Origin of the sequence: Microbacterium meiriae (genome assembly GCF_040685015.1) — a bacterium.
GTDB lineage: Bacteria > Actinomycetota > Actinomycetes > Actinomycetales > Microbacteriaceae > Microbacterium > Microbacterium meiriae.
Genome location: NZ_JBFBHD010000001.1, coordinates 54954 through 110844, shown reverse-complemented (window position 1 = coordinate 110844; position 55891 = coordinate 54954). Strand labels below are relative to the sequence as shown.

Below are 55891 nucleotides of genomic sequence, written 5' to 3'. Positions count from 1 at the left end.
TCGTCCAGCATCCACAGCACGCCGGCATCGCTCTCGGCCGACTTCGACATCTTGGCCGTCGGATTCTGCAGGTCGTAGATGCGCGCCGTCTCCTTCTGGATGACCGGGACCGGCACCGTGAAGGTCTCGCCGAACCGCGAGTTGAAGCGCTCCGCGAGGTCGCGGGTGAGCTCGACGTGCTGCTTCTGGTCGTCGCCGACCGGCACGACGTCCGTCTGGTAGAGCAGGATGTCGGCGGCCATGAGCACCGGGTAGGTGAAGAGGCCGACGCTGGTCGCATCGGCGCCGTAGCGGGCCGACTTGTCCTTGAACTGGGTCATCCGTCCGGCCTCACCGAAGCCGGTGATCGTGCTGAGGATCCAGGCGAGCTCGGCGTGCGCACGCACGTGCGACTGCACGTACAGCGTCGACTGCGACGGCTCGATGCCCGCCGCGATGTACTGCGCGGCGGTACGGCGGGTCTTCTCGCGGAGCTCGGCCGGGTTCTGGGCGACCGTGAGGGCGTGCAGGTCGACGACGGAGAAGAACGCGTCGTACGAGGTCTGGAGCTCCCGCCACTGCAGGAGTGCGCCGATGTAGTTGCCGATCTGGAGGGAGTCGGCGGAGGGCTGCATTCCGGAGTAGAGACGAGGCTTGTTCACCCGTCAATCCTATGCGTCCGCGCCGCGGACCCCTGCGCCCGCCGATCCCTTACGCTGACGTCATGACGAGCGGTGCGCCTCCGACGCGGGGACAGGTGTTCCTCGACGCGTTGGGCGCGGACGCCGAGCGTCTGCACCCGGAGATCCTCGCGCAGTATCGCGCTCCCGTCGCGGCGGGGCACGCGGAGGGGGTGTTCGCCGTCGCGGGGAGCCGCTTCGGTCGCGCAGCCGGTCTCGCGCGTCCGATCGTCGGGCCGGGTCTGCTGGTGCCGACATCGGGACGAGATGTCCCGTTCGTGCTCCGCACGGCCTCGGGGCGCACAGAGACCGGCCGCGCGACGCTCGACTCCATCCGCGAGTTCCGTTTCCCCGGACGGACCGCGCGGATTGTCGACCGGCTCACGGTGAGCGTGCGACCGGGACTGGTCCGGAACCTGCTCGGTGCCCGAGGCCGCGTGGAGCTCATCGAGGAGTGCAGCGTGACGGCGGAGGGCTTCCTGCGGATGCGCACCGTCCGAGTCGCGCTGCGGCTGTTCGGTCGGCGGTTCGCGCTGCCCGGTCCGCTCGGCGTGCGCGTGGACCTGGTCGACGGCTGGGACGCGGAGCACCGCCGGCGCACGATCGATATGCGTGCCGTGAACCCGCTGCTCGGCACCGTCTTGGAGTACCGCGGATGGTATCGGGAGTCGGAGCCGTCGCCCTCCGAGCAGCCCGACCCGGGTCAGTAGGTGTAGTCGACGACGACCGGCGCGTGGTCGCTCCAGCGCTGGTCGTACGCGGCCGCACGCGCCACGTGGTACGCCTGGACGCGCTCGGCGAGAGCGGGCGTGGCCAGGTGGTAGTCGATGCGCCATCCCGAGTCGTTGTCGAAGGCCTTCCCGCGCATGGACCACCAGGTGTAGGGCCCGTCCACCTCGCCGTGGAAGCGGCGGCCGACGTCCACCCAGCCCAGGCCGGTGCCGACCGAGCCGTCGACGCCGGTGACCGGGGTCCCGGCCTCACCGAGGAAGCGATCGAAGTAGGCGCGCTCACGCGGCAGGAAGCCGGCCTTGGTGCGGTTGCCGCGCCAGTTCTTGATGTCGAGCTCGCGGTGCCCCACGTTGAGGTCGCCGGTGACGAGGGCGAGGGCGCCGTCGGTGTTCAGGCTCGCCAGTCGCGCTTCGAACGCGTCGAGGAACTTCCACTTCTCGTCCTGCTTCGGGGTGTCGGCCTCGCCGGAGTGCACGTAGGCGCTGACGACGGTGAGCGGACGGTCGCCGATCAGGAAGTCGGCCTCGATCCAGCGCCCCTTGGAGTCGAAGTCCTCCGGGCCGAAGTCCGCCCGGGAGGCGAGCGCGGGGAGGCGGCTGGCGATCGCGACGCCCGCTCGCCCCTTGGCCGTGGCCTCGTCGTGGACGAAGGTCCAGCCGGGGAGGGCGGCCTCGATGTGCTCGTCCTGCCCGCGCACCTCCTGAAGGGTGAGGATGTCGATGTCGGCGGCGTCCAGCCACGTGCTCATCCCGTTGCGGGCGGCCGCCCGGATCCCGTTGACATTGACCGAGGCGATACGCAGGTGAGGCATTCCTCCAGCCTAACGAGCACCGCCGACATCGCGGTTCTGACGGTGATCGAGCTCGGAGAGCAGGCGCTGCGCGAGAGGGGAGGTCGGGGGTGCGGGCGGGGGAGCAGAGGCCTCCAGTCGCGCGACCTCGTCCTCCGCCTCGCGGACGGCGTGCCCGGCCGCCCAGCTCCGATACCACGGGGCCTCGTCTTGCGCGGCTCGGGCGTCGCGCAATCGGATCCGTGCCGCCGCGAGCAGGGTGGCGTGCTCCGCCACCCGCCGCTCGGCCTCCGTCGGCAGCAGGAGCGGGAGGTCGCGGTCCTGGGCAGCGACGGCGATCCAGGAGGCGGCGACGAGCATGACCACCCCGTTCACCCGGAACCACAGCAGCAGCCCGACGAAGATCGCGAAGGTCGCCAGCAGGGGATTGGACGGCGTGTAGCTCAGGAGGAACCCGACCCCGAACTGCAGCACCGTCATGGCCGCGCCGCCGAGGAGGGCGCCCGGCCAGATGGTGCTCCAGTGCAGCGAGGTGCCGGTGAGGAAGCGCACCATCGCCGCCAGCGCCCCCGTCAGCAGGACGAACGACACGAGCACCGTGCCGATCCGGATGCCGAGGTTGAGGCCGTCCGATCCCGCGTCCCAGCCGAGGAGCGAGAGCACCCAGCTCAGCACGGCGGCGCTGGCCGAGCTGAGGGCGGAGCCGAGGATCAGCGAGACACCGAAGATGAGGGCGGCGAGGAGGTCGCGCGCTTTGAGGAGGAGGTAGCTGCGGCGGTCGGGCTCGAGGCCGAAGATGTCCCGCACGGCTCGCCGGGAGAAGGTCACCCAGCCGATCGCCGTCCAGATGACCGTGCCGAGCGCGATGAGGCCGGTGATTCCGAGGAACCCGGTGGTGTTCGACGCGATCTCCTGCACCTGTGCGGGCGTGAAGACGCCGCCCTCGTCGAGGATGAGGTTCGGGATGTAGTTGTTGATGATGTCGATGAGCCCGTTCACGGCCTCCTCGCTGCCGCCGAGCCAGAGCCCTGTGATGGCGAACGCGAGGTAGACCGCGGCGAAGATGGCGAACAGCGCCTGGTAGCTCACCCCGGCGGCGAGCAGGAAGCCGTTGTGTTGCAGGAAGTGACGCCACACCCGCACCGGGAAGAGACCGAGGGTCCGCCGCGTCAGCGCGGTCGCGCGCTCGACCGCGGCATCGAGGCGACCATCGGTCGCCGAACCGGGCTCGGACACGCCCCCACCCTACCCAAGACCGATCACGCCCTTCCGCGAGAACAGGCACAGACGCGAGAACAGGCGGCCCCGTCCGGGACCGCCTGTTCTCGCGTGAATGCCTGTGTCGGCGCGTCAGGGACGGCCGCGGAGGACCGCCTGCTTGACCTCGGCGATGGCCTTGGTGACCTCGATGCCGCGGGGGCACGCCTCGGAGCAGTTGAAGGTCGTGCGGCAGCGCCAGACGCCTTCCTTGTCGTTGAGGATGTCGAGGCGGACCGCAGCGTTGTCGTCACGCGAGTCGAAGATGAAGCGATGCGCGTTGACGATGGCCGCCGGGCCGAAGTACTGTCCGTCGGTCCAGAACACCGGGCATGACGAGGTGCACGCGGCGCAGAGGATGCACTTGGTGGTGTCGTCGAAGATCTCGCGGTCGGCGATGGACTGCGTGCGCTCCTTGCCCTTCTCCGGCACGGAGTTCGCGACGAGGAACGGCTGCACCTCGCGGTACGACGCGAAGAACGGCTCCATGTCGACGACGAGGTCCTTCTCCAGCGGCAGGCCCTTGATGGCCTCGACGTAGATCGGCTTCGAGATGTCGAGGTCCTTGATCAGCGTCTTGCACGCCAGGCGGTTGCGGCCGTTGATGCGCATGGCGTCGGAGCCGCAGATGCCGTGGGCGCAGGAGCGCCGGAAGGTGAGCGAGCCGTCGACCTCCCACTTGATCTTGTGCAGGGCGTCGAGGACGCGGTCGGTGGAGTAGAGCTCCACGTCGTAGTCGACCCAGTGCGGCTCGGCGTCGATCTCCGGGTCGAACCGACGGATGTTGAAGGTGACGATGAAGGACTGGATCCCGGTCTCTTCCGTCGTGTCTGCCGGGGCCTCGGCGAGGGCGTTGGACATGCTCAGTACTTCCTCTCCATCGGCGGGTAGTTGAACTCGCCCTTGTCGTTCTTGGTGAAGACGACGGGCTTCCAGTCGAGCTTGATGTGGTCGCTCGGGTCGGAGGAGTGCGGGTCGCCCGTGAGGTACGCCATGGTGTGCTTCATGTAGTTCTCGTCGTCGCGCTTCGGGAAGTCGTCGCGCATGTGGCCGCCGCGGCTCTCCTCGCGGTTCTGTGCGGCGTAGACGACGACCTCGGCGATGTCGAGCAGGAAGCCCAGCTCGACCGCCTCGAGCAGGTCGGTGTTGAACCGGTGGCCCTTGTCGTCGACGTGCACGTTCTTGTAGCGCTCACGGAGCTCGGCGATCACGCCGAGGACGTGCTGGAGGGATTCGTGCGTGCGGAACACCTGCGCGCCCTTGTCCATCTCGTCCTGCAGCGTCTTGCGCAGCACGGCGATCCGCTCGGTGCCCTGGTTGTTGCGCAGGCCCTCGAGCATGTCGGAGACGAACGCCGCGGGGTTCTCCGGAAGCGGGACGAAGTCCGCCGTCTTGACGTACTCCACCGCGTTGCGACCCGACCGCTTGCCGAACACGTTGATGTCGAGCAGCGAGTTCGTGCCGAGACGGTTGGCGCCGTGCACCGAGACGCAGGCGCACTCGCCGGCGGCGTAGAGACCGGGGACGACGGTGTCGTTGTCCGCGAGCACCTCGCCGTTGTTGTTCGTGGGGATGCCACCCATGGCGTAGTGCGCGGTGGGCATGACGGGCACCGGCTCGACGACCGGATCGACGCCCAGGTACGTGCGGGCGAACTCGGTGATGTCCGGGAGCTTGGTCTCGAGCACCTCGGCGCCCAGGTGCGTGCAGTCCAGCAGCACGTAGTCCTTGTGGGGACCGGCGCCGCGGCCCTCGGCGACCTCCTGGACCATGCAGCGCGCGACGATGTCACGAGGCGCCAGGTCCTTGATGGTGGGGGCGTAGCGCTCCATGAACCGCTCACCGGAGGCGTTGCGGAGGATCGCGCCCTCACCGCGCGCACCCTCGGTGAGGAGGATGCCGAGGCCGGCGAGACCGGTCGGGTGGAACTGGAAGAACTCGAGGTCCTCGAGGGGGAGGCCCTTGCGCCAGACGATGCCCACGCCGTCGCCGGTGAGCGTGTGCGCGTTGGAGGTCGTCTTGAAGATCTTGCCGAAGCCGCCGGTCGCGAAGATCACGGCCTTGGACTGGAAGACGTGCAGCTCGCCCGTGGCGAGGTCGTACGCGACGACGCCGGCGACCTGCGTCGCCCCCGCCGCGTCCTTCACGGTGATGAGGTCGAGCACGTAGAACTCGTTGAAGAAGTTGATGCCGAGCTTGACGCAGTTCTGGAACAGCGTCTGCAGGATCATGTGGCCGGTGCGGTCGGCGGCGTAGCACGCGCGGCGGACCGGGGTCTTGCCGTGCTCGGCCGTGTGGCCGCCGAAGCGGCGCTGGTCGATCTTGCCCTCAGGGGTGCGGTTGAAGGGGAGGCCCATGTTCTCGAGGTCGATGACCGCGTCGATGGCCTCCTTCGCGAGGATCTCCGCCGCGTCCTGGTCGACGAGGTAGTCGCCGCCCTTGACGGTGTCGAAGGTGTGCCACTCCCAGGAGTCCTCCTCGACGTTCGCGAGGGCCGCCGCCATGCCGCCCTGCGCGGCACCGGTGTGCGACCGCGTCGGGTACAGCTTGGAGATCACGGCCGTCTTCGCGCCGGGGCCGGCCTCGATGGCCGCCCGCATGCCGGCGCCGCCGGCGCCCACGATGACGATGTCGAACTGGTGGTAGTGCACGCCGTCACGGACGACGGAATCCTGCGTCTGGGTAGTCACTTCTCGTTTGCCTCTTCTTCTAGCCCTGCGCCTGGCAGGTCTCCCACAGCGTGCTCGACTCGGTCACACCCAGGCACGGGTCGAACGTGAAGACGACCAGGGTGCCGAGGAGGATGAGCAGGCCCGCGGCCAGGCCGAGGGCCCAGACGAGCGCCTTGCGCGCGGTGGGGTTGGTCACGTAGTCGTTCACGATCGTGCGCATGCCGTTGGCGCCGTGGATGAGGGCGAGCCAGAGCATCAGCACGTCCCACCACTGCCAGAACGGCGTGGCGAACTTGCCGGCGATGAAGGCGAAGTCGAGGGCGTGGATGCCCTCGCCGACCATGAGGTTGACGAAGAGGTGGCCGAAGATCAGCACGACGAGCACGACGCCCGAGACGCGCATGAAGACCCAGCCCCACTTCTCGAGGTTGATGCCGCGCTGACGGCGGGCGGGAGCGGCGACGGTCTGCGCGCTCATCAGTGTCCTCCTCCGAAGCCGGCGAACGCGAGCATCAGGTGACGCGGCACGAAGCCGGCCATGATGATGCCCCACACGAGCAGCACGCCCCAGAACAGCTGGCGCTGGTACTTGGCGCCCTTCGACCAGAAGTCGACGGCGATGATGCGCAGGCCGTTCATGGCGTGGAACACGATGCCCGCCACGAGCACGACCTCGCCGATCGCCATGACCGGGTTCTTGTACGTGCCGATGACCGCGTCGTACGCCTCCGGCGACACCCTGATCAGCGCCGTGTCGAGCACGTGCACCAACAGGAAGAAGAAGATGGCGACTCCGGTGATGCGGTGAAGCACCCACGACCACATGCCTTCGCGACCCCGGTAGAGGGTGCCGCGGGGGGTCTTGGACGTGGTTTCCGAAATCGACGGTGTCAAGCGAGCGCTTGTGGACACGGTCGTCCTCCCTGGATCGATGTGTTTCGGTCGCGTGCGCTGCTTCGTCCACATCTGGCCTGGAGGAGGGTCAGGCACGCCCGATCGGAGTCCATCCTATTCCCGTGCGGACGCCGCGGGCGACGAAGGGGAGCCTAAGTCGAACCCGCCGCTACGCTGGCCTGCATGAGCGAGCCGATCGAAGACTTCTATGCGGTCATCCCCGCCGGTGGCATCGGCAGTCGGCTGTGGCCGCTGTCCCGCGCGGACGCCCCGAAGTTCCTGCACGACCTCACCGGCTCCGGCCATTCGCTGCTGCGCGATACGTGGGACCGGCTGGAGCCGCTCGCCGGACCGGACCGGATCGCGGTGGTCACCGGCCGCGCCCACCGAGCTGCGGTGGAGGCGGAGCTGCCCGGCATCGCCGACCTCAACGTCTTCCTGGAATCCGAGCCCCGCGAGTCCGCGGCGGCGATCGGGCTGGCCGCGGCCGTGCTGCATCGGCGCAACCCGGACGTGATCATCGGCTCGTTCAGCGCGGACCACGTCATCCGGGGCACGCGGGTCTTCGAGTTCGCCGTCCGCGACGCCGTCGAGGTCGCCAGGGAGGGCTACATCTGCACGATCGGCATCGCGCCGACCGAGCCGGCGGTCGGCTTCGGCTACATCAAGAAGGGGCCGGAGCTGGTCGTGGAGCGCGCCAGGGAGGCGGCCCTCGTCGAGAGCTTCGTCGAGAAGCCGGATCTGGAGACGGCCAGGGCCTACCTCGCCGAGCGCACCTACCTGTGGAACGCGGGCATGTTCATCGCGAAGGCGAGCGTCCTGCTGGACGAGCTCGCGGCCAACGAGCCCGCCCTGCACGCCGGTCTTCTCGAACTCGCCGAGGCCTGGGACGACCGGGAGCTCCGCGGGCCCGCCGTCGACCGCATCTGGCCACGGCTGAAGAAGATCGCGATCGACTACGCCGTCGCGGAGCCGGCGGCGCGGCGCGGGCGTCTCGCCGTGGTCCCCGGGCACTTCGACTGGGACGACGTGGGGGACTTCGCGTCGCTGACGAAGCTCATCACGAATGGCCGCAAGAACGACCTCGCCGTCCTCGGGCCCCGCGCCCGGGTGCTGACCGACGCGGCCAGCGGCATCCTCGTCAGCCAGACCACCCGCGTGATCAGCCTGGTGGGGGTGCAGGACATCGTCGTGGTCGACACCCCGGACGCGCTCCTGGTCACGACGGTCGAGAACGCGCAGCGGGTGAAGGGCGTGGTGGAGTCGCTCAAACTCAACGGCCAGGGCGACGTGCTCTGATGAGCAGCGCTCCGTGCTCATCGGCAGGGTTGATTTCAGCTTTGTAACCATTGGCCCGGCCGCCCGGGGCCGACGTGCACGAACGTCGAAACACTAGGTAACTTTGATCGATCCGCGATGGCCGCGGGTTCGTTGAGGGAGGCATCCGTGACCATCTCCACCACCAAGAAGCTGCTCGGCGCGACGGTCGCCGCCGGTGTCGTCTTCGCTCTTGCCGGCTGCGGTCAGGCGCCGACCGACGAGTCCGAGGGCGGATCCGCCCCCGTCGACTCCGACTTCAAGCCGTGCCTCATCTCCGACGCCGGCGGCTGGAACGACAAGTCGTTCAACCAGTCGGCCAAGGAGGGCATGGACAGCGCCGCCGACGAGCTCGGCATCAAGCCGCTGGAGTTCGAGTCCGCCAACGACAACGACTACGCGCCGAACCTCGAGACCGCCGTCTCCGAGGGCTGCTCGCTCATCGTCTCGGTCGGCTTCAAGCTGTCCGCAGCCACGGTCGAGTCCGCGCTCGCGAACCCCGAGATCGACTACGCGATCATCGACGACTGGGCTGACAACGACTTCGACGGCACCACCGACGCGCCGAACATCAAGCCCCTCGTCTTCGACACCGCTCAGGCTGCCTACCTCGGCGGCTACGCCGCGGCCGCCTGGTCCGCAGAGGCCGGCGTGAACAAGGTCGGCACCTTCGGCGGCATGCAGATCCCGTCGGTCGCCGTCTTCATGGACGGCTACCAGCTCGGTGTCGAGAAGTACAACGAGGACAAGTCGGCCGACGTCCAGGTCTTCGGTTGGGACGCCGCCACCCAGAAGGGCTCCTTCACGGGCGGCTTCGACGCCAACGACACGGCCAAGCAGACCGCCCAGGGCGTGCTCGACCAGGGTGTCGACGTCATCCTCCCCGTCGGCGGCCCGGTCTACCAGAGCGCCGCAGCGGCGATCAACGACAGCGGCAAGGACACGCTGATGCTCGGTGTCGACAGCGACCTCGCCGTCGCCGACCCCAGCGTCGCCGACATCACGCTCGTCTCCATCATGAAGGCCATCGACGTGGCCGTCCGCGACGCGACGCTCGCGGCCGCCGCCGGCGAGTTCGATCCGGAGCCCTACATCGGCACGCTCGAGAACGAGGGCGTGAAGCTCTCCGGCTTCGGCGACTTCGAGGCGGACCTGCCCGAGGGCCTCACGGACGAGCTGTCCGCTCTCCAGGAGCAGATCATCTCCGGCGACATCACGGTGGAGTCCGAGAACTCTCCCACCCGCTGAGTCGGAGCCGTACCCAGCACGGGGCGAGTGGCGCAGGCTGCCACTCGCCCCGCACTGTGGGCGGCGACGATTCTTCTCGGTGACTCTTCTGGATAAGGTGCAGATATGAAGCTCGAACTTCGCGGCATCACCAAGCGATTCGGCAGCCTCGTGGCGAACGACCACATCGATCTCGTGGTCGAACCCGGTCAGATCCACGCTCTCCTCGGCGAGAACGGTGCAGGCAAGTCGACGCTGATGAACGTGCTCTACGGCCTGTATCAGGCCGACGAGGGCGAGATCCTCCTCGACGACGTCGTGCAGCACTTCCGCGGCCCCGGAGACGCGATGGCCGCGGGCATCGGCATGGTGCACCAGCACTTCATGCTCGTGCCGGTGTTCACGGTGGCCGAGAACGTCATGCTCGGTCACGAGCAGACCAAGGGCCTCGGCACGCTCGACATCGCGAAGGCGCGCGAGCACGTGCGCGCGGTCGCGGCGCGGTTCGGGTTCGACATCGATCCGGACGCCGTCGTCGGCGACCTGCCCGTCGGTGTGCAGCAGCGCGTCGAGATCATCAAGGCGCTGTCCCGCGACGCCAAGGTCCTCGTCTTCGACGAGCCCACCGCGGTGCTGACGCCGCAGGAGACCGACGAGCTCATGGCCATCATGCGCCAGCTCCGGGACGAGGGCACCGCCATCGTCTTCATCACGCACAAGCTGCGCGAGGTGCGCGAGGTCGCCGACCGCATCACGATCGTCCGGCTCGGCCGGGTGGTGGGGGAGGCCTCGCCGACCGCCACCAACGCCGAGCTGGCCTCGCTCATGGTCGGCCGCGCGGTCGAGCTGACCGTGCACAAGGAGGCGCCGCGCCTCGGCGAAGGCGGCCTGGAGGTCCGCAACCTCCGGGTGCTCACCTCGACCGGAGCCATCGTCGTCGACGACGTCGACTTCACGGTCCGCCCCGGTGAGGTCCTCGCCGTCGCCGGTGTGCAGGGCAACGGCCAGACCGAGCTCGTCGAGGCCATCGTCGGCCTCGCCGCACGCGTCGAGGGGAACATCATCCTCGACGGCACCGAGCTCGTGGGCAAGAGCGTCCGCGGCATCCTCGACGCCGGTGTCGGGTTCGTGCCGGAGGACCGTACCGAGGACGGCCTCGTCGCCGGATTCTCGGTCGCCGAGAACCTCATCCTCGACCGCTCCGACGATCCCGCCTTCAGCCGGGCCGGGACGCTGCGTCGCGGCGCCCTGGAGGACTTCGCCAAGGAGCGCATCGCGGAATACGACATCCGCACGCAGGGCCCGGACACCCCCGCGGGAACCCTCTCCGGAGGCAACCAGCAGAAGGTCGTGATCGCGCGCGAGATGAGCCGGGAACTGCGGCTCTTCGTCGCGGCCCAGCCGACGCGCGGGGTCGACGTGGGCTCGATCGAGTTCATCCACAAGCGCATCATCGAGACGCGGGACGCGGGCATCCCCGTGATCGTCGTCTCGACCGAGCTCGACGAGGTCGCCGCCCTCGCCGACCGGATCGCGGTCATGTACCGCGGCACCATCGTCGGCATCGTCCCCGGTGACACGCCCCGGGAGACACTCGGACTCATGATGGCCGGAGCGGCCGATGCGGAGGTGACCGCGTGAGCGGCGCGACACCCGGTGCAGGAGACGTCACGAAGGGGCTGCCCCCCGAGCAGCTCCCGCCCAGCACGGGCCTGGCGGACGAGGTGCCGCCGCCCCCGCGCGGCAACGCCGTCCTCAAGGAGATCCTCCGCGGGAGTGCGGTCACGACGATCCTGGCGATCGTCCTCGCGCTCATCGTCGGCGGCATCCTCATCGCTTTCACGAACGAAGACGTGCAGAAGGCCTCCGGATACTTCTTCGCCAAGCCGAGCGACACGTTCGTCGCGGCATGGAACGCGGTCTACAACGGCTACGAGGCGCTGTTCCGCGGAGCGATCTTCAACGCCCGCGGCGCCGACTTCGCCGCGCAGATCCGACCGCTGACGAACACGCTGGGCTTCGCGGCTCCGCTGATCGCCGCCGGTCTGGGCGTCGCGCTCGCCTTCCGCGTCGGCCTGTTCAACATCGGTGCCCGCGGTCAGATGCTCGTCGGCGTCGCGGTCGCGGCCCTGCTGACGTTCAACCTCGACCTGCCGATCTGGTTCCACCTGCCCGTCACCCTGCTGGCCGGTATCGCCGGCGGTGCGCTCTGGGGCGGCATCGCCGGTCTCATCAAGGCACGCACGGGCGCGCACGAGGTGATCCTCACGATCATGCTCAACTACATCGCGTACTACCTGCTGCTGTGGATGATCCGCACGCCGGGGCTCCTGCAGAAGCCGGGGACCAATCAGGCGCTCGGCTCGGCGACGCCGGAGAGCGCGCAGTTCCCGACCCTGCTCGGCCCGCAGTTCCCGCTTCTGGACCTCGGCTTCGTCATCGTGGTCATCGCGACGGTGTTCGTGTGGTGGCTCATCGAGCGCTCCTCGCTGGGCATGCGCATGCGCGCGGTGGGGGAGAACCCGCACGCCGCTCGCGCCGCGGGCATCAGCGTCAAGCGCGTCTACGTCTACGCGATGCTCTTCGCGGGTGCCCTCGCCGGCCTCGCCGGCATGAACCAGCTCCAGGGCGCCGTCACCACCGGCGTCACCGAGACCATCGACGCCGGCATCGGCTTCGACGCCATCACGGTCGCCCTCCTCGGACGCAGCCGCGCGTGGGGGACCTTCGCGGCCGGGATCCTGTTCGGTGCCCTCAAGGCGGGCTCGTTCTCCATGCAGGCGCAGGACATCCCCGTCGACATCGTGCTCGTCGTGCAGTCGCTCGTCGTGCTGTTCATCGCCGCGCCGCCGCTGCTGCGCACGGTGTTCTTCCTCCCCAAGTCCGACGCAGAGAAGGCGGCCAAGGCGAGAGCCAAGGCCGCGAAGAAGGCGGTGACGGCATGATGTCGCTCGTGCAGACCGAAGCCGCCGACGGCACGGTGCAGCTCGCCACCGTCCGGGAGCGCCACCTCAAGGCGCCGATCAGCCTCGCGATCGTCACCGCGCTGCTGGCGGTGCTCTTCCTCGCCGTGCCGCGCAGCGGTATCAGCACCTTCCACCTCGGCGACCGCACGTCGGCCTTCGAGCTCCCCGACGTGGAGCTGCCCACCGCGCCGACCTTCTGGGTCGTCTTCGCCGTGCTCGTCGTCCTCACCGTCGGGGCCTTCCTCCGGGCATGGACGTACCGTGCGCCGTCGATCTGGCTCATCGTCGCCTACGGCGTGCTCGCGGTCTTCGCGTTCCTGGTCTGGGCCGCAGCCGGGGGCCTCGTCCCCGTCACGAGCCTGCTGTTCGGTGCCGTGTCGCTGTCGGTGCCGCTCGTGTTCGGCGCGCTCGGCGGCGTCATCGGCGAACGGGCCGGTGTCGTCAACGTGGCCATCGAGGGGCAGCTGCTCCTCGGCGCCTTCTCGGCGGCGCTGCTGTCCAGCATCACCGGCAACGCTTTCGTCGGCCTGATCGGCGCCATGATCGGCGGCGTGCTCGTCGCGAGCGTGCTGGCGGCGTTCGCCATCAAGTACCTCGTCGAGCAGGTCATCGTCGGTGTCGTGCTTAACGTCCTCGTCACCGGGCTCACCGGATTCCTCTACGGAGCGCTCCTCGCCCCGAACGAGGCCGAGCTGAACACCCCGGTCCGCTTCTCCCGCATCGAGATCCCGGTGCTGAGCGACATCCCGATCATCGGTCCGGTGCTGTTCAACCAGACCTTCATCGTGTACCTCATGTTCATCACCGTGGCCGTCGTCGCGTGGGGCCTGTACCGCACCAAGTGGGGCCTGCGCCTCCGCGCGGTGGGCGAGCACCCGCAGGCGGCCGACACGGTCGGCATCCGGGTCAACCCGACCCGCTTCTGGAACGTGCTGCTCGCGGGCGCGATCGCCGGCATCGGCGGTGCGTACTTCACGCTCGTGTCGGTCCCGCAGTTCGGCAAGGAGATGACGGCAGGTCTCGGCTTCATCGCTCTCGCCGCCGTGATCTTCGGCCGCTGGGACCCGATCCGCGCGACGCTCGCCGCCCTGCTCTTCGGATTCGCGACGAACCTGCAGAACCTGCTCTCGATCCTGAAGACGCCGATCCCCGGCGAGTTCATGCTCATGCTGCCGTACGTCGTCACGCTGCTCGCGGTCGCCGGATTCGCCGGTCAGATCCGGGGCCCTGCCGCCAGCGGCAAGCCGTACATCAAGTCGTAGAACCCGCAGGGAAGAAGGAACCACCACCATGACGGACATCGACTGGGATGAGCTGCGGCAGGTCGCCGCGGATGCCATGACCAAGGCGTACGCGCCGTACTCGCGCTACCGCGTGGGGGCGGCGGCTCTCGTCAGCGACGGGCGGATCGTCGCCGGCTGCAACGTCGAGAACGCCTCCTACGGCGTCACGCTGTGCGCCGAGTGCGCGCTCGTGGGCGATCTGTTCATGTCCGGCGGCGGGCAGCTCGTCGCCTTCGTGTGCGTCAACAACGACGGCGAGACGATCATGCCGTGCGGCCGGTGCCGCCAGCTGCTGTTCGAGCATGCCGTACCCGGCATGCTGCTGGAGACCGTCTCCGGCATCCGCACGATCGACGAGGTGCTGCCCGACGCGTTCGGGCCGCGCGACCTGGAGGACGCACGATGACCGCGGGACAGGCTCAGGGAGCCATCGAGCAGTTCGACGCGATCGACGTGATCCGGGCCAAGCGCGACGGAGGCGTGGTCCCGGAGCCGGCCCTGCGCTGGATGGTGGACGCCTACACGCGCGGCTACGTGTCCGACGCGCAGATGGCCTCCTTCGCGATGGCGATCTTCCAGCGCGGCATGGAGCGCGACGAGATCCGCGTGCTCACCGACGCGATGATCGCTTCGGGGGAGCGGATGAGCTTCGCGACTCTCGGCAAGAAGACCGTGGACAAGCACTCCACGGGTGGCGTGGGCGACAAGATCACCCTGCCGCTCGCGCCGCTCGTCGCCTCGTTCGGCGTGGCGGTGCCGCAGCTCAGCGGCCGCGGCCTCGGCCACACCGGCGGCACGCTCGACAAGCTGGAGTCCATCCCCGGCTGGCGCGCTGCGCTCAGCAACGAGGAGATGTTCGCGCAGATGCAGGGCGACGTCGGGGCCGTGATCTGCGCTGCGGGGTCGGGTCTCGCGCCCGCCGACAAGAAGCTCTACGCGCTCCGCGACGTCACCGGCACCGTGGAGGCCATCCCGCTGATCGCCTCCAGCATCATGTCGAAGAAGATCGCCGAGGGGACCGACGCTCTCGTCCTGGACGTGAAGTTCGGTTCCGGCGCCTTCATGCAGGACATCGACAGGGCTCGGGAGCTCGCGCGCACGATGGTGGCGCTCGGCACGGACTCCGGTGTCGCGACCACGGCACTTCTGACCGATATGAACGTTCCCCTGGGCCGCGCGATCGGCAACGCCAACGAGGTCCGCGAGTCGGTCGAGATCCTCGCCGGCGGGGGACCCGCCGACGTCCGGGAGCTGACCGTCGCGCTCGCGAGGGAGATGCTCGCCCTCGCCGGTCAGCCTGACGCCGACGTGGAGGCAGCGCTCGACGACGGCCGCGCCATGGACACGTGGAAGGCGATGATCCGTGCGCAGGACGGCGACCCCGACGCGGCCCTCCCGGTCGCGCGGGAGACGCACGTCGTCACGGCGCCCGCGGACGGCGTCGTGACCCGCATGGACGCGCTTCCCTTCGGCATCGCCGCCTGGCGTCTGGGCGCCGGGCGTGCGCGCGCGGAGGACCCGGTGATCTTCGAGGCGGGGATCGATCTGCATGCGAAGCCGGGGGACCGGGTGTCGGCGGGGCAGCCGCTGTTCACGCTCTCGGCAGCCGACGAGGCGCGCTTCCCCCGGGCGATCGAGGCGCTCGAGGGCGCCTGGGAGCTCGGCGACGAGGCTCCGACCGTGGGACCGATCGTCCGCGAGCGCATCACGGCGTGAGGCCCGGGCGCTAGCCTGGACGAACACCCCGCGACCGAGAGGATCCCCATGTCGATCGATGCGAGCGGCGACGTCGCCATCCAGGGCGTCTCCCTGCGGAGTCTGCCGAAGGTGTCGCTGCACGACCACCTGGACGGCGCGGTGCGCCCGGCCACGATCATCGAGCTCGCCGACGCGATCGGTCTCGAGGTCCCGGCATCCGACCCTGCCGCGCTCGGTTCGTGGTTCGCGAAGAAGAGCGACGCGGGATCGCTGGTGGAGTACCTGAAGACGTTCGAGCTCACCACCGCGGTCATGCAGACCCGTGAGGGGCTGACGCGCGTCGCGCGAGAGTTCGTCCAGGACCTCGCGGCGGACGGTGTCATCTACGGTGAGATGCGCTGGGCGCCGGAGCAGCACCAGGCGCGCGGTCTCTCGCTGGAGGACGCCGTCGAGGCGGTGCAGCAGGGCATCGAGGAGGGTGAGGACGCTGTCGACCGCGACGGCCGCAGCATCCGCGTCGGCCAGCTCCTCACCGCGATGCGGCACACCGACCGGGCGCGGGACATCGCCGAGCTCGCGGTGGACTTCCGCGGACGGGGTGCCGTGGGCTTCGACATCGCCGGCCCCGAGGACGGCTTCCCTCCGTCGGACCACCGCGCGGCCTTCGACTACCTCGCCGAGAACTTCTTCCCGGTGACCGTGCATGCGGGGGAGGCGGCCGGGCTCGCCTCGATCCGCTCCGCCCTCCTGGACGGGCGTGCGCTCCGACTCGGACACGGCGTGCGCATCGCGGAGGACCTCGAGGTCGTCACGCAGGAGGGCGACGAGGTGCAGGTGCGCTTCGGTGACCTCGCCCGCTGGGTGCGCGATCGGGAGATCCCGCTGGAGCTCTCCCCGTCGTCGAACCTGCAGACCGGAGCCGTCGCGGCGTGGGGGCAGACCCTCGCCGATCATCCGTTCGACCTGCTGTACCAGCTCGGGTTCGCCGTGACGGTGAACGTGGACAACCGCACCATGAGCGCGACCTCCCTCACGCGGGAGCTGGCGCTGCTCGTGCAGACGTTCGAGTACGACCTCGACGACCTCGAGGCCTTCCAGTTCAACGCCGCCGCTGCGGCGTTCCTCCCCGTCGAGGAGCGCGAGGAGCTCGTCGAGATGATCGCCGAGGGCTTCGGCGCCTGACCCGGCGGCCGACACGACCCGTCGCGGCCGACACGACCCGTCGGCACGGCCGGAACGGGATGCGGGACGCGAGGATGGGGGCATGCCCGCCTCCGTCTTCCTCGCCGGTCCCGCCTCGTGGAACCGGATGGTCCTGCTCGACCGGCTCCCCGAGCCCGTGCCCCACATGCAGTTCGCGCACGCGAGCTGGGAGACGGTCGGCGGCACGAGCGCCGGCAAGGCGCTGAGCCTGACGACGCTGGGGCGGCCGGTCGTGCTGCATGGCATCGCCGGAGAGGACGAGGACGGGCTGCGCGTCCGCGAGGCGCTGCAGGCGGCCGGAGTGGTCGCGCACTGGACGGACGGGATCACCGAGCGGCACCTCAACCTGATGACGCCGCGCGGTGAGCGGGTGTCGCTGTACCTCTCGACCCCGGCGGAGACGACGGGGGAGGCGGACGGGGCGCACGCGGCGGAGATGGCTGGAGCCGACGCCGTCGTCCTCGACCTGGCCGCCGAGCCGCGACGGCTGCTCCCGCTCGCAGTGGCCAGCGGCACGCCGCTGTGGGTCGACGTGCACGACTACGACGGCGTCGGGGAGTACCACCGGCCGTTCCTCGCGGCAGCCACGGCGGTCTTCTGCAACGCGGACCGGCTGGACGCGCCGGTGGAGTTCCTCCGCGCCGTCGTCGCGGAGGGAGCGGCGTTCGCGGTGTGCACGCTCGGCGCCGAGGGAGCGGTCGCGGTGGGGGCGGACGGTGCCGAGTTCCGGGTGCCCGCCGTGCCGACCACCGTCGTCGACACCAACGGCGCCGGCGACGCGTTCTTCGCGGGCGTCCTCGACGCGCGGCTGGGAGGCGCGGACCTGGCGTCGGCGCTCTCGGCGGGCGCACGCTCGGCCGCCGGAGTGCTGACCACCCGGCATCTGCACCCGCTGCTCGACCCGATCCTCGGGGATCCGCGGGCGGCCTAGGGCGCGACCTGCTCCAGGAACCCGCCGACGACCTCGGTGACCTCGGCATCCATCTCGTCGTCGTCGATGGACGGCGTGCCGTCGCCGGCCTGCGGTCCGTAGTCGCCGAAGGAGGCATGGGAGGCGCCGTCGATCTCGACGAACTCGGCGTCCGCGGGGAGTTCGGGGCGGGCGTCGGCGATCTTCTCGGGCGTGGAGAGGCCGTCCTCGCTGCCGGACACGCTCAGCACCGGGAGATCGGAGCCTGCAAGGTCCGTCGCGCAGTAGGAGGCGAAGAGCACGAGGGCGTCGGCATCCGTGGCGAGCTGGCAGGCGCGCACGCCCCCGAGGGAGTGTCCGCCGACGGCCCAGACGCCGACGTCGGGCGCGGCGCTCGTGAACGAGTTGAGCCCGCGGGGATCGAAGAACGCCAGATGGAGCCAGGGCCGCGTGATCACGACCGTGGTGCCCTCCGCCGCGAGCCCCTGGAGGATCGACGCGTAGGCCCAGGGGTCGACCTTCGCGCCGGGGATGAAGACGAGTCCCCGGTCGGAGGAGCCGTCCGCGGGCGCCAGGACGATCCCCTCATCGGCGTCGGTCACCGTGATCGCCGGGTTCTCGCGGACGGCGGTCAGCGGTGCGGGCTCCGCGGCCATGACGCCGACCTGGCTCCAGACGAGGATTCCGCCGATGGCGAGGAGGATGACGATCGCCACGCTCCACAGGACTCGCTTCAGGACGCGGCGCCGGGGCTTCTTCTGCACAGCAGCAACGCTACCCCGGCCCCGACGCCGCGTCCTCTCAGCCGGCGAGCGCCGCTTGACGGAGGGCCACCGCGTCGCGGACGGCGGGGAAGAGCGGGTGCTCCGGATCGAGGCCGGTGGTGCGGACGGTGAAGCCCGCCGCGTTCTCCGTGCGCAGAAGGGTCTGCAGCTCGACCGACTGCTCGTCGGCGGCGTCGTCGAACTCCAGCGCGGCGGCGACCGCGGCCACCAGGGCATCCGTCGGCAGTCCGTGCTCGGCTGCCATCGCCGCGGGGCCGATGAACCGCTCGTGCCGGGAGATCTTCCGCAGGGGCTGACGGCCGACGCGCTGCACGGTGTCCACGAGCTCCGGGTTCCGGAACCGCTCCAGGATGGTCGCACGGTACTGCGCGAGGTCTGCGGGGTCGAGCCCGTGCTCGACGACCAGCACCGCCGAGGTCTCCTCGAGGGCGGCCGACACCTGCGCGGCGATCGCGTCGTCCGCGAGGGCGTCCGAGATCCGCTCGATGCCCGCCCGTGCGCCGAAGTACGCGGTGGCGGCATGACCGGTGTTCACCGTGAAGAGCTTGCGCTCGATGTACGGCGCGAGGTCGTCGACGAAATGGGCGCCGGGGATGCGCGGCGGGGTGTCGCCGAACGGCCGGGCCTCGATCGCCCACTCGAAGTATGGCTCGACCGTGACGTCGACGCCCCCACCGTCCGGCTGCGCCGGGACGATGCGGTCGACGGCGGTGTTCGCGAACACCGCACGCGCGAGGAGGACGTCGGCATCCGGCCCCGCCGCCGCGACGATCTCCTGCCGCAGCTGATCGGTGGCGCCGATGGCGTTCTCGCAGGCCATCACCTGCAGAGGCGCGGCCTCGGGGGAGCGCAACGCGAGCCCGGCGACGATCGACGGGGCGACGAACCGCAGCACGGTGGGGCCGACGGCGGTCGTGACGACGTCGGCCGTCGCCACCTCCTCCGCGACCACGGCGGGGTCCGTGCGGCTGTTCACCGCACGGAACCCGGAGACGACGTGGTCGGTCCCTCCGGGGCCGGCTTCGTGCACGGTGTACGAGTCCGCCCGGTCGATCGCCTCCACGAGTGCGTCGGCGACGTCGCTGAACACGACCTCGTACCCGCCCTCGTGCAGGAGCAGGCCGACGAAACCGCGCCCGATGTTGCCCGCCCCGAAGTGGACCGCCTTCATCCCTCGTTCACCTCCGAGAGGAGAGCGAACAGCTCGTCCGGCGTCGCCGCCGCTTCCAGCCGGGCGACGTCGTCCTCCTCCGAGAAGAGGATCGCGATGCGGGACAGGATGTCCAGGTGCTCATCGCCGACGCCGGCGATGCCGATCACGAACCTCGCCTGCTCGCCGTCCCAGTCGACGCCGCCGTCGTAGCGGACGACGGAGAGCGCGGACGCCAGGATCGTGTCCTTCGCCTCGTTCGTGCCGTGCGGGATGGCCAGGCCGTTGCCCATGTACGTCGACACGGTCTCCTCGCGCTGACGCATCGCATCGACGTACGCCGGGGTCACCGCACCGGCGGCGACGAGGATGTCCGTCGCCTCCTGGAGCGCGTCGTCCCGCGACGCGCCTCCCGGGTGGATGCGGACCTGCTCGGCTGTGAGAACGCTCATTCTTCGTCCTTTCGCTGTTCCTTGACCATCTCGACGACCTCGTCGTACTTCGGCGAGTTCATGAAGTTGTCCACCGAGACGTGCAGGGAGTCCGGCGACTTCGCCGTGGCCCGGTCGGTGAGCTGCTGCTGCGTGATGACCACGTCGGCGGCGCCGTCGAGGTTGGCGATGGCGGCGTTCGTGACGGTGATGCCCTCGATGCCGGCCTTCTTCAGCTTGTTCCGCAGCACGCTGGCGCCCATGGCGGACGAGCCCATACCGGCGTCGCACGCGAACACGATGGTCTCGATCGGGGCCGCCGCGACCGCAGTGGTGGCGGGAGCGGGCGTGGACTCCGGTGCCGCCGTCGCGGTCGAGGTGCGCAGGGCGTCCATCGCCGCGGACGACTTGCCCTTGTTCGCCTCGGTCTGCGCGATGGCCGCACCGAACGTGTCGCCCTCGGCGGCGAGGTCGCGCTTGCGCGAGGCCCGCAGGATGACGCCGGTGATGAGGAAGGTCACCGTCGCGGCGATGATGACCGACAGGTACACCACGAGGAGGTTGGCGACGCCGGGGCCGATGGCCGCGGCGGTCACGGCGATGATGCTGCCAGGGGCGGCCGGGAAGGCCAGTCCGCCGCCGAGGACCATGTTCGTGGTGACGCCGGCCGCTCCACCCGCGATGAGCGCGAGGATCGTGGTCGGCTTGCTGAGAGCGTACGGGAAGTAGATCTCGTGGATGCCGCCGAAGAACTGGATGATGGCGGCACCGGGAGCCGAGGCCTTCGCGGCGCCGACCCCGAAGAAGGTGAAGGCGAGCAGCAGGCCGAGGCCGGGGCCGGGGTTCGCCTCGATGAGGAAGAGGATCGACTTGCCCGTCTCCGCAGCCTGCTCGATCCCCAGCGGGGTGAACACGCCGTGGTTGATGGCGTTGTTGAGGAACAGCACCTTGGCCGGCTCGACGATGATCGACACGAGCGGCAGCAGGTTGAGCGACACGAGCCAGTCGACGGCGGCGCCCAGCGCGGCGCTGATGCCCAGCATGACCGGACCGAAGGCGAAGAACCCGACGATGGCGAGGAGCATGCCCAGGATGCCGGCGGAGAAGTTGTTGACGAGCATCTCGAAGCCGGGGCGGATCTTGCCGTCCCACAGCCTGTCGACCTGCTTCATGATCCAAGCGGCGATCGGGCCCATGATCATCGCGCCCAGGAACATCGGGATGTTCGTGCCGACGATCACACCGACGGTCGCGATCGTGGCGACCACGCCGCCGCGCTCGCCGTAGACCATGCGGCCGGCCGTGTTCGCGATCAGGAGGGGCAGCAGGTAGGTGACCATCGGGCCGACCAGGCCCACGTAGGCCAGGATGTTGCCGTCTGCGCCTTCGGCGACCGCGGTCATCGCGCCTTGCCAGCCGAGGACGGCGGAGTCGCCGCCGCCGCCGATGATCTCGGCGACGCCGGCCCAGTGCCAGCCGAACGGGCTCTCGGCGCCGAAGAAGCCCTTCGGGATGAAGAGCATCGTGATGAAGCCCCAGGCGATGAAGGCCGCGATGTTCGGCATGATCATGCCGGAGAGGAACGTGCCGAAACGCTGCACGCCCACGCGGAGGCCACCGGGGGCGGTGGCGGCGGGTGACGTCGTCGTCATGATGTGGTCTCTTTCTGATGAGGGGGGAGTGCCGCGGCGAGGGTCGCCGCAGCGGTGCGGGCGGAGGGGGCGTCGTCCGCGGCGAGCGCGGCTTCCGCGAGGCGGAGGGCGTCGTCGCGAGTGCGGGCGGCGAGCGCCTGGCGGACGTCCGCGAGGGCGGACGGCGCCATGGAGAGGCTCGTCGCACCGAGCCCCACGAGGACGACCGCGAGCAGCGGGTCGGCCGCGGCCTCGCCGCAGATGCCGACCGGCTTGCCGAGGCGGGCACCGGCCGTGCCGACCTCGCGCACCAGCCGCAGCACCGCGGGGTGCCAGGGGTCCTGGAACGAGGCGACCGAGCCGAGCAGCCGGTCCGCGGCCATCGTGTACTGCGTGAGGTCGTTGGTGCCGATGGACGCGAAGTCGGCGTGGGCGAGGACGCGGTCGGCGAGCAGGGCGCTGGACGGCACCTCGACCATGACGCCGGCCGTCTTCAGGCCGTACTCGCGGGCGAGGCCTGTGAAATACACGGTCTCCTCGACGGTGGCCACCATGGGCGCCATGACCCAGAGATCGGCGTCGGTCGCGGCGTCGGCCTCGGCCAGCGCGGTCAACTGCTCGCGGAGGATGTCCTCGCTCGCGCGGAGAGCCCGCAGACCGCGCAACCCCAGGGCCGGATTCTCCTCGTGCGCGTCGTTGAGGAAGGCCAGGGGCTTGTCGGCCCCTGCGTCGAGCATCCGCACGACGACCTTCTTGCCGGGGAATGCCCCCAGGAGCTCGCGATAGGACTCCCGCTGCTGGGCCACGGTCGGCGCCTGCGACGCGGAGAGGAACAGGAACTCGGTCCGGAACAGCCCGACGCCCTCGGCCCCGCGTGCGACCGCGTCGGCGGCGTCGGCGGGCTTCCCCAGGTTCGCGAGGAGGGCGACCGGTGTGCCGTCGGCGAGCGCACCGGGCGTGAGCGGCGCGTCGTCCGCGACCAGTCTGGCCGCGGCGCGCTCGGCGGCGCGGCTGCGCTCCTCGGCGGTCGGTTCGCGGGTGATGACGCCTGCGGCGGCATCGACGATCACGGTCTCCCCGGTCGTCAGCGCGTGCCCGTCGCCGACGCCGACCACAGCCACGATGCCCTTCTCCCTGGCGAGGATCGCCGTGTGGGAGGTGGGGCCGCCGTCGGTGGTGACGAGGGCGAGCACCTGGTCGAGGTTCAGCAGCGCCGTGTCGGCGGGCGCGAGGTCGCGTGCCACGAGGACGAACGGGTGCCCGGGATCGGGCACGCCGGGGGCGTCCACCCCGCGCAGCCGGGCCAGCACCCGCTGCGCGATGTCGTCGAGGTCGGCGGCGCGCTCGCCGAGGTAGCCGCCGACGGCCTCGAGCGTGGCCCGGAAGCCCGCGAAGGCGTCGTGAACGGCCCATTCCGCGGTGGCCCCGGCATCGATCCTCGCGTCGACCTCGTCCTGCAGCGTCGGGTCCTCGGCGATCATCGCCTGCGCCTCCAGCACCTCCTGCGCGGCGCCGCCGGCGGCCTCGCCACGCTGCGTCAGCTCCTGCGCGACGACGGCGACGGCCTCGCGGACCCGCGCGCGCTCGGCATCGGCCCCGGCGGTGCTCGGGACGTTCTCGGGCGCGGGCAGCGCCTCGGTCATGCGGACGACCGGTCCCTGCGCGACGCCGAGACCGATGCCCACGCCTCGCAACGCGCTCATCCGGCCGCGTCCTGGTCGTGGTCGGTCGTCAGCAGCTCGGTGAGCGTGTCCAGTACGCCCTCGGCGCCGTCGCCGTCGGCCGTGAGCGTCACGTAGTCGCCGTGCTCGATGGCCAGCGCGATCACCCCGAGGATGCTCGCGGCGTTGACCGGCGTGCCGGAGTCCTTGGCGATCGTGACCGCGAGCCCGGAGTCCTTCGCGGCCTGCGCGAAGATCTTTGCGGGCCGGGCGTGCAGTCCGTGCGAGGAGCCGATGCGGACGGTGCGGGTGGCGGTCATGGTGTTCCTTTCGGGGCCCCGCCGGCGGCGGCGAGGGTCGACTGGGCGAGAAGAAGGGTGCGGACGCCGTCGCGGTCCGCGAACACGTCGTCCGGCAGGACGGCGACGGGCGCGCGGGTCAGGTCGCGGATGGCGTCGAGGCGCTCACGCAGATGCGGGCCCACGAGGACGAGGTCGTGTCCGCCGAGGGGGACGGTGCTCTCGACCCCGGCACCCGCATCCCAGTCCAGGCCTGCTGCCGCTGCGGCAGTGCGCAGGCGCTGAGCGACGAACGTGCTCGACGCGCCGGCGCCGCAGACCACGAGAATCCTCATCGATGTCACCCTTCCTGAGAACAGTCTGGGAAACGTGACCACGGCGGCACCAACACGTTCTCTTCCGCCCCTGCGGAATGCTCCTCGCCGCGCCCGTGTCGCCGGAGGCTGTCATCATGGAGAGCAGTCGGACAGTGCCGTCAGCACGGGAACTCGGAGGGACCATGTCGCGCCAGCGTCAGGACCAGCTCCTCGCCGCGCTGCTGCGCGAGGAGGGCTGGGCGACCGCAGGCACGCTGGCCGATCTCCTGGGTGTGACCCCGCGGAGCATCCGCTCCTACGTCGCGGCACTGAACGCCCGCACGCCGGGCGCCGCGGTCGTCGAGTCCGGCCCCGCGGGCTATCGGGCGGGCCCCGGCGCCCGCGGCGCGCTGCGCGTCCGGCAGGGCGGCGACTCCGCCCCGCGCGAACGGCTGCACGCCCTCGTCCGGCTGCTCCTGGACGAGCCGGAGGGGATCGACGTCTTCGACACCGCGGATGCGCTGCACGTGAGCGAGGCGACGCTGGAGGCGGACCTGGTCCGCGTCCGCGGTCTCCTCGACGGGACCGACCTGACGCTCGACCGGGCCCGTGAGCGGGTGCGGCTCCACGGAGACGAGGCCGCCCAGCGCCGCCTGCTCAGCCGCCTCGCCCACGACGAGATGGACGACGCGTCGTTCCACCCGGAGATCTTCCGGCGGGCCCTCTCCGGGACCGCGGTCGATGCGCAGGCGGTCGGACCCTTCAAGTCGGCCCTCGTGCGCGAGCTCGGCGAACTCGGCTACTACGTCAACGAACTCGCGATCGCCGACGTGCTCCTGCACATCGCGATCGCCGCCGAGCGGGTGGCCGCCGGCCGTGCCCTCGAGGCACCCCCCGTGGGAGCTCGACCGGAGATCCCGCGGGTGGGAGCGGTGATCGCCCGCCTCGCCGCCGAGCACTTCGCCGTGGTCCTGGGCGAGGGCGACAGCGGTCACCTCGCCTCCCTGGTCCTGACGCGGATCGTCGCGCCGGGTGGCGAGGCGGCGCAGGAGCTCGCCCGCAGCGGCGTCGCCCCGGACGTGGAGGCGGCGGTCAGAGCGGAGATCGCGCGGGCCGCGGAGGACTACCGCGTCGACCTCGTCGACGAGACGTTCGTGCTCCGCCTCGCGCTGCACGTGCAGAACCTCCTGCGCCGCGCCGAGGAGAGCGCCCTCACCCGGAACCCGCTGACCCGCTCGCTGAAGACGACCTATCCGATGATCTTCGAGGTGGCGGTGTCGATCGCGAGCGGTCTGCACGACCGGCTCGGCACGCCCATCCACGACGACGAGATCGCCTACATCGCCATGCACGTCGGGGGACGGCTGGAGCGGAGCCGCAAGGCGGAGTCCATCCTCACCGCGACCATCGTCTGCCCCGGCTACTACGAACTCCACGAACTCCTGCGTTCGAGCGTGGACCGCTCGCTGGGTTCCGCGATCGAGGTCACCAGCGTCGTCACGAACGTCGACCCGGACTGGGCGTCGTTCGACACCGACCTCGTGCTGAGCACGATCGAACCCGGGGCTTCCGGCGACCGGTTCGTGCGCATCCAGCCGTTCCTCACGGACGCCGACGTCGACCGCATCCAGCAGGCCGCAGGGCGGCTGCGCCGCGGTCGACGGCTCGCCCGGCTGCGGGAGGAGCTCGCGCGGTACTTTCACCCCGATGCCTTCGTGCACCCGCTCCCTGACGAGGGCGAGGAGACCATCATCCGGCGGCTCGGCGCGCCGCTGGTCCGGGCCGGTCTGATCGGAGACGACTACGTGGAGAACACGATCGTGCGCGAGCGCATGTCGTCCACAGCCTTCACCGACGCGCTCGCCGTGCCGCACGCGCTGCAGATGACCGCGACCCGGACGGCGATCGCGCTCGGCGTCGCGGACGGGTCGGCGGCCTGGGGGGACGGACGCGTGCAGGTCGTCGCGCTCGCCGCCTTCAGCGAGAGCGACAGAGCGGCCTTCCAGACCGTGTTCGAGCAGCTCGTCGAGGTGTTCAGCGAGCGGGAGAGCGTGCAGCGGATCGTCCGCCGCGGGGCGACTTTCGAGGGCTTCCTCGACGAGCTCGTCGCCGTGATCGACGGCTGAGACTCAGGCGTCGGGCGCGAGCACCAGGGCGAGCTGCGCGAGGACGCGCTCGGACGACGGACCCGGCGGCGTCTCCAGGGTCACGGCGTCCCCGGGGGCGAGGGCGAGGTCCATCACCGCGAGGACGCTGCGCAGATCCACGGCCGTGCCGCCGGCGGTGCGCAGCGTGACCGGGAGCTCGTGCGCCTGCGCGAGGCGCACGAGCTCCGCGACCGGTCGTGCGTGCACCCCGTTGTGGGCGCTGACGACGACGTGGCGGACGGGCATGGTCAGGAGCGCTCGTCCAGGAGGACCCGGACGCCGGCCTCCAGCTCGGCGACGGCGGCCGCCGCACCCTCCGCGGAGTCGGCTGCGGCGTCGATGTAGACCTTGAGCTTCGGCTCTGTTCCGCTCGGGCGCACGATGACCCGGGATCCGTCGGAGAGCCGGTACCGCAGCACGTCCCCGGAGGGCTGCCCCGGTGCGCTCTGCAGCAGGTCCTCGGTCGACGCGATCGAGCGTCCGCCGATCTGCGTGGGCGGAAGCGAGCGCAGCGACAGCATCACCGTGCCGATGAGCGACAGGTCAGCCACCCGCACCGACACCTGGGAGCTCGCGAAGTGACCGTACGTGTCGCCCACCTCGCGGACGAGATCGGCGAGGGTCAGCCCGCGCTCCTGCGCCTCGGCGGCCAGCCCGAGCACGGCGACCGCGGCGGAGATGCCGTCCTTGTCGCGCACGGTCTCGGGGTTGACGAGGTAGCCCAGGGCCTCCTCGAAGCCGAAGACGATGCCGGGAGCCCGCGAGATCCACTTGAACCCGGTGAGCGTCTCGTGGAAGTCCAACCCGTGGTGGGCGGCGATGGCGCCGAGCCCGGGGGAGGAGACGAGCGAGCACGCGAGCGAGGCCCCGGGAGTTCCGGCCGCGGCACGCGCGGCGCGGGCGCCGAGCAGCAGTCCGACCTCGTTGCCGGTCAGACGTCGCCAGCCGTCCGCGGCGGTGTCGTCGGGGACGGCCACGGCGAGCCGGTCGGCGTCCGGATCGTTGGCGAGGATGAAGTCCGCCTTCGCCCTCCGGGCCGTGGCGAACGCCAGGTCCATGGCGCCCGGCTCCTCCGGGTTGGGGAAGGACACCGTGCGGAACGTCGCGTCCGGGTGGAGCTGCTCGTCGACCACGATCGGCCGCGGGTAGCCGGCAGCGTCGAGGATGCGCGCGAACGTCTCCCAGCCGACGCCGTGCATCGCGGTGTAGACCCAGCGCAGGCGGCGGCCTGCCGCGGGTGCGGGGGCGACGGCCGCGGTGGCGGCGACGTAGGCCTGGACGAGATCCTCGCCCGCGGTCTCGTAGGCGCTGGACCGCGGCAGGGCACGCACGTCTCCGCCGTCCGCGACGCGCTGGATGTGGGCGGCGATCTCGGCATCGGCGGGAGCCACGATCTGCGAGCCGTGATCCGCGCCGCCGAGGTACACCTTGTAGCCGTTGTCGTCCGGCGGGTTGTGGCTCGCGGTCACCATCACGCCCGCGTCGGCGCCGAGGTGCCGCACCGCGAAGGCCAGCACGGGGGTGGGGAGCAGGCGGGGGAGCAGGATCGCGCGCAGGCCGGCACCGGCGAACAGCTCCGCGGAGTCCTGGGCGAACACCCGGGAGTTGCGGCGGCCGTCGTAGCCGATCACCACGGTCGGGGTCGCGCCCGCGGCCCGCTCGCGCAGATACGCCGCGAAGCCCGCCGCGGCCTGGGAGACGAGCACCCGGTTCATCCGGTTGCTTCCCGCCCCGAGCGCGCCGCGGAGCCCGGCCGTGCCGAACGCGAGACGACTGCCGAAGCGGTCGTCGAGCTCCGCCGTGGCGGCCTCATCCCCGGAGGCGGCGCGGGTGATGATGCCGGCCAGCTCGTCGCGGGTCTGCGGGTCGGGGTCCTGGCGCAGCCAGGCGCGGGCCTGGGCGAGCCGCTCCTCGCTCACAGGGCCTCGACCACCCGGGCCAGCAGGTCGGAGATCACCGGCTCCGCCTCGCGTCCGGCCTCGATGACCTCGGCGTGGCTGAGCGGGGTCTGCTGGATCCCGGCCGCGAGGTTCGTGATGAGCGAGAACCCGAGGATCTCCATGCCGGCCTCGCGCGCCGCGATCGCCTCGAGCGCGGTCGACATGCCGACGATGTGGCCGCCGATGTGCTTGGCCATCTGCACCTCGGCCGGGGTCTCGTAGTGCGGGCCGCGGAACTGCGTGTAGACGCCCTCGTCGAGGGCGGGGTCGACCGTACGGGCGATGTCGCGCAGGCGCTTCGCGTAGAGGTCGGTGAGGTCGATGAACGTCGCGCCCTCCAGCGGGGAGTCGGCGGTGAGGTTGATGTGGTCGCTGATCAGCACGGGCTGGCCGGGCTTCCAGGTCTCCCTGATGCCGCCGGCGCCGTTGGTGAGCACCATGATCTTCGCGCCGGTGGCTGCGGCGGTGCGGACGCTGTGCACGACCCGGCGGACGCCGTGGTCCTCGTAGTAGTGCGTGCGGGCACCGATGACGAGGACGTTCTTCCCGCCGGGCGTCCGGATGCTGCGCAGCGTGCCGACGTGGCCCTCCAGAGCGGGCTTCGAGAACCCGGTGACCTCCGTGGCGGGGATCGTCGCCACGGTCTCGCCGATGAGGTCGGCGGCCTTGCCCCAGCCGCTGCCGAGCGTGAGGGCGATGTCGTGCTTCTCGACGCCGGTCAGCCGCGCGATGTCGGCGGCGGCTTCGGCTGCGACCTCGAACGGGTTCGCAGAGGGGTCGTCGAGGGGGTTGCTGTGGGTTTCAGGCATGGATCCACTCTAGGAAGTGGCAGGCTCCGGTGCCAGGATTGCGGAAGAATGGAGAGCATGTCTTCCACCACTTTCGAGCGCACTCAGCGCGTCGCCGTCCTCGGCGGCGGACCCGGCGGTTACGAGGCGGCCCTGGCGGCCGCCCAGCTCGGAGCGGAGGTCACCCTCGTCGAGCGCGTCGGTGTCGGCGGATCCGCCGTGCTCACCGACGTGGTGCCCTCGAAGAGCCTCATCGCGACGGCGGACGCCGCGGTCGCCATCTCCGAGGCCAGCGACCTCGGCGTGAACTTCTACGCCAAGGGCGAGAACGGCAAGCCCCTCAAGCCGGAGATCGCCATCAACCTCGCGGCGGTGAACAAGCGCCTCGTGGCGCTGGCCGGTCAGCAGTCCGAGGACATGCGCACCACCCTCCTCGACGCAGGCGTGCGCATCCTCTCCGGTCACGGCCGTCTGGAGGGTCCGAACGCCATCGTCGTCTCCACGGGCGAGCGGGGCACGGACTTCGACCGCGTCGAGGCCGACACCATCGTCGTCGCGGTCGGCGCCTCGCCGCGCGAACTCGACTCCGCCAAGCCCGACGGCAAGCGCATCCTCACGTGGACCCAGCTCTACGACATGAAGGCGCTGCCCGAGCACCTCATCGTCGTCGGCTCCGGCGTGACCGGTGCCGAGTTCGCCTCCGCCTACATGAACCTCGGGGCGAAGGTCACGCTCGTCTCCAGCCGCGAGCAGGTCCTCCCCGGCGAGGACCAGGATGCGGCGCGCGTGCTGGAGAAGGTGTTCAAGCGCGGCGGCATGCAGGTGCTGTCCAAGTCGCGCGCCGAGAAGGTCGAGGTCACCGGAGACGGCGTCACGGTGACCCTGTCCGACGGTCGCACTGTCGAGGGCAGCCACTGCCTCATGGCGGTCGGCTCGATCCCGAACACGGCCGGCATCGGTCTGGAGGAGGCCGGTGTCGAGCTCGACGACTCCGGACACGTCCGGGTGAACCGCGTCGCGCGCACCTCGGTGCCGAACGTGTACGCGGTCGGGGACTGCACGAACTTCTTCCCCCTGGCCTCGGTGGCCTCCATGCAGGGTCGCACGGCGGTGTTCCACGCGCTGGGCGACATCGTCATCCCGCTCGAGCTCATCAAGATCACCTCCAACATCTTCACCGCGCCGGAGATCGCGACCGTCGGCTACGGCGTCAAGGACGTGGAGGACGGCCTCGCGGACGGCATGGTCTACAAGCTCCCGCTCGCCGCCAACCCGCGCGCGAAGATGATGGGCATCAAGGACGGCTTCGTCAAGCTCATCGCGCGCAAGGGCTCCGGCACCGTGATCGGCGGCGTGATCGTGGCCCCGAAGGCCTCCGAGCTCATCTACCCCATCGCGATCGCGGTCGAGCGTCGCCTCACCGTCGACCAGGTCTCCCGGGTCTTCGCCGCGTACCCCTCGCTCTCGAGCAGCATCACCGACGCGAGCCGCGCGATGCACCTCGTGAACATCTCCTGACCCGAGACCCCGCGCAATCGCCGAGACCCCGGGCTGCAGACATCTGCAGCCCGGGGTCTCGGCGTGAAAGCGGGGTCTCGCGTGTCAGGAGATCGGGTCAGGAGATCGTGAGGAGCTGGTGGCCGGCGGACACCGTGGTGCCAGCGGCGGCGTCGATGCTGCCGACGACGCCGTCCTTGTGCGCCTGCAGCGGCTGCTCCATCTTCATCGCCTCGAGGACGACGACGAGGTCGCCCTTGACGACCTGCTGCCCTTCCTCGACGGCGACCTTGACGACCGTGGCCTGCATCGGCGACTTCACCGCGTCGCCGGAGGCCCCGGCGTTGGCGACCGTGGCGTGGCTGCGACGCGACGGCGGCACCGCCGCAGGGCGTCCCGTGGTGCCGGGGGCGACGGCGACGCGATCGGGCAGGCTGACCTCGAGCCGCTTGCCACCGACCTCGACGACCACCGTGTGCCGGGCGTTCGCGGGGGCCGGAGCCTCGAGCTCGCCGTCCCACGCGGGGATGTCGTTGTCGAACTCGGTCTCGATCCACCGCGTGTAGACGCCGAACGTCCCGTCCTCGGCCGTGAAGGCGGGGTCGCGGACGACCTTGCGGTGGAAGGGGATGACGGTGGGAAGGCCTGCGACCTCGAACTCGTCCAGGGCCCGACGCGCGCGCTCCAGGGCCTCGGCGCGGTCCTTGCCGGTGACGATGATCTTGGCGAGCAGCGAGTCGAACGCGCCGGAGACCGCGTCCCCGGCGGTGACACCGGAGTCGAGGCGGATGCCGGGGCCGCCGAAGGTCTTGAAGACGTGGATGGGGCCGGGCTGGGGGAGGAATCCACGACCCGGGTCCTCGCCGTTGATGCGGAACTCGATGGAGTGGCCCTGCGGCTGGGGGTCGTCGTAGTCGATCGTGCCGCCGGCGGCGATGCGGAACTGCTCGCGGACGAGGTCGATGCCGGTGACCTCCTCGGACACGGGGTGCTCGACCTGGAGGCGGGTGTTCACCTCGAGGAAGGAGACCGTGCCGTCGGCGCCGATGAGGAACTCGCACGTGCCCGCACCGACGTAGCCGACCTCCTTGAGGATGGCCTTGGACGCCGAGTAGAGCTTCTCGTTCTGCTCGGGCGTGAGGAACGGGGCGGGTGCCTCTTCGACGAGCTTCTGGTGTCGACGCTGCAGCGAGCAGTCGCGGGTCGAGATGATGACGACGTTGCCCTCGGCATCGGCGAGGCACTGGGTTTCGACGTGACGGGGCTTGTCGAGGTACTTCTCCACGAAGCACTCGCCGCGGCCGAACGCGGCGACCGCCTCGCGCGTGGCGGACTCGAACAGCTCCTCGACCTCGTCGAGCTCACGGGCGACCTTGAGGCCGCGACCGCCGCCGCCGTAGGCCGCCTTGATCGCGATCGGCAGACCGTACTCCTGCGCGAAGGCGACGACCTCGTCGGCACCGGAGACCGGGCCGGGGGTGCCGGGCGCGAGGGGCGCGCCGACCTTCTCGGCCACGTGGCGGGCGGTGACCTTGTCGCCGAGCGCCTCGATGGCCTCCGGGGAGGGGCCGATCCAGATCATCCCGGCGTCGATCACGGCGCGCGCGAACTCGGCGTTCTCCGCGAGGAACCCGTAGCCCGGGTGCACGGCGTCGGCGCCGGCGCGGCGGGCGACGGAGAGGATCTTCTCGATCTGGAGGTAGGTCTCGGCGCTGGTCGCGCCACCGAGCGCATACGCTTCGTCAGCGAGGCGCACGTGCAGCGCGTCCCGATCCTGGTCGGCGTAGACGGCGACCGAGGCGATCCCGGAGTCACGAGCGGCACGGACGATGCGGACGGCGATCTCGCCGCGGTTGGCGACGAGCACCTTCGCGATTTCAGGCATGGTTGCCAGCCTAGCGAGTAGCATCCCGATACTTTTGACGACTCTCGACAAGAAAGAGGGAAAAACGTGGAGGGGAGTCTACGACCACAGATCCGTCCACCGCACTCCGAGATCGGCAGCGAGACGGCGCACGGTGGAGAGTGACATCCCCACGACGGTGGAGGGATCGCCCTCGACCCGGGTGATGAAGGCGCCGCCGAGGCTGTCCACGGTGAAGGCTCCGGCGACGTGCAGCGGTTCCCCCGATGCCACGTACGCGGCGATCTCCTCATCGCTGATGTCCTCGGCGAACGTCACGGCGGCCTCCGCGACAGCGGTCGCCTCGACGGGCTCGGCGCCGGGCGAGACGCGGAACACGGAGTGCCCGGAGTGCAGCACGCCGGTGGCGCCGCGCATCTCCTGCCACCGGCGCGTGGCCTCCTCCGGCGTGTAGGGCTTGCCGTAGACCCGGTCCCCGAGCGCGAACATGGAGTCCCCGCCGATCACGATGCCGTCGAACACGCCCTCGGCGGCCAGCCGCTCGGCGACGGCGGCGGCCTTGGCGCGAGCGAGCAGCAGCACGAGGTCGGCGGGTGCGACGGGGCCCATGCGCTCCTCCGCGGCGGCGGCCAGGGCGTCCTCGTCCACCTCCGGCGACAGCGTGAGGGGTTCGATGCCGGCCTGACGCAGCAGCATGAGCCGGGCGGGGGATGTCGAGGCGAGGCAGACGCGCATGGAGACCACCGTATCCTCGAAGGATGACTTCCTCCGCAGCCGACGTGCTCGATCTCGACATCACCGGCATCGCCCACGGAGGCACCTTCATCGCCCGTCACGACGGTCGCGTGGTCTTCGTCTCCGATGCGATCCCGGGGGAGCGCGTCCGTGCCCGCCTGCTGGATCCGTCCGCCGGCGCCGGGGAGCCCGACACCCGCAGCTTCTGGCGCGCCGAGACGATCGAGGTCCTCGAGGCCTCTCCGCATCGGCGGCCGCATATCTGGCCGGAGGCGGACGTCGCGCACGACCCCGCCCAGCGGCCCGGGGGCGCGGACCTCGGGCACATCGACCTCGGGCACCAGCGCGTGCTCAAGCGACAGGTTCTCTCGGAGGCGTTCGACCGCTTCGCCGGTCCCGGCCTCGAGGCCCCGGAGATCGAGGCCGTGGAGTCCGGGGACGGGACGGGGTGGCGCACACGGGTGACCCTGCACGTGGACGACGAGGGACGGATCGGCCCCTTCGCGGCCCGCAGCCACCGCGTCGTCCCGGTGTCGACGCACCCGCTCGCCCGCCCCGCGATCGCCGAGGCCGCCCTGGCCCTGCAGGGCGAGAAGGCCGGACGCATCGAGCTCGTGGAGCCCGCGGACGGCCGGGTGCGCATCCTCCGCCACCCCGAGGCCGAGCGGCGCTCACCGCGGGATCGTCGTCCTCGGCCGACACCCGAGGTCGTGCAGGAACGCGTCGGTGACCGCACGTTCGACGTCGACGCCGGAGGGTTCTGGCAGGTGCACCCCCGTGCCGCCTCCGTCCTCGACGGTGCCGTGTACGGGCTGCTCGACGGGCATGTGGAGCCGGACGCGACGCACTACGACCTGTACGGCGGCGTCGGCCTCTTCGCGCGGACCCTCGCGGATCTCGGCGGCACCGATGTCGTCACGGTGGAGTCCAGCCGCCGAGCGACGCAGCACGCCGCCGCGAACCTCGCCCCGCTCGACGTGACGGCGGTCACGGCTCGCGTCGACCGCTTCCTGCAGCAGCCTCGACGCGGAGGCGTCACGGGAGCCGTCGTGCTCGATCCGCCGCGGTCGGGGGCCGGGCGGGCGGTCGTGGAGGGCGTGCATGCGCTGAGTCCGTCCGCGATCGCCTACGTCGCCTGCGACCCGGTGGCCCTCGCCCGCGACCTCGGCACCTTCCGCGGCCTGGGGTGGGAGGTCGGTGCCCTCCGCGGCTTCGATCTGTTCCCGCACTCGCATCACTTCGAGGTCGTCGCCCTGCTCACCCGGTGAGCGCATTCCCGGCGCCGGGTCCGCGACTCACTAGGCTGTGGGCATGAGCACCGTCGCCCTCATCGACGACCACGAGTCCGTCCGCCTCGGCCTCGAGGCCGCGTGCGCCAGGGACGGGCAGACCGTCGTGTTCACCGGGAGCACGGTCGGCTCCTACCTTGTTTGGCGCTCGTCCACGGGCGCTCCGCCCGCAGACGTCGTCGTGCTCGACCTCACGCTGGGGGACGGGACGACGGTCACGGAGAACGTCGTGTCCCTCGTCGCCGACGGCGCCAGCGTGGTGATCCACAGCGTCGCCGACCGTCCGGCAGCCGTCCGCGAGGCGCTGGCGGCCGGCGCGGCCGGAGTCGTCAGCAAGTCCTCCGCCCTCGACGACGTGCTGGATGCGATCCGCACCGTGGCGCAGGGTGAGGCGCTGAACAACGTCGAATGGGCCAGCGCGGTCGACGGCGACCGCGCGTTCGCCGACGCCCAGCTGTCCACCCGGGAGCGCGAGGTGCTCCGCCTGTACGCGACCGGCCTGCCCCTGAAGGCCGTGGCCGAGCGCCTCGGCGTCGCGTACTCCACGGCGAAGGAGAACATCACCCGGATCCGGGTGAAGTACGTCGAGGTCGGTCGGCCGGCGCCCACCAAGGTCGATCTGCTGCGGCGCGCGATGGAGGACGGCATCGTGACGGCCGACGGGGCGCCGAGTGCCCGCTGAGCCGCTGAGCGTCCGCGACGCCTGGAGCAAGATCCCGTCTCCCGGCAGCGCGGAGAACGGCTTCGAGCGGTTCACCGGGAAGCGGATGGAGCGCATCCTCGCGATCGTCGTCGCCCTGGGCTCCGCCGTGCTCGGGGCGCAGGCGCTGATCGCGGCCGTGCACACGATGTCCCGCGCGGACGTGCCGCACATCGCGATGCTCATCGCCGTGTTCGTGCCGTTGGCGGCGATGCTCGTCGCCTGCCTGGTCGGACGCGGCGTGCGCCTGGCCGCGGGGGTCTTCGCCGTCGTGTACGTCCTCGCGCTCGCGGCATGGCCGGTCGTCGTCGATCCCACCGACAAGGTGGCGGGGGACCAGCCGTGGATCTTCTTCCTCGTGAACGTCGGCGTCGTGGCGGCGATGCTGGCCTTCCCCGTGCGGCTGCAGTTCGCGTGGGCGGTCGGGGTGCCGTTCGTCTACGGGTACGTGCGTCTGGTGCAGGGCGACTTCTCGCGGGAGTTCTGGGTGACCACCGCGTTCGACGTCTCCTTCACGCTCATCCTCGGCGTCGTGATCGTCTCGCTCGGCTGGATGTTCCGCTCGGTCGCCGCGGGCGTGGACGAGGCGCGGGGCACGGCGGTGGCGTCGTATGCGACGGCGGCTGCCGCCGCGGCGGCGGAGGAGGAGCGCGTGGCGATGTCGGCGCTCATGCACGACAGCGTGCTGGCCGCGCTCATCGCCGCCGAACGCGCGGAGGGCGAGCGGGCGAGAGAGCTCGCCGTGGCGATGGCGCGGGAGGCGCTCACGCGGCTCGCGAACACGGAGGCGGCGGTCGCGGAGGAGGGCAGCGATGAGCCGGTGGGCGCCGCGCAGATCGTCGTGGAGCTGCGACGGGCCCTCTCCGAGCTCGGCGCGGACGCGATCGTGGAGGAGCGCGGCGGGAGCGGCCTCATCCCGGGGCGCGCAGCGAGGGCTCTCGTGCTCGCGGCCCGGCAGGCGATCGGCAACGCGGTCGCGCACGCCCACGGGCGCGGCCTGCACATCCTCGTGGTCGGTCACGGCGACGAGGGCATCGCCGTGACGGTCTCCGACACCGGGAACGGGTTCGACGTCGACACGATCGGTCCGGATCGGCTCGGCATCCGCGCCTCCATCCTCGCCCGTATGGCCGGTGTCGCCGGCACCGCGCGGATCTCCTCCGACGAGGGCGGCACCGTCGTCACCCTGGGCTGGGAGCGCTCATGAACCGGACCGTGCGGAGTGTCGCGACCTCGCTCGCCGTCGGGTTCGCGCTGTACTTCGTCGCCCGCGGGATCTGGTGGATCGAGCAGCCGACGGCACCGCTGCTCATGGTCCTCGCGATCGCCGCGTACCTCGTCGTGGTGAACATCGCGATCCTCGGCAGCCCGGCCACGGTCCGGATGCCGCTGTGGTCGGCGCTCCTCGCGCTGGCCGCGAGCGCGGTGATCCCCGCGCTCGTGACCCTCTCGCTGGAACCGGACGATCGCACGGCGCCGTTCGCCACCTGGTACATCGGCGCTCTCGGACTGCTCGGCGTGGTGTGCGTGGTCCGGCGCCGGCCCTGGGTGGGCTGGACGACGCTCGCCGTGCTCGTCGTCTCCGCGTCGCTCGCGCTGGGCATGGGCGTGGCGATGAACCTCGGCGTGGTGGGCTCGATCATGTGGGTGGCGGTCGCCCAGCTGCTGGTGATGTTCTGGGATCGCGCCGTCAGCGACACGGAGCGCCTGTCCGAGATCCAGCAGGCCGTGTCGGCCTGGCATGCGACGCAGCGCGTCCGCCAGCGCGAGCGTCGGCTGCGGACGCAGTTCGCCCTCGCGGTCGCCGGCCCGATCCTCAGCAGGGTGGTGGCCTCACGCGGGCTGCTCGACGACGACGAGCGCCTGGAAGCCCGGCTCGCTGAGGGACGTCTGCGTGACGAGTTGCGCGGCGCGGACCTGTTGAACGACGACGTCCGCAATGCGATCGACGCCGCGCGCCGCCACGGTGCCTCGGTGACCGTGTTCGACGAGGGTGGGCTCGACGGCGTGGACGAGGGGCGGCGGATGGAGATCCGGGACGAGCTCGCGGCGGTTCTGCGCAGCGCGGGTACCGGCCGGATCATCATCCGCTCCGCACGGGATCCGCTCGTCGCGGTGACGGTCGTCGGCCGCGCGGGCCTGCGGGCCTCGGACGACGACTCCGTGGACCTGTGGCACGAGATCGCCAGACAGCGGCGTGAGACCGCCTCCGACGCACGGAAGTGAGAGTGGGCGAGGGGCGGCGAATCCGCCTGCCCCTCGCCGTGCGGACAGTTACCCGAAAACCGTCCGCTGGTGGCCGATCAGCGTCTGTCTACCCTGGGACAGAGAGACCAGCCGAACGCGAAGCGTCCCCTTCAGTCTGCGGGGTCGTGCAACGGTTGTCTGTAGGTATTTTGGGGGACAAAACACGTCGACCCGATTCAGCCGGCGAAGCGTCCCCAGGGGATGTCGCGACGCAGCGGTCGGCGCAGCGGGCGCTGCGTGCGCGTCCACGCCGACACCCGCGGCTCCTCGACCGTCGCCTCCGCCTGCTCGGTCTCGTAGGCGTCGCCGAGCACCGCGATGAGGGCCGCGAGTTCCTCCTCCGTGGCGGCGCCGCGCGTGATCTCCAGGAGGAGCGGCGCGGGGGCCGTCCCGTCGACGGCGGATTCCTGCGCGCTCACAGCGGGATGTTCCCGTGCTTCTTCGGCGGCAGCTCTGCGCGCTTGCCGCGGAGCGCGCGCAGCGCCTTCGCGATCGCGACGCGCGTGTTCGCCGGTTCGATGATGCCGTCGAGCTCGCCGCGCTCGGCCGCGAGGAAGGGCGAGGCGACGTTGTAGGTGTATTCGTTGGCCAGACGCGTGCGGACCGCCGCCACGTCCTCGCCGGCTTCCTCCGCCTTGCGGATCTCGCCGCGGTAGAGGATGTTGACGGCGCCCTGGCCGCCCATCACGGCGATCTCCGCGGTGGGCCAGGCGAGGTTCACGTCGGCGCCGAGCTGCTTCGACCCCATGACGATGTACGCGCCGCCGTACGCCTTGCGCAGGATCACCGTCACGAGCGGCACGGTGGCCTCCGCGTACGCGTAGAGGAGCTTGGCGCCGCGGCGGATGACCCCTGTCCACTCCTGGTCGGTGCCTGGCAGGTATCCCGGCACGTCGACGAGGGTCACGATCGGCAGCGAGAACGCGTCGCAGAACCGCACGAACCGGCTCGCCTTCTCGCCGGCCTCGATGTTGAGCGTGCCCGCCATCTGGGACGGCTGGTTGGCGATGATGCCGACCGAGCGGCCCTCGATGCGTCCGAAGCCGATGACGATGTTGGGAGCGAACAGCGGCTGCACCTCGAGGAAGTCGCCGTCGTCGACGACATGCTCGATCACCGTGTGGATGTCGTACGGCTGGTTCGGGGAATCCGGGATGAGCGTGTTGAGCGTGCGGTCGGCGTCGGTCGTCTCGAACTCGAACGCGCTCTCGTAGGACGGCAGCTCCGCCATGTTGTTGTCCGGCAGGAATCCGAGGAGCGTGCGGGCATAGTCGATCGCGTCGTCCTCGTCCTCCGCGAGGTAGTGGGCGACACCGGAGCGCGTGTTGTGCGTGTAGGCGCCGCCGAGCTCCTCCATGCCGACGTCCTCGCCGGTGACCGTCTTGATCACGTCGGGCCCGGTGACGAACATCTGGCTGGTCTTGTCGACCATGATGACGAAGTCGGTGAGGGCGGGCGAGTAGACGGCGCCCCCGGCGGCCGGGCCCATGATGATCGAGATCTGCGGGATCACGCCGGAGGCGCGGGTGTTCAGACGGAAGATCTCGCCGTACTTGCCGAGCGCGACCACACCCTCCTGGATGCGCGCCCCGCCGGAGTCGAGGATGCCGATGCAGGGCATGCCGCCGGCCAGGGCGAACTCCATGACCTTGACGATCTTCTCGCCGGCGACCTCGCCGAGCGATCCGCCGAAGGTCGAGAAGTCCTGCGAGTACACCGCCACGGTGCGGCCGTGGATGGTGCCGACGCCGGTGACGACGGAGTCGCCGTAGGGGCGCGAGCGGTCCATCCCGAACGCGGTGGTGCGGTGGCGCACGTACTCGTCGAACTCGACGAAGCTGCCGGGGTCGACGAGGAGTTCGATGCGCTCGCGGGCGGTCATCTTGCCCTTCGCGTGCTGCTTCTCCTTCGCCTTCGCCTCGGCGTCGACGACGGCCTCGGTGTAGCGAGCGCGCAGGTCCGCGATCTTGCCGGCGGTGGTAAAGGGGTCGGGCTTGTCCGTCACGGATTCCACCCTAGCGTCGGGTCCGCGCCGTCCGTTGGATGATCGGCACAACGGGTCGACGGATCCTTTGGCGAGGTGCGCGCCCCCTCACTTCCCGGTCGCGTCGGAACCCGGGCGCGGCGGCAGATCGTGGTCGCCGCCGCTCTCACCCGCCTCGATCTCGTCCGCCGCATGCTCACGCCGGCGTCCGGCGATCTCACCCACCCGATGACCCACCCACCCCGCTCCGCGCGCCACGGTGCCGGCGGCTCCGGCGACGGCGGTGCCGGCGTAGCGCGCCCCCCGGAGCATCCGCAGCTCCATCTTCTCGGCGCCGGGCACGGGCTCCAGCTCGGCGGGGAGGGTGAGCGGCGCGGCGCCGAACGCGCGGTGGGACGTGGTGAGCACCCGGCGGCCGAGGATGTGGTTGCCCGCCCCGCCGATGGCCGCGCCGATCCCGAAGGGCATCGCCTTGCCGATGAACGAGGCGCCGCCCCTGGCCGCGAACTGCTTCACGAACATCCCCTTGAGCTGGTCCACCAGGGGTCCCACCGCGGCGCGGGGCAGCGACTTCGTCACCATCTCGCCCCAGTACGCCGAGCGGCTGCCCCCGCGCCCCGCGACCTGCCGGGCGAGCTGGCCGACGAGGTCGACGCCCTCCTTGCCAAGCATGAGCGTCATGACGAGAGCGCGTGCGCGGTCGGGGTTGCCGACCGCGATGCCGTGCACCTCGGCCACCGACTGCGCGAAGAGGGCCGTGGACTCCACGAATCCCACGGTCTCGACGCCGGAGAGCGCGAGCGTGATCCCGGTGCCGATGCCGGGCACGACGGCGGTCGCCCCCACCGCGGCCCCACCCGTCGTGACGGCCGCGAGGTAGCGCCGCTCCAGGATCCGGATGATCTCGTCGGGCGTCGCGTGGGGGTTGCGGAGCCGGATGCTGCGGATGTGGGCGAGCACCAGCGGCCGCTGGATCGACAGGACCCGATCGAGCCCGCGCACCATCATGGGGTGCTCGGGGGAGCCGACCGGGGGTACGCCCTTGTCCCACGGGGCGTCGTCCGGCAGGGAGTGGATCTTGTGCACCTTGGGGGCCATGCGCCGATCCTATGGAGCCCGTCCGCGAAAACACCGAGAGCCCCGGTCCGTGGCGGAACGGGGCTCTCGGAGGGGAGCGTCACACGAAGAGGTTCGCGCGCTCCAGGTCCTCTGCGAAGTCGACCTCGACCGCGTACAGGTCGGAGACGTCCATCGGCTCGAGCAGCAGGCCGTCCTCGGCGATCGCCAGCTCGAGGCCGCGCTCGAAGTAGTCCTGGTCCTCGACGCGCTGCAGCTGGCGCATGAACGCCTTCTTGAAGCCCGACGAGATGTAGTTGATGCCGACGGCCTCGCCCAGGCCGCCCTTGACCGACTTGGACAACTCCTTGATGAAGCCCTCCGCGGTGACGGTGTACTTCACCTCTTCATCGCTGACCTTGGCGGTGTTGACGGTGACGAACGACTGGTCGCGCTCGATGTATGCGGCGGCGCGGCCGAGGATCATCGGGTCGAAGACGACATCGCCGTTCATCCACAGCACGCCGCTCTTGCCGGTGGCGCTCAGGGCGCGCAGAAGGCTCTTCGACGTGTTCGTCTCGTCGTAGCGGTCGTTGTGGACGTAGTTCACGGAGGGGAAGGCCTCGATGATGGTCTCGGCGCGGTAGCCCACCACCGTGGTGATGCGTGCGTCGGAGCCGAAAGCGGCGCGGATGTTGTCGTGCTGCTGGCCCATGATCGTGCGGCCGTCGTTGAGCTCGGTGAGCGGCTTGGGCAGCGCGCGGCCGAGGCGAGAGCCCATGCCGGCTGCGAGGATGACGGTCTGAAGAGTCACGAATACTCCTAAGGAAGTTGTGTTCACGGTCGGTTCACCGACCAGACACTTCGTCGTGCCGGGGATCATGCTAGCGATTCCCCCTGAGAACCCCGGGGCCAGGCAGGCCCCGTTGCCATTTCGTGATCGAGTACACACGCAACGCACAGGGACGACAACCCCCTTGCGGAAAGCGCCGGGGAGGGGATCCGGTTGCGGAATGTCGCGTGGGGCCTTGGCTCTCAGCCACCCGTTGATACCGTAGGACGGTGACTTCCTCCCCTGATGACCCCACCCCCCAGGCAGAGGGAGCCGAGACTCCGACCGAGGCCTCCGCGCCCGCTCGGAAACCGGCCGCCAAGAGACCTGCCGCGTCCACCGCCGCGAAGAAGTCGACCTCGGCCTCGGCCAAGGCGCAGACGGCCGCAGCGGACAAGCCGGCTGCGAAGAAGCCCGCGGCCGCGAAGAGCACCGCGGCGAAGTCTGCTGCGGCGAAGACCACGGCTGCGAAGACCCCCGCCGCGAAGTCTGCTGCGGCGAAGACCACGGCCGCGAAGACCGCGGCTCCGACGTCGGCAGCTGCGAAGACGACGGCCGCCACACCCTCCGCCGCGAAGACCACGGCCGCGAAGTCCACCGCGGCGAAGTCCTCCACTTCGACGAGGACTGCCGCGGCGAAGAAGCCGACCGCCGCGCGGACGGCGAGGCCCGCACCGACCAAGGCGGCAGCCGAGAAGGCCGCGCCCACGGCTGAGGTCGTGGTCGAGCCCACCCCCGCGGCGAGTGTCGATCCCGCGACCGCTCCAGCAGGCGCTCGCACGGCGTCCGCCGCCCGCGCGGCTGCGGCGAAGAACACGGCTGCACGCTCGACCGGCTCGAAGCGTCCGGCCGCGACATCGACGAAGGCGGCGAGCACATCGGCGGCCAAGACGGCTGCGGCCAAGACGGCTGCGGCCAAGGCCGCCGCGGCGAAGACCGCTGCCGCGAAGGCCTCGGCGGCCAAGACGACGGCCAAGACCACCGCCGCCAAGACCGCTGCGGCGAAGGCAGCCGCGGCGAAGGCGGCCGCGGCGAAGGCCGCCGAAGACGAGGCAGCGAAGGCCGCCGAAGACGAGGCCGTGAAGGCCGAGGCCGCGGAGGCCCAGGCGGCTGAGGTCGGGACCGTCGAGTCCGCAGCCGCAGAGGTGAGCACGGCCGAGACGCAGCCGGAGGAGTCCGGCGCGGTGCAGGCGCAGACCGTGGCGGCAGAGACCGTCGAGACCGACGAGGCCGGCACCTCGTCCGTCGAGACGGCGACACCGGCCCGAGACACCGCCGAGGAAGCGATGCCGGTCGAGGAGCCTGCTGCGGCGGAGTCCGAGGCGGAGATCTCGGACACCGCGCTGCCGGTGACCAAGGAGCCCGCGCCCGATGACCGGCGCGTCGCGGAGGTGGAGACCGTCGAGGTCGTCGAAGCGGTGATCGCCGAGGAGCCCCCGACCGAGGCCGATGACTCGGCGGCAGCCGAGCCCGCCACCGAGGCGATCCGCATCCGCGGTCTCGTGAAGCAGTTCGGCGAGAACCGCGCGGTCGACGGCATCGACCTCACCGTGCCCGCGGCCTCCTTCTACGGCATCGTCGGCCCCAACGGCGCCGGCAAGACCACGACCCTCTCGATCGTCGCGGGTCTCCTGCGCGCGGACGAGGGCAGCGTCCTCATCTGCGGCATCGACCAGGCAGCCGAGCCCCTGGCGGCGAAGCGCGTCATGGGCGTCCTGCCCGACCGGCTGCGCACCTTCGACCGGCTCACCGGCCGACAGCTGCTGTATTACTACGGGCTGCTGCGTGGGCTCTCCGCCGACGTCATCGAGAAGCGCACCGGCGACCTCGCCAGGGCCTTCGACCTCGGCGACGCCCTGAATCGGGTCGTCTCGGACTATTCCGCGGGCATGACGAAGAAGATCATGCTCGCGGGCGCGATGATCCACTCTCCGCGCGTCCTCGTTCTCGACGAACCGTTCGAATCCGTCGATCCGGTCTCCTCCGCCGTGATCCTCGACATCCTCCGCGCCTACGTCTCGCACGGCGGCACGGTGATCCTGTCGAGCCACGGGATGGATCTCGTCGAGCGCGTGTGCTCCCGGGTGGCCATCATCGTCAACGGTGAGGTCCTGGCCGAGGGCACGATCGACGAGGTGCGCGCGGGACAGACGCTCGAATCGCGCTTCGTGGAGCTCGCAGGTTCCAGCGGAGAGGTGGAGGGGCTCGAGTGGCTGCACACGTTCTCCGACTGAGGTTCGCGCTTCTCCTGGGCGCCCTGCGCGGGGAACACCGGGCGCGCACCCTGCTCTCCTTCGGCGCGGTCGTCGCGGTCACCGTGGTGGTCTGCGTGGCGGTCTTCAGCCTCGGCGACGCGCCGGTGCCGGTCTCCCAGGCCGTGACGGTGCTCGGTGGCGCTGCCCTTCTGCTCGGCTTCCTCGTGGGGCCGCTGCTCGTGGGAGCCGTCGATCAGCTCGACCCGCGGCGCTTCGCGGTGTTCGGCGTCGATGAGCGGAAGATGCCAGGGGTGCTGGCGCTCGCGTCGCTGGTCAGCGTGCCGAGCCTCGCGCTCCTCGCGGTCTACATCAGCGTGACGGTCGTCGCGATCCGCGCCGGCGCACCGTGGGTGCCGGCCGTCCTCCTGGCGGTGATCGGGCTGCTGTCGACCATCCTCCTCTCCCGGGTCGGGATGGCGCTCAATGCGCTCCTGCTCCCGGAGCGTCGTTCCCGGGAACTCACCGCGCTGTTCGCCCTGGCCCTGATCGTCATCGCGTTCCCGGTCGCCGTGTTCCTCGGCTCCCTCCGCTGGGACGGTGAGGTGCCGGCGTCACTGGCGACCCTGACCTCGGTGATCGGCTTCACCCCGCTCGCCGCCTCGCCGGCGGCGATGTTCGCGGCGGCCGAAGGCGAGACGGCCGCGGCCTGGGGAAGCGGACTGGTGGCTGCCGTCACCCTCGCGCTGCTGTGGTTCGCCTGGACCTGGTTCGTACGGCGCCTGCTGACGACGACCGAGCGTCCGGTGGCGGCGCGCGAGCGCAGCGGACTCGGCTGGTTCGGCCTGCTGCCCTCCAACGCCTTCGGCGCCATCGCGTCGCGAAGCCTCGTGTACTGGCTGCGCGACCGCCGGTACATCATGAACATCATCGTCGTGCCCGTGGCGGGCGTGCTGACGGTGTTCCCGCTGATCGTCGCAGGCGTGCCGGTCGAGATCGCCGCCCTCGTCCCCGTGCCCGTCATGGCCCTCTTCTTCGGATGGCTGCCCCACAACGACGTCGCCTACGACTCGACGGCCCTCTGGACGCACGTCGCGAGCGGTGTCCGCGGGGTTCCGGACCGTCTCGGACGCCTGGTGCCGGTGCTCCTGGTCGCCGTGCCGGTGCTGGCGATCGCCGTACCGCTCTCGCTCCTGCTGGCCGGGCGCTGGAGTCTTCTCCTCCCGCTCGTCGGCCTCGGTGCGAGCCTGCTGTTCTCCGCCCTCGGCATCTCCAGCGTGGTGTCGGTGGTGGCGCCGTACGCGGTCTCCCGTCCCGGGGACAGCCCGTTCCAGCAGCCGCAGCGCCCGACCTCCCGAGGGATCTACGGCCCGGCGGCGGCGTTCCTCGGTGCGATCGTCCTGAGCGTGCCCACCATCTGGCTGTTCGGTGCGAGCATCGTCGCCGATCCCGGCTTCGCGCCGGCGGCCTTCTGGGTCGGCATCGCCACCGGCATCGCCGCCTTCATCGGAGGAGCCGTGATCGGCGGACGCATCTTCGAGCACAGCGGCGAACGTCTGATGGAGTTCGTCGAGACCGCGTGAGACCGCCCCGCCGAGGCGGAGACGCGGCTAGAATCGCGGGATGAGTACTCCGCTGGACAGCCCCGATCAGGGCGGCGTGGCAACGCTTGATCGCGAACTGGAAGAGCTCCTCCGCGAGGAGAACATCGAACCGGGCGACCACGAGCGCTTCTCGCACTACGTCAAGAAGGACAAGATCCTCGAGTCGGCGATCACGGGCAAGCCCGTCCGCGCGCTCTGCGGCAAGAAGTGGACGCCGGGCCGCGATCCGGAGAAGTTCCCGATCTGCCCGACGTGCAAGGAGATCTACGAGTCGATGGTCGGCTGACCGCCGTCGCTCGGCCCCGCTTCAGTCCGCCTCGACGTAGACCGTCGGGATCGCCGGGTCCGACTTGCTGAGTGCCAACGCACGCACCGGCAGCTCTTCACGGACACGCAGGTGATGCGCGCGGGCGGAAGCCGTCCCTGCGGCGCCCTCGAAGGCGGTCTCGATCTCTCCGCCCTCGACGAGGGTGACCTGGAGCGGTCGGCCGTCCGGGTGCTCGGCAGGCGTGTCCAGCGCCTCGAACCCGTCCGAGACGACGACCGTCTCCGCCGCGGCGACCCCGTCGCTGAGCGTGCGGAACGCCGCCTTGCGGCCACCGAACGACGCCTTGTCCGCGGACGCCTTGGCGACCCCGACCCACGAGCCGTCGGCGTCCTGCCGGGCGACGAGCTTGTAGACCATGCTCGCCGTGGGGTATCCGGAACCGGTCACGACGGAGGTGCCGACGCCGTACGCGTCCACGGGGGAGGCCGCCAGCGCGGCGATCGCGTACTCGTCGAGGTCGCTCGTGACCGTGATGCGGGTCTCGGTGGCGCCGAGCTCGTCCAGTTGCGCTCGGACCTCGGCGGCGACGGTCGGCAGGTCCCCGGAGTCGATGCGGACGCCGCCGAGCCCGGTCCCGGCCACCCGGATCGCCGTCTCGACGCCGGTGCGGATGTCGTAGGTGTCGACGAGGAGCGTCGTGTCCACGCCCATGCTCTCGACTTGAGCACGGAAGGCGTCCTCCTCGCTGTCGTGCAGCAGCGTCCACGAGTGCGCAGCGGTGCCCATGGTCGGGATTCCCCAGGCGCGGCCGGCCTCGAGGTTGCTCGTGGCGCCGAACCCGGCGATGTACGCCGCCCGTGCTGCGGCGACAGCGGAGCGCTCGGCTGCCCGCCGGGAGCCCATCTCGGCGAGAGGACGCTCGCCGGCGGCGATGCTCATGCGGGCCGCGGCCGTGGCGACCGCGGAGTCGTGGTTGAGGACGCTCAGGGCGAGCGTCTCCAGGACGACGGCGTCTGCGAACGATCCCTCGACCGTGAGGATGGGCGACCCGGGGAAGTAGAGCTCGCCCTCGCGGTAGCCCCGGATCGTGCCGGTGAAGCGATAGCGCTCGAGGGAGGCGAGGGTCTCGGCGTCGACGACCCGCTCGTCGCGGAGGAAGCGCAGCTCGTCGTCGCCGAAACGGAAGTCGCGCAGCAGGCCGAGCAGTCGTCCGGTTCCGGCGACGACGCCGAAGCGGCGTCCGCCGGACAGGCGTCGGGAGAAGAGCTCGAAGACACTCGGGCGGGAGGCGGTGCCGTCCCGGAGCGAGGCGGCGAGCATCGTGAGCTCGTAACGGTCGGTGAGCAGCGCCGTCGACGTGGTCATGCGCTCAGCTTAGTGAGGCCGTGATGCACGAGGCGGCGCGCACGCGGGTAGGCTGGGGAGTCATGAACGACGCGCCCATCGGGATCTTCGACTCCGGTGTCGGCGGGCTCACGGTGGCCAGGGCCATCCGCGCCCAGCTGCCCCGCGAATCGTTCGTCTACATCGGTGACACCGCCCACTCGCCGTACGGCCCCAAGCCCATCGCCGACGTCCGGCGCTATGCGCTCGAGGTGCTCGACGCCCTGGTCGACCAGGGCGTGAAGATGCTGGTCATCGCCTGCAACACGGCGTCGGCGGCGATGCTGCGCGACGCACGCGAGCGCTACGACGTGCCGGTGGTCGAGGTGATCGGCCCCGCCGTGCGCCGCGCCGTGTCGACCACGAGGAACGGCCGTGTCGGTGTGATCGGCACGGTCGGCACGATCGGTTCGCGGGCCTACCAGGACATGCTCGAGGTGAACGAGCGCCTGCAGGTGTTCACCGCCGCGTGCCCCCGGTTCGTCGAGTTCGTCGAGGCCGGCGTCACCGGCACCCCCGAGGTGCTGGCCGTCGCCGAGGAGTACCTCGCGCCACTGCGCGAGGCCGACGTGGACACGCTCGTCCTCGGGTGCACGCACTATCCGTTCCTCCGCGGCGCCATCAGCTACGTCATGGGGGAGGGCGTGACGCTGGTCTCCAGCGACGACGAGACCGCGGGCGACGTCTACCGCCAGCTCGTCCGCGGCGATCTGCTGGCGCCGGCCGATGCCACCGCCACCTACGTCTACGAGGCCACGGGCGACTCCGCCGACGACTTCACGGCGCTCGCCAACCGCCTCATGGGTCGCGAGGTGCGCGACGTGCAGCTCGTCCAGACCGGCGTCATCACGCTTCCCGATTCCGCCCTCGACGCGCGCTGAGCCCGTCGCTCCATCCCCGACCGAGAGAAGCTCATGACCGACATCGTCCGCGCCGACGGCCGTTCCACCTCGCAGCTGCGCGAGATCACCATCGAGCGCGGCTGGAGCGCGCAGGCCGAGGGGTCGGCCCTCATCAGCTTCGGCGGCACGAAGGTGCTGTGCACCGCCTCGTTCACGAACGGCGTGCCCCGGTGGCTCACCGGCAAGGGCAAGGGCTGGGTCACGGCCGAGTATGCGATGCTCCCGCGAGCGACGAACAGCCGCAACGACCGGGAGAGCGTGAAGGGCCGCATCGGCGGTCGGACGCACGAGATCTCCCGACTCATCGGCCGCGCGCTGCGCGCCGTCGTCGACACCAAGGCGCTCGGCGAGAACACCATCGTCATCGACTGCGACGTGCTCCAGGCCGACGGTGGCACCCGCACCGCGGCGATCACCGGCGCCTATGTCGCCCTGGCCGACGCGATCGAGTGGGGCCGGGAGAAGAAGTTCATCGGCAAGAACTCGACGCCGCTGCTCGACTCCGTCTCCGCGGTGTCCGTCGGCATCGTGGACGGGGAGCCGATGCTCGACCTCGCCTACGTCGAGGATGTCCGCGCCGAGACCGACATGAACGTCGTCGTGACCGGCCGTGGCCTTTTCGTCGAGGTGCAGGGCACGGCCGAAGGGGCGCCGTTCGACAAGCGTGAGCTCGACGCGCTCCTCGACCTCGGCGTCGCCGGCTGCGCGGACCTGAAGGACCGGCAGCTCGCCGCTCTGGCAGGAGCCTGAGCATGCGCGTCGTCCTGGCGACCCATAACCCGCATAAGGTGGCGGAGTTCCAGCAGATCGTGCAGCAGACACGGCCCGACCTGGAGGTCGTCGGCTACGACGGCCCCGAGCCGGTCGAGGACGGAGTGACGTTCGCTGAGAACGCGCTCCTCAAGGCGCGAGCGGCCGCCGCGCACACCGGCCTCGCGGCGCTCGCCGACGACTCCGGCATCTGCGTGGACGTGCTCGGCGGGTCGCCCGGAGTGTTCTCGGCGTACTGGGCCGGTCAGAAGAAGGACGCCGCGGCGAACCTGGAGCTGCTGCTCGATCAGCTGCGCGACATCGCCGACCGTCATCGCTCCGCGCACTTCACCTCGACGATCGCCCTCGTCCTCCCGGACGGTCGCGAGCACGTCGTGGAGGGGATCTGGCCAGGACGGCTCGCCCGCGAGGCGTCGGGAGCCGGGGGTTTCGGGTACGACCCGATCTTCATCCCGGACGGTCAGCCGGACGGCGCACAGCGCACGGTCGGGGAGTTCACGGCGGAGGAGAAGCAGGCGCAGTCGCATCGCGCCCGCGCCTTCACGGCGCTCGTGCCGCTGCTCGCCGCGCTCTGATCGTCGAAGAGAAGAACCCCTGCTGACGGTGAGAATCGTTACTGTTCCCGACTAGCCAGGAACGGCCTCCCTGCACCCGTCGCCGGGCTAGCCTGGGGGCATGCACGATCACGCGCCCGCGCCCGGCGGTCTCCGTTCGGCGAGCAGCCGCCGCCTGCTCGCGATCTCCCTGACCCTCACGGCCACCGTGATGATCGTGCAGGTCGTCGGAGCTCTGCTCACGGGCTCGCTGGCGCTGCTCGCGGACGCCGCGCACATGTTCACGGACGCCTCGGCCCTCGTGATCGCGCTGATCGCCGCGACCGTGGCGGCGCGGCCCGCGGACGACCGGCGGACGTTCGGCTACCAGCGCGCTGAGGTGTTCGGCGCGCTCATCAACGCGGTCATCCTCATCGCCCTCGCCACGGTCGTCGCCGTGCAGGGCGTGCAGCGGCTGCTGAACCCCTCCGAGGTCGAGGTCGCGGGCGGGCTGATGCTCGTCGTCGCCGTCGTCGGCCTCGTCGCGAACGCGGTGTCGATGTGGCTGCTCAGCCGGGCCCAGCGGACGAACCTCAACGTGCGCGGCGCCTACCTCGAGGTGATGGGCGACCTGCTCGGCTCGCTGATGGTCATCATCGCCGCCGGTGTGATCCTCGTGACGGGCTGGATGCCGGCCGACGCCCTCGCCTCGCTGTTCATCGCGGCGATGATCATCCCCCGGGCATTCGTCCTACTCAAGGAGGTGTTCTCCGTCCTCGCCGAGTCGGCGCCGAAGGGCATGGCCGTCGGCGAGATCCGCACTCACCTGCTCGGCTACGACGGCGTCGTCGGAGTCCACGATGTGCACGTGTGGCAGCTCACCCGCGGAGCCCCCGTCTTCACCGCGCACGTCAGCGTGCGCCCGGACCTGCTGGCGGACGGCCGCTCGGCGGCGTTGCTGTCGGAGATGCAGGCGTGCCTCGCGGATCACTTCGACGTGGCGCACTCCACGTTCCAGATCGAACCCGCCGAGCAGAGCGACTGCGAACCGCACCACGCCTGAGGGCGGGAGCCGCTCACGCCTCGACGGTGATCTCGTCGACGGTCTTGTCCGGGCGCAGACCCCGCCAGCGGGCGTGCCGGAGGATGCCGTCCGGCGTCCAGTTCGCGAACTCCACCTCGCCCACGAGTTCGGGGCGCACCCACAGGGCGTCCGAGGCGTCCGGGCGGGGGACGCCGTCGAGCGGTGCGCGTGGCACCCGCAGCGGCTCCAGGCGGGCCAGGAGGTCGCGGAGGATGCGATCCGTGAAGCCGGTGCCCACGCGGCCGATGTAGCGGAGGTCGCCACCCTCCGGGATCGCGAGGAGGAGAGAGCCGAGAGTGCCCTCGCGCTCGCCCTTCCCCGGGCGGATGCCGACGATCACCGCCTCCTGCATGCGGGTGTTCTTGAGCTTGAGCCAGGAGGGTGAGCGCTGGCCGGCACGGTACCGGGAGGCGGGATCCTTCACGACGACGCCCTCCAGCCCGAACTCCTCGCTGGCGGCGAGCGCTGCGTCCACGTCGTCGAAGACGGGAGGGACCTGGATGGGCGCGTCGACCCCCGCCACGATGTCGCGGAGCAGAGTGCGGCGCTCGCGGAGCGGCATCCCGGTGAGATCGTGGCCGTCGAGACGGAGCAGATCGAACAGCATGTACACGATCGGTGTGCGCACGACCTCGCGCTCGATCTCCCGGGGCCGGGTGAGGTGCATGCGGTTCTGCAGCAGGGAGAAGCTCGGCCGGGCGGCGCTGTCGAAGGCGACGATCTCCCCGTCGACGATCGCCTCGTCGACGGGGAGGAACGGGGCACCGTCGGCCGTCAGCTCGGGATAGCGCGCGGTGATGTCGGTGCCGCGTCGGGCGTGCAGCGACATGTGCCCGTCGCGCCAGGTGCCGATCGCACGGATGCCGTCCCACTTCACCTCCACCCATGACGGCGAGCTGAGGCTGCGGGCGATCGCCGGGGTGCCGTTCTCGGCGAGCATCGGCGCGAGCGACGGGAGAGTGGTCCCGGTGGGGGACGCCGTCTGCTCGGCGAGCGGCCGGCCGCGACGGGCGGGGGAGGGCGCCGCCGCCCGGATCGCGGGAGCTCGAGCCGCTGTCGCGGCGTGCGCGTTCGCCGGCAGAGCAGGAGTGTCGGGGCGGAGGGAGGAGAGCGGATCGAATCCGGCGTCTGCGCGCGCGAGCACCTCGTCCAGCTCGAGGTGAGCGAGGTCCGGGTCGTCGAGCTCCTCCCAGGTGCGCGGCGCCGCGACGCCGGGGCGGGCGCGCCCGCGCAGGGAGTACGGGGAGATCGTCGTCTTCTTGCCGTTGTTCTGGCTCCAGTCGAGGAACACCTTGCCCCCGCGCACGGCCTTGGACATGACGCTCGTGGCGAGGTCCGGGTGCTCGTTCTCGATGATGCGCGCCAGCTCTTTGACCACGGCGGAGACCTCGTCGCTGGTCTGCTCGCCGGGCAGGGCCGCGTAGAGGTGGATGCCCTTGCTGCCGCTGGTCACGGGCAGAGGGTCGAGCCCCATCCCGGTGAGGAGCGTCCGAGCGATCCGGGCGACCTCGGCGCACTGCGCGAGGTCGGCGCCGGGTCCGGGGTCGAGATCGAGCACGAGACGGTCGGGACGGCCGGGAAGCCCCTCCGGGGTGAACCGCCACTGCGGCACGTGCAACTCGATCGCCGCGACCTGCGCGAGCCAGACGAGCGTGGGCACGTCCTCCACCAGCGGGTAAGCCTTGGGGCCGTCGGAGTGCTGGATGTCCTGTCGGGGGATCCAGTCCGGGGCGCCGGGCTCGAGCTGCTTCGTGAAGAAGGAGTCCTCGGGAGCGGCGGCGGTGCCGACCCCCTCGACCCAGCGCTTGCGGGTGACCGGGCGGCCGTCGAGGAGCGGGAGGAGGAGCGGGGCGATGGTGGTGTAGTAGGCGATGACCTCGCCCTTGGTCGTGCCCGTCTCCGGGTAGACGACCTTGTCGAGGTTGGTCACCCGCAGCCGTCGGCCATCGACCTGCACGACCTGCGCCTCTCCCACCATGGAGCCAGCGTAGTCAAGGGGTGGTCGTGACGGGTGTGGCTGGTGTCTACTGGTGTGATGAGGACGATCTGGAAGGGCGCCCTGACGTTCGGGCTGGTGAACGTGCCGGTCAAGGTGTACTCGGCGACCGAGGACCACGACGTGCCGCTGCATCAGGTGCATGAGAAGGACGGCGGTCGCATCCGCTACCAGCGCACGTGCGAGGTGTGCGGCGAGACGGTGGCCTACTCCGACATCGATCGCGCCTACGTCGACGACGGGCAGACCGTCGTGCTCACCAAGGACGACCTCGCGGCGCTGCCGGCGGAGAAGAGCCGCGAGATCGATGTCGTGGAGTTCGTGCCCTCCGATCAGGTCGATCCGCTCACCCTCGACAAGCCGTACTACCTGGAGCCCGACTCGAAGTCTCCCAAGGCGTACGTGCTGCTGCGCAAGACCCTCGAGCAGACCGACCGCACCGCGATCGTGCGGTTCACGCTGCGTCAGAAGACACGGCTCGCCGCGCTGCGCGTGCGGGGCAAGGTCCTCGTGCTGCAGACGCTGCTCTGGTCGGACGAGGTCCGAGAGGCGGAGTTCCCGTCGCTCGACGAGGACGTGCGGATCTCGAAGAAGGAGCTGGAGTTGTCCTCGTCGCTCGTGGACAGCTACTCGGCCGACTTCGATCCCGAAGAGTTCGTCGACGAGTACCGGAAGGAGCTCCGCACCCTCATCGACGCGAAGATCGAGGCCGGGGAGACGTTCGACGTGGCGGAGACCTTCGGCGGCGATGCTGAGAAGGCGGCCGACGGCGGCGAGGTCATCGACCTGATGGAGGCGCTGCGTGCCAGCGTCGCCCGCTCCAAGGAGAAGCGCTCCAAGAACGCGGGCTGATCCGCGGCCTGGTCAGTGCTTCCCGTCGCCGTCCAGGTCGGGGGCTCGATCGAACACGTCGGCGTCGAGGACGAGCTCCTCGGCCTCCTCGTGATCGGTCACGACGTCCTCTCCTGCGGCCGCGGCCTTCTTGGCCTTGTGACGCTCGGAGAAGTAATGCCACAGGGTGACGAGCGCGGTGCCGCCGACGGCGATGAGCAGGATGATGTCGATGTACTCGACGACGAGGTGGCGGATCCACGGGATGTAGGCGATGAGGTAGCCGACCATCGTGAGTCCGAAGCCCCAGATCATCGCCCCGATGAAGTTGTAGAGCGAGTAGCGCCGCCACGGCATGTGGCCCACGCCCGCCGCGACCGGGGCGAACGTGCGCACGATCGGCACGAAGCGCGCGAGGATCACGGTGAGGCCGCCGAAGCGCTCGAAGAACGCGTTGGTGCGCTCGACGTTCTTGCGGCTGAAGAGGCCGGACTCCTTGCGTTCGAACACGGCAGGACCACCCTTGTGGCCGATGACGTAGCCGACCTCGCCGCCGATGAACGCGGAGAGCGCGATGAGGAGCGAGACGACCCAGATGTTCACGCCGAAGACGTTGCTCGTGTGAGTCAGCAGGCCCGCGATGATGAGCAGCGTGTCACCGGGGAGGAGGAAGCCGACCAGCAGACCCGTCTCGGCGAAGATGATGAAGCAGACCACGAGGAGCGCCCACGGACCCGCCGCCCCTATGATCGTCTGCGGATCGAGCCACGGGATGAGCGCGGTAGGGGCGTGCAGCATGCTTTCGAGCACTGGCGGGATTCCCGTCGGTCGTGAGGTGTCGGCGGTGGAGCGATGCGGGCGCCGAAGCACCCGTCGTGCGGAAGGTGGGACTTGAACCCACACGCCCTGGGGCACAGGAACCTAAATCCTGCGTGTCTGCCAATTCCACCACTCCCGCGCGGTGGCTTCAGTCTACTGACCCGCGCCCCGTTCGACCCTGGGGATCGTCCCGCAGTTCCGCGCCGTCACGCCGAGCGGCGACGCTCCAGCCGGACGACGGCGACGAGGACTCCGGCCGCAAGAGCCCCGAGTCCTCCCATGGCCATGTCGCCGATGGTGTCTTCGTAGGTGACGAAGATCTCGTCGGTGACGAAGGTGCGGCCCGCCCACTCGATCATCTCCCACACGGCGCTCGCCGCGAGCCCGATCACGGTGCAGAGCACGAGGGGGATGCGGGCGCGGAACGCCGCGGACTCCTGCGCCGTGACGATGCCGAGGCGGGAGAGCACGAGGTAGCCGGTGGCGGCGAGGGCTCCCGTGCAGACGAAGTGCACGACGAGGTCCCACCCGGTGAGCGTGCGGTACAGGTCGAACACGTTGCTCGCGGCGGCGACGAGAACGATCAGGCCGATTGCCAGGTCGATGCCGCCGCGCATGCCGAGGACGCGGGGGAGCATGAGAGCGGGGAGGGCGAGTGCGAGGATGCCCGCATCCGTCGGGGTCGACCAGATCGCCGCGACGAGGACGCTGAGGACGCCGATCACACGAACGGCGTCGGCGCCGTACTCGGCGATGGAGTGCGGCGGGCGGAGGAAGTCCTCCTTCATGCGGTCTCCTCGGGTGGGATGGCGCCGGGGGCGAGGTCGATCAAGGCCTGCACGGCGAGATGATCCGACGGCCAGCCTCCTCCATACTGCCGGGCGTTGATGCCCGCCCGGCGCACGGGCAGCGCGGGGGAGGTGAGGATGCCGTCGATGCGCCGTCCGCGCCGGGGTGGGCGGTAGCCGGCGAATGTGCTCCAGGCCGGTGTGCGGCGGGAGACGGCCGCCGTCCACGAGTCGCGGAGGACGTCGTCGGCTTCGACGGCGCACCACGGTGCCGTGCCGGCGGGGGCGTTGAAATCCCCGACGAGGACGACGGGGCTCTCCGCTGCGGCGGCGACGTCGTGCACCGCCTGCGCTTGACGGAGCCGGGCCCACGGCGAGAACGCGTCGAGGTGGGTGCTGAGCACGGTGAGGGCGGCGCCGGTGCGGCGGTCGCGGAAGGACGCCTCCACCACCACCCGCGGGGAGACGCTCAGCCAGGAGCGGGAACCGGGGCGGTCGGGGGTGCGGGAGAGCGCGACCTGTCGCCAGCCGCCCAGTTCCAGTCGGTCGGCGTCGTAGAAGAGCGGACAACCCTCGCCGCGGGGTCCGGCGAGGCGGCCGTGGCCGACGCGGTGGAACGACGGGCCGAGCGCGGCGGAGACCTCGGCAGCCTGCGCGGGCAGGGCCTCCTGTACGCCGAGGATGTCCGGCCGCTCCGCGCGGAGGAGCGCGGTGAGCCGGGGACGTCGAACCGACCAGCGGTCGGCGGGCGGCCAGGCGAGCGCGCCGAGGTCGCGGCGGATGTTGAGGGTCATGACGTGCAGCTCGGTGGTGGACGGCGATCCGAGGAGCGGCGCGGTCATCGGCGGGCTCCCGGCGCGGGGACTCCGAGGCGGTGCAGCACCCGGCGCAGCGCGAGCCGCACCCAGCGCACGGGAGGGAAGTCCTCGGGCCAGTGCACGAGGACGGTGCGAGCGCCGATCCAGGAGCGGCGGGCGAAGGAGCGTCCGCTGCCGAACGGGCGCATGGAGATGCCCATGTCGGTGTGCAGGAGCCAGCGGATGCGGTGGCGCTCGCCGACATGGAAGGCGAGGTCGAGGTCGTCGTGGAGCGCGGCATCGTCGCGGTGCACCCGGTCCCGGACGGAGAGCCAGGCCGAGCGGCGGAGGGCGAGGTTCGATCCGAACAACGGCCCGTGGCCCAGGGCGGAGCCGCACACGACGACGTAGGAAAGGAGGTAGGCCGCCGCGAGGGGCCTCCGCAGGAACCGGGGACCGTCGACGAAGTGCGCCCCGCCCGTCCAGGCTCCGACCCGCGGATCGCGTGTGCACGCGGTCGCCATCGTCTCGACCCACCGCGGCCCCGGTACCCCGTCGGCGTCGAGCCGCAGGATCACGTCGCCCGTCGCCGCGTCGTAGCCGCTCGCGGTCGCCGCGGGGATGCCCGGAGTGTCGCACCGCACGACCCGCGCGCCGTGCCGGGCGGCCACCGCGGCCGAATCGTCGGTCGAGGCGTTGTCCACGACGATGATCTCGTCGGGCGGGAGTGTCTGCCGGGCGAGGGCGCGGAGGCATCGCCGCAGTTCCGCCGCATCGTCCTTGACCGGGATGACCACGCTCAGGGTCGGTTCAGGGGCGGCTGGTGTGGCGCGGTGCACGTCGTCTCCTCGCAGGTCTGCTCCTCAGCCTAGGGAGCGCGACGACGGGCGACGTACCGGTTGACACCGGGGCGGGCGGCTCGATACGGCGGCGTCAGGACGAGCCATCGATGCAGACGGCCTGCCCCTCGACGAACGTGTCGA

At 70.8% G+C, this 55891-nt stretch carries 54 protein-coding genes and 1 tRNA gene (2 of these 55 only partly in view); 24 read left to right on the top strand and 31 right to left on the bottom strand.

Translation table 11 applies throughout. The features are described 5' to 3' along the window. On the bottom strand, positions 1–641 hold the 5' portion of the coding sequence (gene trpS / locus AB0N68_RS00555) for a tryptophan--tRNA ligase (protein WP_259954607.1). 364 nt of this gene lie to the left of the window's left edge; the window shows 641 of its 1005 coding nt (coding positions 1–641); it begins with the start codon at positions 639–641; its stop codon lies off the left edge, out of view. Positions 642–703: 62 nt separating this feature from the next. Here trpS and AB0N68_RS00550 point away from each other — a divergent pair, with 62 nt between their 5' ends. Next, on the top strand, positions 704–1369 hold the full coding sequence (locus AB0N68_RS00550; RefSeq protein ID WP_292795561.1) for a DUF4166 domain-containing protein: 666 nt from the start codon (positions 704–706) through the stop codon (positions 1367–1369). On the opposite strand, the gene AB0N68_RS00545 is transcribed toward AB0N68_RS00550, so the two are convergent. The 6 genes from AB0N68_RS00545 to sdhC form a co-directional block, all read right to left on the bottom strand. Further along, positions 1363–2202 carry an exodeoxyribonuclease III gene (locus AB0N68_RS00545; protein WP_259954609.1) on the bottom strand — a complete coding sequence of 280 codons (840 nt, stop codon included), beginning with the start codon at positions 2200–2202 and terminating at the stop codon, positions 1363–1365. The two genes, AB0N68_RS00550 and AB0N68_RS00545, sit on opposite strands and share 7 nt — an antisense overlap. A gap of 9 nt (positions 2203–2211) precedes the next feature. Beyond that, the gene (locus tag AB0N68_RS00540) at positions 2212–3417 is read right to left on the bottom strand and encodes a YhjD/YihY/BrkB family envelope integrity protein (RefSeq protein ID WP_259954610.1); all 1206 of its coding nucleotides are present in this window, start codon (positions 3415–3417) and stop codon (positions 2212–2214) included. A gap of 114 nt (positions 3418–3531) precedes the next feature. Continuing rightward, positions 3532–4299, bottom strand: a complete 768-nt coding sequence (locus AB0N68_RS00535; RefSeq protein WP_187661947.1) for a succinate dehydrogenase iron-sulfur subunit — start codon at positions 4297–4299, stop codon at positions 3532–3534. A gap of 2 nt (positions 4300–4301) precedes the next feature. Continuing rightward, the gene (gene sdhA, locus AB0N68_RS00530) at positions 4302–6128 is read right to left on the bottom strand and encodes a succinate dehydrogenase flavoprotein subunit (protein WP_259954611.1); all 1827 of its coding nucleotides are present in this window, start codon (positions 6126–6128) and stop codon (positions 4302–4304) included. A gap of 19 nt (positions 6129–6147) precedes the next feature. After that, the gene (locus tag AB0N68_RS00525; RefSeq protein ID WP_149085820.1) at positions 6148–6588 is read right to left on the bottom strand and encodes a succinate dehydrogenase hydrophobic membrane anchor subunit; all 441 of its coding nucleotides are present in this window, start codon (positions 6586–6588) and stop codon (positions 6148–6150) included. Then, entirely contained in the window at positions 6588–7022 is a 435-nt protein-coding gene (sdhC, locus tag AB0N68_RS00520) for a succinate dehydrogenase, cytochrome b556 subunit (protein WP_082758508.1), read from the bottom strand. Before sdhC ends, AB0N68_RS00525 begins: the two co-directional genes overlap by 1 nt. 165 nt (positions 7023–7187) lie before the next feature. On the opposite strand from sdhC, the gene AB0N68_RS00515 reads away from it, so the two are divergent. From AB0N68_RS00515 to AB0N68_RS00475, 9 genes are all read left to right on the top strand, one after another. Beyond that, positions 7188–8303, top strand: coding sequence for a mannose-1-phosphate guanylyltransferase (locus AB0N68_RS00515; RefSeq protein WP_071329657.1), 1116 nt, complete (start codon positions 7188–7190; stop codon positions 8301–8303). A gap of 147 nt (positions 8304–8450) precedes the next feature. Beyond that, positions 8451–9569, top strand: coding sequence for a BMP family lipoprotein (locus AB0N68_RS00510; protein WP_187661944.1), 1119 nt, complete (start codon positions 8451–8453; stop codon positions 9567–9569). A gap of 105 nt (positions 9570–9674) precedes the next feature. Continuing rightward, the gene (locus tag AB0N68_RS00505) at positions 9675–11189 is read left to right on the top strand and encodes an ABC transporter ATP-binding protein (RefSeq protein ID WP_292795549.1); all 1515 of its coding nucleotides are present in this window, start codon (positions 9675–9677) and stop codon (positions 11187–11189) included. Beyond that, a complete protein-coding gene (locus tag AB0N68_RS00500) occupies positions 11186–12493 on the top strand; it encodes an ABC transporter permease (protein ID WP_187661942.1) in 1308 nt (435 codons plus the stop codon). The genes AB0N68_RS00505 and AB0N68_RS00500 overlap by 4 nt, the downstream gene beginning before the upstream one ends. After that, the gene (locus AB0N68_RS00495; protein ID WP_396654780.1) at positions 12493–13776 is read left to right on the top strand and encodes an ABC transporter permease; all 1284 of its coding nucleotides are present in this window, start codon (positions 12493–12495) and stop codon (positions 13774–13776) included. Before AB0N68_RS00500 ends, AB0N68_RS00495 begins: the two co-directional genes overlap by 1 nt. A 28-nt stretch (positions 13777–13804) precedes the next feature. Next, positions 13805–14203 carry a cytidine deaminase gene (locus AB0N68_RS00490; RefSeq protein ID WP_187661940.1) on the top strand — a complete coding sequence of 133 codons (399 nt, stop codon included), beginning with the start codon at positions 13805–13807 and terminating at the stop codon, positions 14201–14203. Continuing rightward, positions 14200–15513 (top strand): thymidine phosphorylase, encoded by a 1314-nt coding sequence (locus AB0N68_RS00485; RefSeq protein ID WP_187661939.1) that lies wholly within the window; start codon positions 14200–14202, stop codon positions 15511–15513. Before AB0N68_RS00490 ends, AB0N68_RS00485 begins: the two co-directional genes overlap by 4 nt. Before the next feature lie 48 nt (positions 15514–15561). Further along, complete coding sequence (locus tag AB0N68_RS00480; protein ID WP_280565654.1) at positions 15562–16677, top strand: adenosine deaminase; 1116 nt, start codon at positions 15562–15564, stop codon at positions 16675–16677. 82 nt (positions 16678–16759) lie between these two features. Next, complete coding sequence (locus tag AB0N68_RS00475; RefSeq protein WP_187661937.1) at positions 16760–17629, top strand: carbohydrate kinase family protein; 870 nt, start codon at positions 16760–16762, stop codon at positions 17627–17629. Here the strand turns inward: AB0N68_RS00475 and AB0N68_RS00470 are convergent. From AB0N68_RS00470 to AB0N68_RS00440, 7 genes are read right to left on the bottom strand one after another with little or no spacing between them, the layout of a single operon-like run. Beyond that, positions 17626–18372, bottom strand: coding sequence for an alpha/beta hydrolase (locus AB0N68_RS00470; RefSeq protein WP_187661936.1), 747 nt, complete (start codon positions 18370–18372; stop codon positions 17626–17628). The genes AB0N68_RS00475 and AB0N68_RS00470 overlap by 4 nt on opposite strands. A gap of 37 nt (positions 18373–18409) precedes the next feature. Beyond that, the gene (locus AB0N68_RS00465) at positions 18410–19564 is read right to left on the bottom strand and encodes a mannitol-1-phosphate 5-dehydrogenase (RefSeq protein WP_280565658.1); all 1155 of its coding nucleotides are present in this window, start codon (positions 19562–19564) and stop codon (positions 18410–18412) included. Beyond that, a complete protein-coding gene (locus tag AB0N68_RS00460) occupies positions 19561–19995 on the bottom strand; it encodes a PTS mannitol transporter subunit IIA (RefSeq protein ID WP_187661934.1) in 435 nt (144 codons plus the stop codon). The genes AB0N68_RS00465 and AB0N68_RS00460 overlap by 4 nt, the downstream gene beginning before the upstream one ends. Further along, positions 19992–21626 carry a PTS mannitol transporter subunit IIBC gene (locus tag AB0N68_RS00455; RefSeq protein ID WP_187661933.1) on the bottom strand — a complete coding sequence of 545 codons (1635 nt, stop codon included), beginning with the start codon at positions 21624–21626 and terminating at the stop codon, positions 19992–19994. Before AB0N68_RS00455 ends, AB0N68_RS00460 begins: the two co-directional genes overlap by 4 nt. After that, the gene (gene ptsP / locus AB0N68_RS00450) at positions 21623–23308 is read right to left on the bottom strand and encodes a phosphoenolpyruvate--protein phosphotransferase (RefSeq protein WP_187661932.1); all 1686 of its coding nucleotides are present in this window, start codon (positions 23306–23308) and stop codon (positions 21623–21625) included. The genes AB0N68_RS00455 and ptsP overlap by 4 nt, the downstream gene beginning before the upstream one ends. Next, positions 23305–23586, bottom strand: coding sequence for an HPr family phosphocarrier protein (locus tag AB0N68_RS00445; RefSeq protein WP_187661931.1), 282 nt, complete (start codon positions 23584–23586; stop codon positions 23305–23307). Before AB0N68_RS00445 ends, ptsP begins: the two co-directional genes overlap by 4 nt. Beyond that, positions 23583–23900, bottom strand: coding sequence for a PTS sugar transporter subunit IIB (locus AB0N68_RS00440; RefSeq protein ID WP_187661930.1), 318 nt, complete (start codon positions 23898–23900; stop codon positions 23583–23585). The genes AB0N68_RS00445 and AB0N68_RS00440 overlap by 4 nt, the downstream gene beginning before the upstream one ends. 164 nt (positions 23901–24064) lie before the next feature. On the opposite strand from AB0N68_RS00440, the gene AB0N68_RS00435 reads away from it, so the two are divergent. After that, positions 24065–25987 (top strand): BglG family transcription antiterminator, encoded by a 1923-nt coding sequence (locus AB0N68_RS00435; protein WP_187661929.1) that lies wholly within the window; start codon positions 24065–24067, stop codon positions 25985–25987. Between the two features lie 3 nt (positions 25988–25990). On the opposite strand, the gene AB0N68_RS00430 is transcribed toward AB0N68_RS00435, so the two are convergent. Genes AB0N68_RS00430 through AB0N68_RS00420 form a run of 3 tightly spaced genes read right to left on the bottom strand, consistent with a single transcriptional unit; the run spans position 25991 to position 28757 of the window. After that, positions 25991–26254, bottom strand: coding sequence for an HPr family phosphocarrier protein (locus AB0N68_RS00430; protein WP_187661928.1), 264 nt, complete (start codon positions 26252–26254; stop codon positions 25991–25993). A gap of 2 nt (positions 26255–26256) precedes the next feature. Continuing rightward, positions 26257–27927: a phospho-sugar mutase gene (locus tag AB0N68_RS00425; RefSeq protein ID WP_187661927.1), complete on the bottom strand. Its 1671-nt coding sequence runs from the start codon at positions 27925–27927 to the stop codon at positions 26257–26259. Then, positions 27924–28757 (bottom strand): purine-nucleoside phosphorylase, encoded by an 834-nt coding sequence (locus AB0N68_RS00420; protein WP_187661926.1) that lies wholly within the window; start codon positions 28755–28757, stop codon positions 27924–27926. Before AB0N68_RS00420 ends, AB0N68_RS00425 begins: the two co-directional genes overlap by 4 nt. A gap of 48 nt (positions 28758–28805) precedes the next feature. Here AB0N68_RS00420 and AB0N68_RS00415 point away from each other — a divergent pair, with 48 nt between their 5' ends. Further along, entirely contained in the window at positions 28806–30254 is a 1449-nt protein-coding gene (locus tag AB0N68_RS00415) for an NAD(P)H-quinone dehydrogenase (protein ID WP_025105680.1), read from the top strand. A gap of 97 nt (positions 30255–30351) precedes the next feature. Here AB0N68_RS00415 and AB0N68_RS00410 read toward each other — a convergent pair whose 3' ends face one another. Next, positions 30352–32118, bottom strand: coding sequence for an acetyl/propionyl/methylcrotonyl-CoA carboxylase subunit alpha (locus AB0N68_RS00410; RefSeq protein WP_259954231.1), 1767 nt, complete (start codon positions 32116–32118; stop codon positions 30352–30354). A 78-nt stretch (positions 32119–32196) separates the two neighbouring features. Continuing rightward, complete coding sequence (locus tag AB0N68_RS00405) at positions 32197–32832, bottom strand: Maf family protein (protein ID WP_268776835.1); 636 nt, start codon at positions 32830–32832, stop codon at positions 32197–32199. 23 nt (positions 32833–32855) lie between these two features. Here AB0N68_RS00405 and AB0N68_RS00400 point away from each other — a divergent pair, with 23 nt between their 5' ends. The 4 genes from AB0N68_RS00400 to AB0N68_RS00385 are packed head-to-tail and all read left to right on the top strand — an operon-like array spanning position 32856 to position 37047. Continuing rightward, positions 32856–34100, top strand: coding sequence for a class I SAM-dependent RNA methyltransferase (locus tag AB0N68_RS00400; RefSeq protein WP_292795694.1), 1245 nt, complete (start codon positions 32856–32858; stop codon positions 34098–34100). 43 nt (positions 34101–34143) lie between these two features. Continuing rightward, positions 34144–34803, top strand: coding sequence for a response regulator transcription factor (locus tag AB0N68_RS00395; protein WP_071329676.1), 660 nt, complete (start codon positions 34144–34146; stop codon positions 34801–34803). Continuing rightward, on the top strand, positions 34793–36028 hold the full coding sequence (locus AB0N68_RS00390) for a sensor histidine kinase (protein WP_187661923.1): 1236 nt from the start codon (positions 34793–34795) through the stop codon (positions 36026–36028). Before AB0N68_RS00395 ends, AB0N68_RS00390 begins: the two co-directional genes overlap by 11 nt. Then, positions 36025–37047, top strand: coding sequence for a hypothetical protein (locus AB0N68_RS00385; RefSeq protein ID WP_292795691.1), 1023 nt, complete (start codon positions 36025–36027; stop codon positions 37045–37047). Before AB0N68_RS00390 ends, AB0N68_RS00385 begins: the two co-directional genes overlap by 4 nt. 197 nt (positions 37048–37244) lie before the next feature. On the opposite strand, the gene AB0N68_RS00380 is transcribed toward AB0N68_RS00385, so the two are convergent. The 4 genes from AB0N68_RS00380 to AB0N68_RS00365 form a co-directional block, all read right to left on the bottom strand. Beyond that, positions 37245–37487 (bottom strand): acyl-CoA carboxylase subunit epsilon, encoded by a 243-nt coding sequence (locus AB0N68_RS00380; protein WP_187661921.1) that lies wholly within the window; start codon positions 37485–37487, stop codon positions 37245–37247. Then, positions 37484–39073, bottom strand: coding sequence for an acyl-CoA carboxylase subunit beta (locus AB0N68_RS00375; RefSeq protein ID WP_370428473.1), 1590 nt, complete (start codon positions 39071–39073; stop codon positions 37484–37486). The genes AB0N68_RS00380 and AB0N68_RS00375 overlap by 4 nt, the downstream gene beginning before the upstream one ends. 87 nt (positions 39074–39160) lie before the next feature. Further along, entirely contained in the window at positions 39161–40150 is a 990-nt protein-coding gene (locus tag AB0N68_RS00370) for a hypothetical protein (protein WP_280569583.1), read from the bottom strand. A gap of 79 nt (positions 40151–40229) precedes the next feature. Further along, complete coding sequence (locus tag AB0N68_RS00365; RefSeq protein WP_060923420.1) at positions 40230–40922, bottom strand: phosphocholine cytidylyltransferase family protein; 693 nt, start codon at positions 40920–40922, stop codon at positions 40230–40232. Positions 40923–41170: 248 nt separating this feature from the next. Here AB0N68_RS00365 and AB0N68_RS00360 point away from each other — a divergent pair, with 248 nt between their 5' ends. From AB0N68_RS00360 to AB0N68_RS00350, 3 genes are read left to right on the top strand one after another with little or no spacing between them, the layout of a single operon-like run. Further along, entirely contained in the window at positions 41171–43174 is a 2004-nt protein-coding gene (locus tag AB0N68_RS00360) for an ABC transporter ATP-binding protein (RefSeq protein ID WP_292795686.1), read from the top strand. Continuing rightward, positions 43150–44715 carry a phosphatidylglycerol lysyltransferase domain-containing protein gene (locus tag AB0N68_RS00355; protein ID WP_292795683.1) on the top strand — a complete coding sequence of 522 codons (1566 nt, stop codon included), beginning with the start codon at positions 43150–43152 and terminating at the stop codon, positions 44713–44715. Before AB0N68_RS00360 ends, AB0N68_RS00355 begins: the two co-directional genes overlap by 25 nt. Positions 44716–44755: 40 nt before the next feature. Further along, positions 44756–45022: a DUF3039 domain-containing protein gene (locus tag AB0N68_RS00350; protein ID WP_060923586.1), complete on the top strand. Its 267-nt coding sequence runs from the start codon at positions 44756–44758 to the stop codon at positions 45020–45022. Positions 45023–45043: 21 nt separating this feature from the next. On the opposite strand, the gene AB0N68_RS00345 is transcribed toward AB0N68_RS00350, so the two are convergent. Next, a complete protein-coding gene (locus AB0N68_RS00345; protein WP_292795680.1) occupies positions 45044–46369 on the bottom strand; it encodes a nicotinate phosphoribosyltransferase in 1326 nt (441 codons plus the stop codon). A 62-nt stretch (positions 46370–46431) separates the two neighbouring features. On the opposite strand from AB0N68_RS00345, the gene murI reads away from it, so the two are divergent. The 4 genes from murI (at position 46432) to AB0N68_RS00325 (ending at position 49656) form a co-directional block, all read left to right on the top strand. Beyond that, a complete protein-coding gene (gene murI, locus AB0N68_RS00340) occupies positions 46432–47268 on the top strand; it encodes a glutamate racemase (protein ID WP_292795678.1) in 837 nt (278 codons plus the stop codon). A gap of 33 nt (positions 47269–47301) precedes the next feature. Further along, positions 47302–48039 carry a ribonuclease PH gene (rph, locus tag AB0N68_RS00335; protein WP_259954222.1) on the top strand — a complete coding sequence of 246 codons (738 nt, stop codon included), beginning with the start codon at positions 47302–47304 and terminating at the stop codon, positions 48037–48039. A 2-nt stretch (positions 48040–48041) separates the two neighbouring features. After that, positions 48042–48635, top strand: a complete 594-nt coding sequence (rdgB, locus tag AB0N68_RS00330) for an RdgB/HAM1 family non-canonical purine NTP pyrophosphatase (protein ID WP_292795675.1) — start codon at positions 48042–48044, stop codon at positions 48633–48635. A gap of 100 nt (positions 48636–48735) precedes the next feature. Further along, on the top strand, positions 48736–49656 hold the full coding sequence (locus AB0N68_RS00325) for a cation diffusion facilitator family transporter (protein WP_025105315.1): 921 nt from the start codon (positions 48736–48738) through the stop codon (positions 49654–49656). Between the two features lie 13 nt (positions 49657–49669). On the opposite strand, the gene ligD is transcribed toward AB0N68_RS00325, so the two are convergent. Then, on the bottom strand, positions 49670–51655 hold the full coding sequence (ligD, locus tag AB0N68_RS00320; protein WP_259954217.1) for a non-homologous end-joining DNA ligase: 1986 nt from the start codon (positions 51653–51655) through the stop codon (positions 49670–49672). Positions 51656–51712: 57 nt separating this feature from the next. Here ligD and ku point away from each other — a divergent pair, with 57 nt between their 5' ends. Beyond that, complete coding sequence (ku, locus tag AB0N68_RS00315; protein WP_292795670.1) at positions 51713–52525, top strand: non-homologous end joining protein Ku; 813 nt, start codon at positions 51713–51715, stop codon at positions 52523–52525. A gap of 12 nt (positions 52526–52537) precedes the next feature. Here ku and AB0N68_RS00310 read toward each other — a convergent pair whose 3' ends face one another. The 6 genes from AB0N68_RS00310 to AB0N68_RS00285 all read right to left on the bottom strand — a co-directional run. After that, on the bottom strand, positions 52538–53302 hold the full coding sequence (locus tag AB0N68_RS00310; protein ID WP_259954214.1) for a DedA family protein: 765 nt from the start codon (positions 53300–53302) through the stop codon (positions 52538–52540). Positions 53303–53380: 78 nt separating this feature from the next. Continuing rightward, positions 53381–53462: transfer RNA gene (locus AB0N68_RS00305), tRNA-Leu, on the bottom strand. A 67-nt stretch (positions 53463–53529) separates the two neighbouring features. Continuing rightward, entirely contained in the window at positions 53530–54111 is a 582-nt protein-coding gene (locus tag AB0N68_RS00300; protein ID WP_187661910.1) for a DUF2238 domain-containing protein, read from the bottom strand. Next, a complete protein-coding gene (locus AB0N68_RS00295) occupies positions 54108–54953 on the bottom strand; it encodes an endonuclease/exonuclease/phosphatase family protein (RefSeq protein WP_292795665.1) in 846 nt (281 codons plus the stop codon). The genes AB0N68_RS00300 and AB0N68_RS00295 overlap by 4 nt, the downstream gene beginning before the upstream one ends. Then, positions 54950–55747 (bottom strand): glycosyltransferase family 2 protein, encoded by a 798-nt coding sequence (locus tag AB0N68_RS00290; RefSeq protein ID WP_292795662.1) that lies wholly within the window; start codon positions 55745–55747, stop codon positions 54950–54952. The genes AB0N68_RS00295 and AB0N68_RS00290 overlap by 4 nt, the downstream gene beginning before the upstream one ends. A 94-nt stretch (positions 55748–55841) precedes the next feature. Next, positions 55842–55891 carry the 3' end of a hypothetical protein gene (locus AB0N68_RS00285; RefSeq protein ID WP_313366585.1) on the bottom strand. Its footprint extends 343 nt past the window's final position, so only the last 50 of its 393 coding nucleotides appear in the window; its start codon lies off the right edge, out of view; its stop codon occupies positions 55842–55844.

Bases quoted from the DNA above. Each gene is read 5' to 3' on its own strand.
- AB0N68_RS00545 (WP_259954609.1), bottom strand. From the start codon at position 2,202: ATGCCTCACCTGCGTATCGCCTCGGTCAATGTCAACGGGATCCGGGCG.
- AB0N68_RS00550 (WP_292795561.1), top strand. From the start codon at position 704: ATGACGAGCGGTGCGCCTCCGACGCGGGGACAGGTGTTCCTCGACGCG.
- AB0N68_RS00440 (WP_187661930.1), bottom strand. From the start codon at position 23,900: ATGAGGATTCTCGTGGTCTGCGGCGCCGGCGCGTCGAGCACGTTCGTC.
- AB0N68_RS00405 (WP_268776835.1), bottom strand. From the start codon at position 32,832: ATGCGCGTCTGCCTCGCCTCGACATCCCCCGCCCGGCTCATGCTGCTG.
- AB0N68_RS00295 (WP_292795665.1), bottom strand. From the start codon at position 54,953: ATGACCGCGCCGCTCCTCGGATCGCCGTCCACCACCGAGCTGCACGTC.
- AB0N68_RS00525 (WP_149085820.1), bottom strand. From the start codon at position 6,588: ATGAGCGCGCAGACCGTCGCCGCTCCCGCCCGCCGTCAGCGCGGCATC.
- rdgB (WP_292795675.1), top strand. From the start codon at position 48,042: ATGCGCGTCGTCCTGGCGACCCATAACCCGCATAAGGTGGCGGAGTTC.
- AB0N68_RS00300 (WP_187661910.1), bottom strand. From the start codon at position 54,111: ATGAAGGAGGACTTCCTCCGCCCGCCGCACTCCATCGCCGAGTACGGC.
- murI (WP_292795678.1), top strand. From the start codon at position 46,432: ATGAACGACGCGCCCATCGGGATCTTCGACTCCGGTGTCGGCGGGCTC.
- AB0N68_RS00395 (WP_071329676.1), top strand. From the start codon at position 34,144: ATGAGCACCGTCGCCCTCATCGACGACCACGAGTCCGTCCGCCTCGGC.
- AB0N68_RS00475 (WP_187661937.1), top strand. From the start codon at position 16,760: ATGCCCGCCTCCGTCTTCCTCGCCGGTCCCGCCTCGTGGAACCGGATG.
- AB0N68_RS00310 (WP_259954214.1), bottom strand. From the start codon at position 53,302: ATGCTGCACGCCCCTACCGCGCTCATCCCGTGGCTCGATCCGCAGACG.
- ptsP (WP_187661932.1), bottom strand. From the start codon at position 23,308: ATGAGCGCGTTGCGAGGCGTGGGCATCGGTCTCGGCGTCGCGCAGGGA.
- AB0N68_RS00350 (WP_060923586.1), top strand. From the start codon at position 44,756: ATGAGTACTCCGCTGGACAGCCCCGATCAGGGCGGCGTGGCAACGCTT.
- AB0N68_RS00460 (WP_187661934.1), bottom strand. From the start codon at position 19,995: ATGAGCGTTCTCACAGCCGAGCAGGTCCGCATCCACCCGGGAGGCGCG.
- AB0N68_RS00370 (WP_280569583.1), bottom strand. From the start codon at position 40,150: ATGGCCCCCAAGGTGCACAAGATCCACTCCCTGCCGGACGACGCCCCG.
- AB0N68_RS00385 (WP_292795691.1), top strand. From the start codon at position 36,025: ATGAACCGGACCGTGCGGAGTGTCGCGACCTCGCTCGCCGTCGGGTTC.
- AB0N68_RS00445 (WP_187661931.1), bottom strand. From the start codon at position 23,586: ATGACCGCCACCCGCACCGTCCGCATCGGCTCCTCGCACGGACTGCAC.
- AB0N68_RS00515 (WP_071329657.1), top strand. From the start codon at position 7,188: ATGAGCGAGCCGATCGAAGACTTCTATGCGGTCATCCCCGCCGGTGGC.
- AB0N68_RS00490 (WP_187661940.1), top strand. From the start codon at position 13,805: ATGACGGACATCGACTGGGATGAGCTGCGGCAGGTCGCCGCGGATGCC.
- AB0N68_RS00415 (WP_025105680.1), top strand. From the start codon at position 28,806: ATGGAGAGCATGTCTTCCACCACTTTCGAGCGCACTCAGCGCGTCGCC.
- AB0N68_RS00495 (WP_396654780.1), top strand. From the start codon at position 12,493: ATGTCGCTCGTGCAGACCGAAGCCGCCGACGGCACGGTGCAGCTCGCC.
- AB0N68_RS00485 (WP_187661939.1), top strand. From the start codon at position 14,200: ATGACCGCGGGACAGGCTCAGGGAGCCATCGAGCAGTTCGACGCGATC.
- ligD (WP_259954217.1), bottom strand. From the start codon at position 51,655: ATGGTGGGAGAGGCGCAGGTCGTGCAGGTCGATGGCCGACGGCTGCGG.
- rph (WP_259954222.1), top strand. From the start codon at position 47,302: ATGACCGACATCGTCCGCGCCGACGGCCGTTCCACCTCGCAGCTGCGC.
- AB0N68_RS00410 (WP_259954231.1), bottom strand. From the start codon at position 32,118: ATGCCTGAAATCGCGAAGGTGCTCGTCGCCAACCGCGGCGAGATCGCC.
- AB0N68_RS00535 (WP_187661947.1), bottom strand. From the start codon at position 4,299: ATGTCCAACGCCCTCGCCGAGGCCCCGGCAGACACGACGGAAGAGACC.
- ku (WP_292795670.1), top strand. From the start codon at position 51,713: ATGAGGACGATCTGGAAGGGCGCCCTGACGTTCGGGCTGGTGAACGTG.
- AB0N68_RS00435 (WP_187661929.1), top strand. From the start codon at position 24,065: ATGTCGCGCCAGCGTCAGGACCAGCTCCTCGCCGCGCTGCTGCGCGAG.
- AB0N68_RS00455 (WP_187661933.1), bottom strand. From the start codon at position 21,626: ATGACGACGACGTCACCCGCCGCCACCGCCCCCGGTGGCCTCCGCGTG.
- AB0N68_RS00400 (WP_292795694.1), top strand. From the start codon at position 32,856: ATGACTTCCTCCGCAGCCGACGTGCTCGATCTCGACATCACCGGCATC.
- AB0N68_RS00465 (WP_280565658.1), bottom strand. From the start codon at position 19,564: ATGAAGGCGGTCCACTTCGGGGCGGGCAACATCGGGCGCGGTTTCGTC.
- AB0N68_RS00505 (WP_292795549.1), top strand. From the start codon at position 9,675: ATGAAGCTCGAACTTCGCGGCATCACCAAGCGATTCGGCAGCCTCGTG.
- AB0N68_RS00430 (WP_187661928.1), bottom strand. From the start codon at position 26,254: ATGCCCGTCCGCCACGTCGTCGTCAGCGCCCACAACGGGGTGCACGCA.
- AB0N68_RS00345 (WP_292795680.1), bottom strand. From the start codon at position 46,369: ATGACCACGTCGACGGCGCTGCTCACCGACCGTTACGAGCTCACGATG.
- AB0N68_RS00480 (WP_280565654.1), top strand. From the start codon at position 15,562: ATGTCGATCGATGCGAGCGGCGACGTCGCCATCCAGGGCGTCTCCCTG.
- AB0N68_RS00420 (WP_187661926.1), bottom strand. From the start codon at position 28,757: ATGCCTGAAACCCACAGCAACCCCCTCGACGACCCCTCTGCGAACCCG.
- AB0N68_RS00325 (WP_025105315.1), top strand. From the start codon at position 48,736: ATGCACGATCACGCGCCCGCGCCCGGCGGTCTCCGTTCGGCGAGCAGC.